At 73.2% G+C, this 55,991-nt stretch carries 54 protein-coding genes (2 of these 54 cut by a window edge); 29 read left to right on the forward strand and 25 right to left on the reverse strand.

The window, feature by feature from the left end:
• The 5 genes in view from ABZ484_RS06150 to ABZ484_RS06170 are tightly spaced (at most 18 nt apart) and all read left to right on the forward strand, a layout consistent with a single transcriptional unit that may run on beyond the window.
• Nucleotides 1–541 carry the 3' portion of an SIS domain-containing protein gene (locus ABZ484_RS06150; protein ID WP_358864681.1) on the forward strand. 44 nt of this gene lie to the left of the window's left edge, so the window shows 541 of its 585 coding nt (coding positions 45–585); the start codon falls outside the window, past its left edge; it ends in the stop codon at nucleotides 539–541.
• Between the two features lies 1 nt (nucleotide 542).
• Nucleotides 543–1,952, forward strand: coding sequence for a D-glycero-beta-D-manno-heptose 1-phosphate adenylyltransferase (gene rfaE2 / locus ABZ484_RS06155; RefSeq protein ID WP_358864682.1), 1,410 nt, complete (start codon nucleotides 543–545; stop codon nucleotides 1,950–1,952).
• On the forward strand, nucleotides 1,949–2,983 hold the full coding sequence (locus ABZ484_RS06160) for a glycosyltransferase family 9 protein (RefSeq protein WP_358864683.1): 1,035 nt from the start codon (nucleotides 1,949–1,951) through the stop codon (nucleotides 2,981–2,983). Before rfaE2 ends, ABZ484_RS06160 begins: the two co-directional genes overlap by 4 nt.
• An 18-nt stretch (nucleotides 2,984–3,001) precedes the next feature.
• Entirely contained in the window at nucleotides 3,002–3,877 is an 876-nt protein-coding gene (locus tag ABZ484_RS06165; RefSeq protein WP_358864684.1) for a glycosyltransferase, read from the forward strand.
• Nucleotides 3,874–4,770 carry a glycosyltransferase gene (locus ABZ484_RS06170; RefSeq protein ID WP_358864685.1) on the forward strand — a complete coding sequence of 299 codons (897 nt, stop codon included), beginning with the start codon at nucleotides 3,874–3,876 and terminating at the stop codon, nucleotides 4,768–4,770. Before ABZ484_RS06165 ends, ABZ484_RS06170 begins: the two co-directional genes overlap by 4 nt.
• A gap of 164 nt (nucleotides 4,771–4,934) precedes the next feature.
• Here ABZ484_RS06170 and ABZ484_RS06175 read toward each other — a convergent pair whose 3' ends face one another.
• The 4 genes from ABZ484_RS06175 to ABZ484_RS06190 all read right to left on the reverse strand — a co-directional run bounded on the left by ABZ484_RS06175 (nucleotide 4,935) and on the right by ABZ484_RS06190 (nucleotide 7,381).
• Nucleotides 4,935–5,153: a hypothetical protein gene (locus ABZ484_RS06175; protein WP_358864686.1), complete on the reverse strand. Its 219-nt coding sequence runs from the start codon at nucleotides 5,151–5,153 to the stop codon at nucleotides 4,935–4,937.
• Nucleotides 5,154–5,249: 96 nt separating this feature from the next.
• Nucleotides 5,250–5,570 (reverse strand): DUF3040 domain-containing protein, encoded by a 321-nt coding sequence (locus ABZ484_RS06180; RefSeq protein WP_358864687.1) that lies wholly within the window; start codon nucleotides 5,568–5,570, stop codon nucleotides 5,250–5,252.
• Nucleotides 5,571–5,634: 64 nt separating this feature from the next.
• Complete coding sequence (locus tag ABZ484_RS06185; protein WP_358864688.1) at nucleotides 5,635–6,555, reverse strand: polysaccharide pyruvyl transferase family protein; 921 nt, start codon at nucleotides 6,553–6,555, stop codon at nucleotides 5,635–5,637.
• A gap of 91 nt (nucleotides 6,556–6,646) precedes the next feature.
• Nucleotides 6,647–7,381, reverse strand: a complete 735-nt coding sequence (locus ABZ484_RS06190; protein WP_358864689.1) for an MgtC/SapB family protein — start codon at nucleotides 7,379–7,381, stop codon at nucleotides 6,647–6,649.
• A 216-nt stretch (nucleotides 7,382–7,597) separates the two neighbouring features.
• Between ABZ484_RS06190 and ABZ484_RS06195 the strand changes: the two genes are divergently transcribed.
• The 3 genes from ABZ484_RS06195 (at nucleotide 7,598) to ABZ484_RS06205 (ending at nucleotide 9,980) form a co-directional block, all read left to right on the forward strand.
• Entirely contained in the window at nucleotides 7,598–8,068 is a 471-nt protein-coding gene (locus tag ABZ484_RS06195) for a TIGR03668 family PPOX class F420-dependent oxidoreductase (protein WP_358864690.1), read from the forward strand.
• A 142-nt stretch (nucleotides 8,069–8,210) separates the two neighbouring features.
• Entirely contained in the window at nucleotides 8,211–8,627 is a 417-nt protein-coding gene (locus ABZ484_RS06200; RefSeq protein WP_358864691.1) for a CBS domain-containing protein, read from the forward strand.
• Between the two features lie 171 nt (nucleotides 8,628–8,798).
• Nucleotides 8,799–9,980 carry a winged helix DNA-binding domain-containing protein gene (locus tag ABZ484_RS06205; RefSeq protein ID WP_358864692.1) on the forward strand — a complete coding sequence of 394 codons (1,182 nt, stop codon included), beginning with the start codon at nucleotides 8,799–8,801 and terminating at the stop codon, nucleotides 9,978–9,980.
• A gap of 94 nt (nucleotides 9,981–10,074) precedes the next feature.
• Here the strand turns inward: ABZ484_RS06205 and ABZ484_RS06210 are convergent, their stop codons facing one another.
• The 3 genes from ABZ484_RS06210 to ABZ484_RS06220 form a co-directional block, all read right to left on the reverse strand.
• On the reverse strand, nucleotides 10,075–10,902 hold the full coding sequence (locus ABZ484_RS06210) for a serine protease (RefSeq protein WP_358864693.1): 828 nt from the start codon (nucleotides 10,900–10,902) through the stop codon (nucleotides 10,075–10,077).
• A 241-nt stretch (nucleotides 10,903–11,143) separates the two neighbouring features.
• Nucleotides 11,144–13,957 carry a LuxR family transcriptional regulator gene (locus tag ABZ484_RS06215; protein ID WP_358864694.1) on the reverse strand — a complete coding sequence of 938 codons (2,814 nt, stop codon included), beginning with the start codon at nucleotides 13,955–13,957 and terminating at the stop codon, nucleotides 11,144–11,146.
• Between the two features lie 279 nt (nucleotides 13,958–14,236).
• Nucleotides 14,237–15,094 (reverse strand): helix-turn-helix transcriptional regulator, encoded by an 858-nt coding sequence (locus ABZ484_RS06220; RefSeq protein ID WP_358864695.1) that lies wholly within the window; start codon nucleotides 15,092–15,094, stop codon nucleotides 14,237–14,239.
• Between the two features lie 139 nt (nucleotides 15,095–15,233).
• Between ABZ484_RS06220 and ABZ484_RS06225 the strand changes: the two genes are divergently transcribed.
• Nucleotides 15,234–16,907, forward strand: a complete 1,674-nt coding sequence (locus ABZ484_RS06225) for an AMP-binding protein (RefSeq protein ID WP_358864696.1) — start codon at nucleotides 15,234–15,236, stop codon at nucleotides 16,905–16,907.
• Nucleotides 16,904–18,496: an AMP-binding protein gene (locus ABZ484_RS06230; RefSeq protein ID WP_358864697.1), complete on the forward strand. Its 1,593-nt coding sequence runs from the start codon at nucleotides 16,904–16,906 to the stop codon at nucleotides 18,494–18,496. The genes ABZ484_RS06225 and ABZ484_RS06230 overlap by 4 nt, the downstream gene beginning before the upstream one ends.
• A gap of 39 nt (nucleotides 18,497–18,535) precedes the next feature.
• On the opposite strand, the gene ABZ484_RS06235 is transcribed toward ABZ484_RS06230, so the two are convergent.
• Nucleotides 18,536–19,252, reverse strand: a complete 717-nt coding sequence (locus ABZ484_RS06235) for a hypothetical protein (RefSeq protein ID WP_358864698.1) — start codon at nucleotides 19,250–19,252, stop codon at nucleotides 18,536–18,538.
• 304 nt (nucleotides 19,253–19,556) lie between these two features.
• Between ABZ484_RS06235 and gcl the strand changes: the two genes are divergently transcribed.
• Nucleotides 19,557–21,341, forward strand: a complete 1,785-nt coding sequence (gene gcl, locus ABZ484_RS06240) for a glyoxylate carboligase (protein WP_358864699.1) — start codon at nucleotides 19,557–19,559, stop codon at nucleotides 21,339–21,341.
• Between the two features lie 101 nt (nucleotides 21,342–21,442).
• On the opposite strand, the gene ABZ484_RS06245 is transcribed toward gcl, so the two are convergent.
• The 5 genes from ABZ484_RS06245 to ABZ484_RS06265 all read right to left on the reverse strand — a co-directional run bounded on the left by ABZ484_RS06245 (nucleotide 21,443) and on the right by ABZ484_RS06265 (nucleotide 26,339).
• Nucleotides 21,443–22,051: a TIGR04222 domain-containing membrane protein gene (locus ABZ484_RS06245; protein WP_358864700.1), complete on the reverse strand. Its 609-nt coding sequence runs from the start codon at nucleotides 22,049–22,051 to the stop codon at nucleotides 21,443–21,445.
• A 167-nt stretch (nucleotides 22,052–22,218) separates the two neighbouring features.
• The gene (locus ABZ484_RS06250) at nucleotides 22,219–22,455 is read right to left on the reverse strand and encodes a hypothetical protein (protein WP_358864701.1); all 237 of its coding nucleotides are present in this window, start codon (nucleotides 22,453–22,455) and stop codon (nucleotides 22,219–22,221) included.
• A 453-nt stretch (nucleotides 22,456–22,908) separates the two neighbouring features.
• A complete protein-coding gene (locus ABZ484_RS06255; RefSeq protein WP_358864702.1) occupies nucleotides 22,909–24,372 on the reverse strand; it encodes a catalase in 1,464 nt (487 codons plus the stop codon).
• 161 nt (nucleotides 24,373–24,533) lie between these two features.
• The gene (locus tag ABZ484_RS06260) at nucleotides 24,534–25,439 is read right to left on the reverse strand and encodes a 2-hydroxy-3-oxopropionate reductase (protein ID WP_358864703.1); all 906 of its coding nucleotides are present in this window, start codon (nucleotides 25,437–25,439) and stop codon (nucleotides 24,534–24,536) included.
• Nucleotides 25,440–25,481: 42 nt separating this feature from the next.
• A complete protein-coding gene (locus tag ABZ484_RS06265; RefSeq protein ID WP_358864704.1) occupies nucleotides 25,482–26,339 on the reverse strand; it encodes a TIM barrel protein in 858 nt (285 codons plus the stop codon).
• A 169-nt stretch (nucleotides 26,340–26,508) separates the two neighbouring features.
• Between ABZ484_RS06265 and ABZ484_RS06270 the strand changes: the two genes are divergently transcribed.
• The 8 genes from ABZ484_RS06270 to ABZ484_RS06305 all read left to right on the forward strand — a co-directional run bounded on the left by ABZ484_RS06270 (nucleotide 26,509) and on the right by ABZ484_RS06305 (nucleotide 33,826).
• On the forward strand, nucleotides 26,509–26,760 hold the full coding sequence (locus ABZ484_RS06270; RefSeq protein ID WP_358864705.1) for a hypothetical protein: 252 nt from the start codon (nucleotides 26,509–26,511) through the stop codon (nucleotides 26,758–26,760).
• Entirely contained in the window at nucleotides 26,757–27,119 is a 363-nt protein-coding gene (locus ABZ484_RS06275) for a helix-turn-helix domain-containing protein (RefSeq protein WP_358864706.1), read from the forward strand. The genes ABZ484_RS06270 and ABZ484_RS06275 overlap by 4 nt, the downstream gene beginning before the upstream one ends.
• A 176-nt stretch (nucleotides 27,120–27,295) precedes the next feature.
• Nucleotides 27,296–27,805: a 2-oxo-4-hydroxy-4-carboxy-5-ureidoimidazoline decarboxylase gene (uraD, locus tag ABZ484_RS06280; protein ID WP_358864707.1), complete on the forward strand. Its 510-nt coding sequence runs from the start codon at nucleotides 27,296–27,298 to the stop codon at nucleotides 27,803–27,805.
• 35 nt (nucleotides 27,806–27,840) lie between these two features.
• Complete coding sequence (uraH, locus tag ABZ484_RS06285) at nucleotides 27,841–28,242, forward strand: hydroxyisourate hydrolase (protein WP_358864708.1); 402 nt, start codon at nucleotides 27,841–27,843, stop codon at nucleotides 28,240–28,242.
• Nucleotides 28,243–28,250: 8 nt separating this feature from the next.
• On the forward strand, nucleotides 28,251–29,186 hold the full coding sequence (gene pucL / locus ABZ484_RS06290; protein WP_358864709.1) for a factor-independent urate hydroxylase: 936 nt from the start codon (nucleotides 28,251–28,253) through the stop codon (nucleotides 29,184–29,186).
• A gap of 65 nt (nucleotides 29,187–29,251) precedes the next feature.
• Nucleotides 29,252–30,661, forward strand: a complete 1,410-nt coding sequence (locus ABZ484_RS06295) for a nucleobase:cation symporter-2 family protein (protein WP_358864710.1) — start codon at nucleotides 29,252–29,254, stop codon at nucleotides 30,659–30,661.
• 68 nt (nucleotides 30,662–30,729) lie between these two features.
• Nucleotides 30,730–32,115: an 8-oxoguanine deaminase gene (locus ABZ484_RS06300; protein WP_358864711.1), complete on the forward strand. Its 1,386-nt coding sequence runs from the start codon at nucleotides 30,730–30,732 to the stop codon at nucleotides 32,113–32,115.
• A gap of 280 nt (nucleotides 32,116–32,395) precedes the next feature.
• The gene (locus ABZ484_RS06305; protein WP_358864712.1) at nucleotides 32,396–33,826 is read left to right on the forward strand and encodes a nucleobase:cation symporter-2 family protein; all 1,431 of its coding nucleotides are present in this window, start codon (nucleotides 32,396–32,398) and stop codon (nucleotides 33,824–33,826) included.
• Nucleotides 33,827–33,901: 75 nt separating this feature from the next.
• Here the strand turns inward: ABZ484_RS06305 and ABZ484_RS06310 are convergent, their stop codons facing one another.
• The 4 genes from ABZ484_RS06310 to ABZ484_RS06325 all read right to left on the reverse strand — a co-directional run bounded on the left by ABZ484_RS06310 (nucleotide 33,902) and on the right by ABZ484_RS06325 (nucleotide 37,039).
• The gene (locus ABZ484_RS06310; protein WP_358864713.1) at nucleotides 33,902–34,324 is read right to left on the reverse strand and encodes an acyl-CoA thioesterase; all 423 of its coding nucleotides are present in this window, start codon (nucleotides 34,322–34,324) and stop codon (nucleotides 33,902–33,904) included.
• Between the two features lie 141 nt (nucleotides 34,325–34,465).
• Complete coding sequence (locus ABZ484_RS06315) at nucleotides 34,466–35,119, reverse strand: hypothetical protein (protein ID WP_358864714.1); 654 nt, start codon at nucleotides 35,117–35,119, stop codon at nucleotides 34,466–34,468.
• Between the two features lie 117 nt (nucleotides 35,120–35,236).
• Complete coding sequence (locus ABZ484_RS06320; protein ID WP_358864715.1) at nucleotides 35,237–35,845, reverse strand: histidine phosphatase family protein; 609 nt, start codon at nucleotides 35,843–35,845, stop codon at nucleotides 35,237–35,239.
• 36 nt (nucleotides 35,846–35,881) lie between these two features.
• Nucleotides 35,882–37,039, reverse strand: a complete 1,158-nt coding sequence (locus ABZ484_RS06325) for a serine hydrolase domain-containing protein (protein WP_358864716.1) — start codon at nucleotides 37,037–37,039, stop codon at nucleotides 35,882–35,884.
• A 153-nt stretch (nucleotides 37,040–37,192) separates the two neighbouring features.
• Between ABZ484_RS06325 and ABZ484_RS06330 the strand changes: the two genes are divergently transcribed.
• Nucleotides 37,193–38,047: a tetratricopeptide repeat protein gene (locus ABZ484_RS06330; protein WP_358864717.1), complete on the forward strand. Its 855-nt coding sequence runs from the start codon at nucleotides 37,193–37,195 to the stop codon at nucleotides 38,045–38,047.
• A 111-nt stretch (nucleotides 38,048–38,158) separates the two neighbouring features.
• Here ABZ484_RS06330 and ABZ484_RS06335 read toward each other — a convergent pair whose 3' ends face one another.
• Nucleotides 38,159–39,367 (reverse strand): pyridoxal phosphate-dependent aminotransferase, encoded by a 1,209-nt coding sequence (locus tag ABZ484_RS06335; RefSeq protein WP_358864718.1) that lies wholly within the window; start codon nucleotides 39,365–39,367, stop codon nucleotides 38,159–38,161.
• 81 nt (nucleotides 39,368–39,448) lie between these two features.
• On the opposite strand from ABZ484_RS06335, the gene ABZ484_RS06340 reads away from it, so the two are divergent.
• A complete protein-coding gene (locus ABZ484_RS06340) occupies nucleotides 39,449–40,105 on the forward strand; it encodes a winged helix-turn-helix transcriptional regulator (protein ID WP_358864719.1) in 657 nt (218 codons plus the stop codon).
• 67 nt (nucleotides 40,106–40,172) lie between these two features.
• Here the strand turns inward: ABZ484_RS06340 and ABZ484_RS06345 are convergent, their stop codons facing one another.
• Genes ABZ484_RS06345 through ABZ484_RS06355 form a run of 3 tightly spaced genes read right to left on the reverse strand, consistent with a single transcriptional unit; the run spans nucleotide 40,173 to nucleotide 43,780 of the window.
• On the reverse strand, nucleotides 40,173–40,973 hold the full coding sequence (locus ABZ484_RS06345; protein WP_358864720.1) for a hypothetical protein: 801 nt from the start codon (nucleotides 40,971–40,973) through the stop codon (nucleotides 40,173–40,175).
• On the reverse strand, nucleotides 40,973–42,238 hold the full coding sequence (locus ABZ484_RS06350) for a VWA domain-containing protein (protein WP_358864721.1): 1,266 nt from the start codon (nucleotides 42,236–42,238) through the stop codon (nucleotides 40,973–40,975). The genes ABZ484_RS06345 and ABZ484_RS06350 overlap by 1 nt, the downstream gene beginning before the upstream one ends.
• Before the next feature lie 9 nt (nucleotides 42,239–42,247).
• Complete coding sequence (locus ABZ484_RS06355; RefSeq protein ID WP_358864722.1) at nucleotides 42,248–43,780, reverse strand: IucA/IucC family protein; 1,533 nt, start codon at nucleotides 43,778–43,780, stop codon at nucleotides 42,248–42,250.
• Nucleotides 43,781–43,879: 99 nt separating this feature from the next.
• Between ABZ484_RS06355 and ABZ484_RS06360 the strand changes: the two genes are divergently transcribed.
• The 5 genes from ABZ484_RS06360 (at nucleotide 43,880) to ABZ484_RS06380 (ending at nucleotide 48,543) form a co-directional block, all read left to right on the forward strand.
• Nucleotides 43,880–45,415, forward strand: a complete 1,536-nt coding sequence (locus tag ABZ484_RS06360; protein ID WP_358864723.1) for an IucA/IucC family protein — start codon at nucleotides 43,880–43,882, stop codon at nucleotides 45,413–45,415.
• Between the two features lie 235 nt (nucleotides 45,416–45,650).
• Nucleotides 45,651–46,379 (forward strand): DUF2249 domain-containing protein, encoded by a 729-nt coding sequence (locus ABZ484_RS06365; RefSeq protein ID WP_358864724.1) that lies wholly within the window; start codon nucleotides 45,651–45,653, stop codon nucleotides 46,377–46,379.
• Nucleotides 46,372–46,791, forward strand: coding sequence for a hypothetical protein (locus tag ABZ484_RS06370; RefSeq protein ID WP_358864725.1), 420 nt, complete (start codon nucleotides 46,372–46,374; stop codon nucleotides 46,789–46,791). Before ABZ484_RS06365 ends, ABZ484_RS06370 begins: the two co-directional genes overlap by 8 nt.
• Before the next feature lie 47 nt (nucleotides 46,792–46,838).
• Nucleotides 46,839–47,543, forward strand: coding sequence for a helix-turn-helix domain-containing protein (locus ABZ484_RS06375; protein WP_358864726.1), 705 nt, complete (start codon nucleotides 46,839–46,841; stop codon nucleotides 47,541–47,543).
• Nucleotides 47,544–47,628: 85 nt separating this feature from the next.
• A complete protein-coding gene (locus tag ABZ484_RS06380; RefSeq protein ID WP_358864727.1) occupies nucleotides 47,629–48,543 on the forward strand; it encodes a HipA family kinase in 915 nt (304 codons plus the stop codon).
• A gap of 124 nt (nucleotides 48,544–48,667) precedes the next feature.
• On the opposite strand, the gene aceB is transcribed toward ABZ484_RS06380, so the two are convergent.
• Nucleotides 48,668–50,293: a malate synthase A gene (gene aceB / locus ABZ484_RS06385; RefSeq protein WP_358864728.1), complete on the reverse strand. Its 1,626-nt coding sequence runs from the start codon at nucleotides 50,291–50,293 to the stop codon at nucleotides 48,668–48,670.
• A 223-nt stretch (nucleotides 50,294–50,516) separates the two neighbouring features.
• Nucleotides 50,517–51,116, reverse strand: a complete 600-nt coding sequence (locus tag ABZ484_RS06390; protein ID WP_358864729.1) for a nucleotidyltransferase family protein — start codon at nucleotides 51,114–51,116, stop codon at nucleotides 50,517–50,519.
• A gap of 144 nt (nucleotides 51,117–51,260) precedes the next feature.
• On the opposite strand from ABZ484_RS06390, the gene ABZ484_RS06395 reads away from it, so the two are divergent.
• Nucleotides 51,261–51,575: a DUF5955 family protein gene (locus ABZ484_RS06395; RefSeq protein WP_358864730.1), complete on the forward strand. Its 315-nt coding sequence runs from the start codon at nucleotides 51,261–51,263 to the stop codon at nucleotides 51,573–51,575.
• Nucleotides 51,576–51,773: 198 nt separating this feature from the next.
• On the opposite strand, the gene ABZ484_RS06400 is transcribed toward ABZ484_RS06395, so the two are convergent.
• Nucleotides 51,774–52,574, reverse strand: coding sequence for an IclR family transcriptional regulator (locus ABZ484_RS06400; RefSeq protein ID WP_358864731.1), 801 nt, complete (start codon nucleotides 52,572–52,574; stop codon nucleotides 51,774–51,776).
• Between the two features lie 287 nt (nucleotides 52,575–52,861).
• Here ABZ484_RS06400 and allB point away from each other — a divergent pair, with 287 nt between their 5' ends.
• Nucleotides 52,862–54,202 (forward strand): allantoinase AllB, encoded by a 1,341-nt coding sequence (allB, locus tag ABZ484_RS06405; protein ID WP_358864732.1) that lies wholly within the window; start codon nucleotides 52,862–52,864, stop codon nucleotides 54,200–54,202.
• A gap of 42 nt (nucleotides 54,203–54,244) precedes the next feature.
• Nucleotides 54,245–55,360, forward strand: a complete 1,116-nt coding sequence (gene alc, locus ABZ484_RS06410; protein WP_358864733.1) for an allantoicase — start codon at nucleotides 54,245–54,247, stop codon at nucleotides 55,358–55,360.
• A gap of 95 nt (nucleotides 55,361–55,455) precedes the next feature.
• Here the strand turns inward: alc and ABZ484_RS06415 are convergent, their stop codons facing one another.
• Nucleotides 55,456–55,991: the 3' portion of a 3-oxoacyl-ACP reductase family protein gene (locus ABZ484_RS06415; RefSeq protein WP_358864734.1), read on the reverse strand. 214 nt of this gene lie beyond the right edge of the window; only the last 536 of its 750 coding nucleotides appear in the window; its start codon lies beyond the right edge, outside the window — the gene reads right to left on this strand; the stop codon is at nucleotides 55,456–55,458.

Here is a 55,991-nt window from a genome sequence, read left to right on the forward strand (position 1 = left end):
CCTCACCGCCCTCGGACGGTTCCGCGCATGCGCGCACATCACCCAGCGCTGGGGCGAACGGCTCGCCGCCGTCCTCGGCGGCGGGGGACGGCTGCTGGCCGCGGGCAACGGCGGCAGCGCCGCCCAGGCCCAGCACCTCACCGCCGAACTCGTCGGCCGCTACCGCGACGACCGCCCGCCGTTCTCCGCGATCGCCCTGCACGCCGACACCTCCAGCACCACCGCCATCGCCAACGACTACGGCGTGGACGAGGTGTTCGCCCGCCAGGTGCGCGCCCACGGCCGCCCCGGCGACGTCCTGATGCTGCTGTCCACCAGCGGCGCCAGCGCCAACCTGCTGTCCGCCGCCGACGCGGGCCGCGCCGCCGGCCTGCGTGTGTGGGCGCTGACCGGACCGGCGCCCAACCCGCTCAGCGCGGGCAGCGACGAGGCGCTCTGCGCGGCCGGGGCCTCCACGGCCACCGTGCAGGAACTCCACCTGGTGGCGGTGCACATGGTCTGCGCGGCGTTCGACGCGGCGCTGGCAGGGGGCGGGAGGTGACATGACGGGCAAGGCACCCCTGGTCGTGGTCGGCGACGCCCTGCTGGACCGCGACCTGACCGGACACGCCGACCGGCTGGCGCCCGACGCGCCCGTCCCGGTCGTCGCCGACTGCGCCGAACGGGTACGGCCGGGCGGCGCCGCCCTCGCCGCCTACCTGGCCGCCCGCGACGGCCGCGACGTCACCCTGATCACCGCCCTGGACGACGGCCCGGCCGGACGGGAACTGCGCCGGCTCCTCGACCCCTTTCTGACCGTCGTCCCGCTCCCGATGAGCGGCGAGGTGCCGCAGAAGACCCGCGTCCTGGCCCAGGGCCGCCCGGTCGTCCGCCTCGACCACGGCGCCGGCCGCGCCCGCGAGGCCACCGCCGAGGCCCGCGCCGCGCTCGCCGCGGCCTCCGCCGTCCTCGTCTCCGACTACGGCCGGGGCGCGGCGGACACCCTGCGGGCCGAGCTGCGCGGGCGCCCCCCGGAGGTCTGGGACCCGCACCCGCGCGGCGGGCCGCCGGTGGCGGGCGCCCGCCTGGTCACGCCGGCCCGCGCGGAGGCCCACGGCTTCGCGGCCGCCCTGACCGCGGACCAGAACGACGACGGCGGCGACGCGCCCCGCAGCGAGCTGCGCACCGTCGCCCACGAGGCCTGCGCGCTCGTACGGCACTGGCGGGTCGCCGCGGTCACGGTGACCCTCGGCGCACGCGGCGCCCTGCTGTCGTACGGCGAACACCCCCTGCTGGTGCCGGTGCCGGCCGCCCACCACGGCGACCCGTGCGGCGCCGGCGACCGCTTCGCCGCCACGGCGGCCGGACAGCTCGCGGACGGCGCGCTCGTCGGGGAGGCCGTCGAGGGTGCCGTCACCGCGGCGACCGCCTTCGTCGGCGCCGGCGGGGCGGCCGGCCTGCTCGGCCCCCCGCGCGCCGCAGGCACCGTGCCCTCGGCGGACGACGCGGACGACCCGGACGACCCGGCCGGCCTGGTCGCCAAGGTCCGGGCGACCGGCGGCACCGTCGTCGCCGCGGGCGGCTGCTTCGACCTGCTGCACGCCGGACACGTCGGCCTGCTCCAGGCCGCCCGGAGGATCGGCGACTGCCTGGTCGTCTGCGTCAACTCCGACACCTCCGTACGCCGCCGCAAGGGCGACGGCCGCCCGGTCAACCCGCTCGCCGACCGTGTCCGGGTGCTGCGCGCCCTGGCCTGCGTCGACGCCGTCGCCGTCTTCGACGAGGACACCCCCGAACGCCTCCTGGCCGAACTCCGACCCGACGTCTGGGTCAAGGGCGGCGACTACGCCGGCGCCGAACTCCCCGAAGCGGCCCTCCTGGACGCATGGGGCGGCCAGGCCGTCCTGCTCCCCTACCTCGACGGCCGCTCCTCGACGGCCCTGATGACCAGGGCGGCGGAGGGCGCGCGATGACCGCCCCCAGCGGCTCGGACGGGGCGGGCGGGCCGACCGGCGAGAGCCGGACCGCGGGCTCACCCGGGCCGGAGGCGGCCGGCGTCCGGCGGCTGCTGGTGCTTCGGGCGCTCGGGCTCGGGGATCTGCTGGCCGGGGTTCCGGCGTTGCGGGGGCTGCGGCGGGGGTTTCCCCGGCACGAGATCGTGCTGGCCGCGCCCGCCGAGTTCGGGCCGCTCGCGGCGGCGACGGGGGCCGTGGACCGGTTGCTTCCCGCCTCCGCGCCCGGACGGGCCGTACCGAGCGCCCTCGACTGGACCGGCCCGCCCCCTCAGGTCGCCGTCGACCTCCACGGCAACGGGCCGCCCAGCCACCGGCTCCTCGCGGACCTGGGCCCCGGGCGGCTGTTCGCCTTCGCGCATCCGGCAACACCCGGCGTCGAGGGGCCGCCCTGGTACGCCGACGAGCACGAGCGGGACCGCTGGTGCAGGCTGCTGCGCTGGTACGGCGTCCCCGCCGACCCCACCGACCTGCGGCTGCCGCCGCCCACCGCCCACTCCCCGGCCCCCGGCGCGGTCGTGCTGCACCCCGGCGCGGGATCACCGGCCCGCCGCTGGCCGGTACGCCGGTTCGCCGCCGTCGCCGAGGCCCTGCGCGCCCGCGGCCACCGGGTCGTCGTCACCGGGGGAGCAGACGAGGGCGACCTCGTCGCCACCCTCGCCAAGAGGGCCCGGCTCGCCGACACCGACGTGTTCGGCGGCGGCCTGCCCCTCGCGCGGTTCTCCGCGCTGGTCGCCCACGCCCGCGCCGTCGTCAGCGGCGACACCGGCATCGCGCACCTCGCCGTCGCCCACGCCACCCCGTCGCTCACCCTGTGCGGCCCGGTCCCGCCCAGCCGCTGGGGACCGCCCCCGGACGACCCCCGCCACCGCGCCCTGTGGCACGGCCCGGAGGGAGACCCGCACGGCCGCCGCCCCGACCCCGCACTGCTCAGGATCAGCACCGAAGAGGTCCTGGACGCCTTCGACGCGCTCCCCGAGCCGCCGAACTGACCGAGGTGGACCAGATCCATGGAACACGCACCCGTCGGCGTGGTCATCGCCACCCGCAACCGCTCCGCAGGCCTGGCCGTCACCCTCCGCCATCTGCTCGCCCTCCCCGAACGCCCCGAGATCGTCGTCGCGGACAACGCCTCCACCGACGACACCCGAGCCCTGCTCGCACGCGAGTTCCCGCAGGTGCGGGTCCTGCCGCTGCCGTTCAACCGGGGCGCCCTCGCCCGCACGCACGGCGTCCGCGCCCTGCACACCCCCTACGTGGCCTTCAGCGACGACGACTCCTGGTGGGCGCCCGGCGCCCTGGCGCGGGCCACCCGTCTCTTCGACGACCACCCCCGGCTCGGCCTGCTCGCCGCCCGCACCCTGGTCGGCCCCGAGCAGGAACCCGACCCGCTGAACAAGGTGCTCGCCGACTCCCCGCTCGGCGAGGCCACCGACCTGCCCGGCACCCAGGTCCTCGGCTTCCTCGCCTGCGCCTCGGTCGTCCGCCGCACCGCCTACCTCGACGCCGGCGGCTTCCACCCCCTGCTCTTCTTCGGCGCCGAGGAGACCCTGCTCGCCTACGACCTCGCCACGCGCGGCTGGGGCGTCACCCACTGCCCCGACGTGGTCGCCCACCACCATCCGGCATCCGGCCCGCGCCCCGACCGCCCCGCGGTCATGCGCCGCAACGAACTCCTCACCGCCTGGCTGCGCCGGCCCCTGCCGCACGCCCTCGCCCGCACCCGCGCCCTGGCCGCCGACGCCCGCCGCGACCCGCAGGCCCGCCGTGCCCTGCACGAGACGCTCACCCGACTGCCCGCCGCCCTCCGTGCCCGCCGCGCCCTGCCCCCGCACATCGAGCGCGCCGCCCATCTGCTCGACACGGACCGCGGAGGCCCCGGATGACCGATCCGCGCACCACCGTCGTGGTCATCACCCACAACCGGCGTCCCGAACTCCTGCGCACCCTCGACCACCTCGCCCGGCTCCCCGAGCAGCCCGAGGTGATCGTCACCGACAACGGCTCCACCGACGGCACCTCCGCCGCCGTGGCCCACCACCACCCGCGGGTACGGCTGCTGCGGCCCGGCCGCAACCTCGGCGCCGTCGGCCGCAACCTGGCCGTGCGCCAGGTCCGCACCCCGTATGTGGCCTTCTGCGACGACGACTCCTGGTGGGCGCCCGGCGCGCTGTCGGGCGCCGCCGACCTCCTGGACCGGTACGCCGCGCTCGGCTCCGTCACCGCCCGTATCCTCGTCGAACCCGACGGCACCGAGGACCCGATCGTCGAAGAGCTGCGCGACTCGCCCATCCCTGGGCCCGGTTGGCTGCCCGGCCCGGCACTCGGCTCGTTCCTCGCCGCGGCGACCGTGCTGCGCACCGACGCGTTCCGGCGCGCGGGCGGCTTCCACCCACGGCTGTGGCTCGGCGGCGAGGAGGAACTGCTGGCCGCTGACCTGGCCGCCGACGGCTGGTGGCTGACGTACGCCGAGCAGCTGACGATCCATCATCATCCCTCGGTGGTACGGGACTCCAGCCGCCGCCGACGGGACGGCATCCGCAACACCCTGTGGTTCACCTGGCTGCGCCGGCCGGCGGGGCCCGCGCTGCGCCGCACCCTGCACCTGGCCCGCACGGTGCCCCGCGACACGGCGTCCCTGCGCGCCTTCGCCGCGGCGCTGGCCGCGCTGCCCTGGGTGCTGCGCGAGCGGCGCGTGCTGCCGCCCGAGGTGGAGGGGCGGCTGCGGCTCCTGGAGGACAGTCAGCGCCGGTCGAAGGCCCGCCGCTACACGGGCTGACGTCGGACGGGGCGAGGACGAGGAGCGGGGTGAGGGCGGGGTGAGGAGGGGACGGTCCGCAGCGGGACGGGACGCCGTCCCGCTGTGGACCGAGGTGTGGACCGAGGTACGGACCGAGGTACGGACCGAAAGGCCGCTGTACGGGCCCTGTACGGGCCGAGGGCTCAGCCCGTCTTCCCGGACCGGCCGGTCCTCCCGGAGCGTTCGCTCTTCGGGCCCCGGCCGCGCTCCGTGCGCGGGCCGCTGCTGCGCAGCTTCGGGTCCTGCTGGAGTTCCTCGTTCGCGGCCTTGTCGGCGTCCTGGTCGGAGATACCCGACTGCTCCGCCTCCTTGCGCATCCTCGCGCGCTTGACGTCGTACTTCTTGCTTCCGGGCTCGGGCACGACGATCACCTCCTGCCCACGCGGGTCCCCCGGCCTCGGTGGGCAAACGGGGTGAACGGGGCGAACGGGCTGCGAGCGGGCCCAGGGCGGTCTCGCTCAGGATGTTCGCGATCGCCGGCACAGCAGCCGGAAGACGGCGTAGAGCGCCACCGGCCACACCACGGCGAACGCCCAGATCACCCCGGGGTCCGAGGTGACGATGCCCGCCGTCATCAGGGCGACGGAGACGGCCAGCAGGGCCACCACCGTCCACGGCCGGGGCGCGTACCGCGCCACCCGGGAGACCGCTCTGGCGAGGTCCGGGCCCCGGCGGCGCGAGGCGCGCAGCCGCCGGGCCAGCCGGCGGTCACGGCTCAGGGCGCGCTCTATCTCGTCCAGTATCCGCTGTTCGTGATCGGGGAGTCGGCTTGTCGACACTATTGCTCCTACAGGGACCGAGCTACCTGCCGCGTCCTGCTCCGAGTGCCCGCGCGCCCCCGTGTTAACCGGCGTGCGGCGGCCGCAGTGCCGCCGGCAGGCCCTCGGCGCCGTCCCGTCCGGCGTCCGCCGCGAACGCGTCGCACAGCCGCCGCGCCGCGGCCCGGCCCGACGTCAGACACCAGTCCCACCAGCGGTCCAGCTCGGCCGTGGCCAGCCGCTCCGCGGGCACCAGCGCGGGCCAGCCGCAGGCGCGTGCCTGAGCGGTCACCTTCGCGCCGCCCGCGACGGGGTCCACGGCCAGCGCGGGCGTACCGGCCCGCAGCGCGAGCACCATCCCGTGCAGCCGGTCGGTGACCACCAGGTCCAGGCGGGTCAGGACCGACTGGAGCTGGGCGGGGGTGGCGCACAGCCGCCAGTCATGGGTGTCGAGCCGGGTCTCCAGCTCCAGGCGCGCGCAGTCCCGGCCGTGCAGCCACGCGGTCACCTCCCGGGCGACCGCGTCGTGACGGCGGGCCGGTCCGTACTCGTGCTGCCCGTACGTGAGGACCACGCCGACCACCGGCCTCGCCGGCAGGGCGGGGGCGCCCGCCGCCAGGTCCAGGGCGGGTTCGGCGGCCGGGGTGTCGCGGGCGAGCACCCGGTGGAAGCCGGTGACCGCCGGGCTGCCGGGGTCGATCACCGAGACGCCCACCGCGACCCGCACACAGTGCGCGAACGTGAGGTGCAGCCGCTCGATCTGCGGTCCGTGCAGCGGCCCGCACACGAACACCAGCCGCCCGTACCGCTCGGGCCGTACGTCCTCCAGATGCAGGCCGCCCGGCCGGAACCCGGGGCTCCAGGCGACGTCGTACGCCGGCCCGGTCCGCCGCAGCACGTCCTCCACCCGGTGCAGCGCCAGCACGTCCCCGGCGGTCGCCTCCCCGTCCGGGAAGCTGAACCACCCCGTCAGCAGAGTCCGCGGCTCGTCCTGTCGCCGGTGCACAGTGCGCCCCGGGTGCCCTGCCGCGGCCGATGCCATGCACCGCGGGCACCGCGTACGCCCGCTCGGGCGGGGCCCGTCCCCTTCGTGTCGTCTACGTGTCGTCCTCCTCGCCCAGACCGAGCTGCACGTCGATGACCCCCTCGTCGTGGAAGAGTTCGGAGGCCAGCTGTCCGGCGTCGGCGGCGCCCTCCAGGCGCAGCAGCACCCGGGCGGCGGCGTCCGTACGGCCGGGCAGCCGGTCGGCCCTGACCTCCAGGATGCGAAAGCCCCGCTGGGTACAGGCCTCCATCAGCCGCGGCAGCAGCGCCCGTCCGGTCAGATACGTCAGCCGCACCTCGACCGTGCCGGGCACCCCGCCGCCGGTGAACCGCCCCGCGATGTGCGGATAGCCGCGTACGACGAGGAAGTGCAGCGCGGTCGTCGCCAGGGCGAGGATCGGCAGTCCGCCCCCGCAGGCCATGCCGACCGCGCAGGTCAGCCAGATGGTGGCGGCGGTGGTCAGCCCCCGCACCGCGCTGCGCCGTACGAAGATCAGGCCGCCGCCGATGAAGCCGATGCCGGAGACGATCTGGGCGGCCACCCGGGACGGGTCGAAGGACACGTTCGGCAGGCCGAGCACATTGGTGAAGCCGTGCTGCGACACCTCCATCATCAGCGCGCTGGCGACCCCGACGAGGGTGTGGGTGCGCAGGCCCGCGCTCTTCTGCTGTGCCTCCCTCTCCCAGCCGATCAGGCTCGACAGCAGCAGTGCGAGCCCGAGCTCGGCCAGTTGGCGCAGGCCCTGCCCGTTGGCCACGTCCCACAGCGGAACCGCAAGCCACGGCATGCCTCTCCCTTCGTCGGGTGTCCCGCCGGTCGTCGGGTGTCCCACGGCACCTGCCGCCCATTGTGTGGCCGACCGGCCCCAGGACGGGTACCCGGCGCGGCGGACGGACACGGTCACGGTTCGGTGACACCGGCACGGGTCACGGAGACCGGCACGGACACGGACACCGGCACCGTCACGGACACCGACATGGCAGCGAGGACGGGAGCGAGGCCCGTGCCACGGATGGATCCCGACCAGGCGCGGCGGCGGTTCGCGGCCGCCCGGGTGGCCCGGCTGGCCACGGTGGACGAGGCGGGGCGCCCCCACCTGGTGCCGGTGGTCTTCGCCACCGACGGCGCCGACGGCATCGTGACGGCCGTCGACCACAAGCCGAAGCGCACGACCCACCTCAAGCGGCTGCGCAACATCGAGGCCAACCCGGCCGTCTGCCTCCTCGCCGACGCCTTCGACGAGGACTGGGACCGCCTGTGGTGGGCCCGCGCCGACGGCGACGCCCGGATCGTGCCGCCCGACACGGCGGACGCCGGGACCCGGCAGCGGTACGAGGCCGCCCTCGCCGGGCTGCGCCGCAAGTACCCGCAGTACCGGCAGGACCCGCCGGACGGCCCGGTGATCGCGGTCGCCGTCCACCACTGGACCGGCTGGCTGGCCGGCCCCCCACCGGACCAGGACCCGGCGGGATGAGGCGCGCCGCCGGGGCGTCCGCGGGGAGATCCAGGGTGCCTTCTCCCGTGGGGCCTTGGCGCCGGCGGCCGGTTTGGGACCGCCCTTTCTGGCTACGCGGCGGGCAGCAGGCCGTCCGTGGACCCGTTGCGGGAGGTGCCCCATGACCCACCGAGTGCGCGATGTGATGTCCCCCGGCGCGGTGGCCGTCGAGCCGATGACCACGCTGGAGGACGCGGCCCGCGTGATGCGCGAGCAGAACGTGGGCGATGTCCTGGTCGCGTACGACTGCGACCTGTTCGGCGTCCTCACCGACCGCGACATCGTGATCCGGGCCGTGGCCTACGGCAGCGACCCGCACACCACCACCGCCGGGTCGGTCTGCACCAGGCCGCCCGTCGTCACCCTGTCGCCCGAGGACACCACCGACCGCGCGGCCGATCTGATGCGCCAGTACGCCGTGCGCCGGCTGCCCGTCGTCGAGCACGGCGGCTGCCCCGTCGGCATGGTGAGCCTCGGCGACCTCGCCGCCACCGAGGAACCCGAGTCGACCCTGGCGGACATCCGGAAGGCGGACTGACAGCAGATCGACGGCACGGCGGACCAGCGTTTCGACGCACGGCGGACCGACGGTTACGGCGCACGGCGACCGACGGTTACGGCGCACGGCGCAGGGCGGACCGACCGGAATTCCTGACTGACGCCCGGCAAGAGGACAGAACCGGTCCTCGATCAGCGTTACCGTGCCGGCATGACCAAGAGGGCGACGACCACCGCGACGAGCCGTACGAAGACCTCGCCGACGGCCCCCGTGCTGGGGGTACGCGCGCTCAACCGGGCCACCCTGGCCCGGCAACTGCTGCTGCGCCGCTCCCCGCTGGACGCCGGTGCCGCCGTGCGGCACCTCGTCGGCCTCCAGGCGCAGAACGTCAGACCGCCGTACTACGCCCTGGCCGCCCGCCTCGACGGCTTCGCACCCGAGGAGCTGTCCCGGCTGATGGCCGACCGTGAGGTCGCCCGCATCGTCACCCTGCGCTCGACCATCCACACCCACACCGCCGACGACTGCCTCTCCCTGCGTTCCCTCGTCCAGCCGGCCCGCGAGCGCGAACTCGCCCTGTTCCGGCGGGGGCTCGCGGGCGTCGACCTCGACCGGCTCGCCGCGCTCGCCCGCGACCTCGTCGAGGCCGAGCCGCGCACCATGAGGCAACTGCGTGAGGCGCTGTCGGCGACCTGGCCGGACGCCGACCCGCAGGCCCTCGGCATCGCCGCCCGCTGCCTGCTGCCGCTCGTCCAGGTCACCCCGCGCGGACTGTGGGGCCGCAGCGGCCAGGTGGCCCTGACCACCGCCGAACGCTGGTTCGGCCGGCCCGCCGGGGAGACGCCCACCGTCGACGAGGCCGTCCTGCGCCACCTCGGCGCGTTCGGCCCGGCCTCGGTGAAGGACATGCAGACCTGGGCGGGCCTGACCCGGCTGCGCGACGCCTTCGAACGCCTCCGCCCGAGGCTGGTCACCTTCCGCGACGAGAACGGCGCCGAGCTCTTCGACCTCCCCGACGCGCCCCGCCCCGATCCGGACACCCCGGCCCCGCCCCGCTTCCTGCCCGAGTACGACAACCTGCTCCTCTCCCACGCCGACCGCACCCGTGTCGTCCCGCCCCGGTACAAGGGCCGCGCCACGACGGGCAACCAGGCCCACCGCACCCTCCTCGTCGACGGCTTCCTGGCCGGGCTGTGGCAGCTGACGGACGACGCGCTGGTCGTCGAGGCGTTCGCGGATCTGACCGCGGCCCAGCGCCGGGACGTGACCGAGGAGGGGCAGCGGATGCTGTCCGTCATGCATCCGGGTGCGTCGTACGACATCCGGTTCGGCTCCGTCGCGGGGCGAGCGGCGGTCCCGGTCGCGACCGGGAAGTCCGCCGCCGGCCGCTGAACGCGGAACGCCGGTGTGGAGAGGGGGCGTTGCGGGCCGCTCGTGGTGGCTCGCAACGCCCCCTGGCATTCACCCGAGGGGTCCTCGGGGGCCTTCAGGAGCCGATCTGTGCCGTGACCAGCGTGGAGAAGGTGGTCAGCCGGGTGTACACACCCGGATAACCCGCCTTGGCACAGCCGTTGCCCCAGGAAGTGATCCCTGCCAGGACGCCCCCGACTAGCAGGGGACCGCCGCTGTCGCCCTGGCAGGTGTCTGTGCCGCCGGAGGAGTATCCGGCGCAAACCATGTCGCTCGCGACGAAGTCGGAGCCGTAGGCGCTCGAGCAGTCGGCGTCGGACACGACCGGCACGGTCGCGGTCCGCAGCTGGTCGGAGGCGGCGCCGCTTTCCGATGTGGTGCCCCAGCCGAGGACGCGGGCGGTGGTGCCGGCCGCGTACACGCCCGTGTCGGTGGGGGAGACGTACGCCGCCGTGGCGTACGGCATCTCCGTCGACAGTGTCAGGACGGCCACGTCGTCCCCGCTCGCGGCGTCCGTGAAGCCCGGGTCGATCCAGATGCCGCTGACCTCGCTCACCGTGCCGTCGGTGCCGTCGCGGTCGGTGCGCCCGCCGACCACCCGTACACCGGCGGCGGACTCGCCGGCCACGCAGTGCGCCGCGGTGACCACCTTCCTCGCCGCCACCAGGGTGCCGCCGCAGAACTGCCTGCCGGACGCGTCCGTGACCTGCATGACGAAGGGGTACGCGGTCGTCGTGGTGGGCGTGCCGCCGACGATCGGCTGGGGGACGTCGTGGGCGGGGCGGGCGGCCGCTTCGGCGCCGGGGGCGGTGAGCAGCACGGTCGCGGCGCCTGCGGCGCAGGCCGCGAGCGGGGCGGCGGTCCGTCTGCCGCGCGCCCGTCTGGCGCGGGTGGGGCCGAACATGCGTCTCCTCGTGGGGGCCGGCCGGTGGGGGTTCGCACGGGCGGGGTGGAGCACGGAAGTCCAAGGATCCGGTGCGCGGACTCCCGTGTGCCCGGGCGAGCGGCACGTCCCTCACGCTAGGGTCCGGCGCACCCGCCTCCAATGAGGGAACCCCCTAGGGGGAGTTGGGCAGGGAAAACCCTCGGTCGCCCCGGCCCGGGGCCCTCACTGGCTCCATGCGGTCAGTCAACCCGGGCCGCGCTCACTTCGCGCGCCGGCCCGCCGCCAATCGGACGATGTCGACCCGGGAACGGATCCCCAGTTTGCGGTAGACCCGGGTCAGGGTGGCCTCGACCGTCTTCACACTGACGAACAGCCGCCCGGCGATCTCGCGGTTGGTCGCGCCCTCCATGACGAGCGCGGCGACCTGACGCTCCATCGCCGCCAGACCGTCCAGCGCGGCCGGCCCGTCCGGTCCCGCCGGGGCGGCGTCCGGCTGCGCCGGACGGGTGGCGGCGGCCTCCACCCGGCGCAGCCACGGCAGCGCGCGGCAGCGCCGGAACAGCCGCGCCGCCTCCTCGTACGAGGTCGGGCCCGGCCGCCGGGTGCGCAGCCGGGCCAGCGCGAAGGCGGCCCGCGCCTCCTCCAGCCCGGTGCCCAGCTTCGCCAGCCGGTCCTGTGCGGACGTCAGCTGGACGACGGCGGCCTCGGTCTCGCCCCGGGCCGCGCGCACCAGCGCCTCGGACCGGTCGAGGACGGCCAGCACGCTCTCCCGGCCCAGCCGCTGCGCCTGCGTGCGGGCGGCGTCGACGACCTGCTGCGCCTCCTCCGGACGGCCGACCAGGACCAGCGCCTCGGCCAGGTCGCCGTGCCAGCGGCCGCGGGCGGGGTCGGTGACGCCGAGCCCCTGCTCCAGCTCCCGCACCCGGCTCAGCGACGCCACGGCGGCCTGGGCATCACCGGCCACGAACTGGGCGTGGCCGAGGGCGGCCAGGGCCCGCGAGAGGTACATCTGGTCGCCGTCCTCCTCGGCGTGCCGGACCGCCTCCTGGGCCAGTGCCAGGGCCCGCCCGGTGTCGCCGCCGGAGGCCTCGGCGAAGCAGGCCAGCATCGCGGTGGGGCCCTCGCCGATGCCGGTGTCCCGGGCCAGCCGCAGGCTCTCCCGGGCCAGGTCCAGGGCCCGGCCGCAGTGCCCGGCGCGCAGTTCGGTCTCGGCGAGCAGACGCAGGAAGTGCACCTCGCTCTCGACCATGCCGCGCCGCCGCACCTCGCGCAGCAGGGCGGTGATGGTCGCCCGCGCCTCGGTGAGCTGGTCGCTCATCAGCAGCCAGCGGAAGCGGGCGGAGCCGACGCCGTTGTGGTGGCAGGCGACGTAAGGGTCCTGAGGTTCCTTCAGGGCGCGTTTGATGGTGGCCGGGGCGTCCGGGTGCCCCATCAGGGTCTCGGTGGAGGCCTGGAAGGCCAGTGCCATCAGCTCGGTGCGCCGGTCCCGGCCGCGCGCGGCCAGTTCGGCGGCGTGCGCGGCCTCCTGGCGGGCCTCGGCGAAGTCGCCCTCAACGACCAGGGCACGCCAGGCCAGCTGGTAGCGGACCAGGGCGAGCAGCCCCGGGTCGTCGCCGGCGTCGGCCAGCGCCTGCGGGAAGGCGGCGTCCACGTCGCCGAGCGCCTGCCCGGCCGCCTCGATCACGACCATCCAGGCCCGCACCCGCTGCGCGGGCACGGTGGCCCGGGTCAGCACCTCGCGGGCGATGTCCCGGGCGAGGTCCACCTCGCCGGCCGTGATGGCGTCCTCGGCCGCCCTGAGCCGGCGCTCGTCCGGGCCCGGCGTGCCGTCGGCCGGGGTGTGCCGGGCGGCGAGCAGCCCCAGCGAGGCCGCCACCGACGGGGCGCCGCGGTCCCGGGCCAGCACGGCGGCCCCGGCGAGCCGTGCGGCCACGTCCGGGTCGGTGCCGGTGGTGGCCAGGGCCAGGTGGCGGGCGCGCTCGATGGGGTCGGAGGCGGCGGTGGACAGGGCGGCGTGCGCGGCGCGGCGCTCCTGCGCGGGCGCCTCCGCGTACAGCGCGGCCGAGATCAGCGGGTGCGCGAACCGTACGGCCGGACCCTCCGGCTCGGTGGCCAGCAGCCCGAGTTCGGCGGCCTGGGCGCACTCGGCCTCGGCGTTCTCCCGGCCGGCCGCGTGCAGCAGGGCCGGGGTGGGGCGGGCGCCGGCGCTGGCCACGAGGAGGGTGCGGCGGGCGTCGTCGGAGAGCATCTCCAGGCGGCTGAGCACCAGGGCGCGCAGCGAGGTGGGCACCGGCAGCGGTTCGCCCGGCCGGGGCGGAGTGGGGTTCTCGGCCAGGGCACGGCCCAGTTCCTGGGCGAACAGGGGGTTGCCCCCGCTGGTGCGGTGTATCTCACGGACCGTGGAACGCGGCAGGCCGGTGTAGCCGCGCTGGTCGAGCAGGGCGGAGATCTGGCCGCGCGAGAGCGGCCCGAGGCGCACCGAGAGGGTGTCCGGCGGGCAGGCACGCAGGTGGCGGTCGTACTCCTCGTCCTCGGTGCGCACCGCGCACAGCATCTGCACCGGGGTCTCGCCCAGCCGGCGGGCGGCGAAGCCCAGCAGCTCCGCGCTGGCCGAGTCCAGCCACTGGAGGTCGTCGGCGACGATCAGGACGGGGCCCTTCGCGGCGAGCGCGCGCAGCACGGACAGCACCGCCAGGCGCAGGGCGAGGCCGTCGCGCTGGAGGGTGGACTCGCCGCGGCCGGTGAGCGCCGACTCCAGCGCGGTGCGCTGCGCGGCGGGCAGGCCGGCGGCCACCTCGTCCAGGACCAGACCAAAGAGGTCGGCCAAGGCCAGGAAGGGCAGATGCGATTCGGACTCGGTGGCGGAGCAGCGCAACACGGTGCGGGCCGACGGGGCATATTCGGCGGCCAATGCCCGCAGCACGGTCGACTTTCCTATTCCGGCGGGCCCGTGCAGCAGCACACTGCCGCCGCGACCGAGCTGCTCGCGCGCCGCCGCGGACGGCTCCTCCTGGCCGATGACCAGGTCGGAGCGGCAGCCCGCAGGGCCCTTGAAGTCCCGTCGCACGGTCACCGCTCCCCTCGTGTCGTGTCCGGGCCAAATTCTAGGCAACGCGCCCTTGAATTTCGGACTCCCGGCATGGTGAGGGAAATAACAGCACTCCCGGCAGAACCGAATTCAAACCACACTTGATTGAATACACAACCCACAAGCGTGCCCCCTCGAAGGTACCGCGCCGACGGCACTCGGGGACGTCTCCCGCCGGCCGTCTCCCGTCGGCCGATCACGGGAACCCCCCGCCGCGGGAGACGGTCCCGGGGCACCAGGGCGGTACGCCGCGCGGTCCGGTCTCTACGGCAGTACGCCCGCCCGCCGGGCCGTCGCCACCGCCTCGCCGCGGGTGTGGGCGCCGAGTTTGCGCATGGCCGAGCGGAGGTAGCTCTTCACCGTCTCCGGGCTGAGTCCCAGACGGGCGGCGGCCGTCGCGTTCGTGGCGCCCGCGGCCACGCACGTCAGGACGTCCAGCTCCCGAGGGGCCAGGGTCACGCCCTCCGCCGCGACCGGAGCCCGGGCCGGAGCCCCGGCGGCGCTGAGCAGCCCGCAGGCGTTCAGGAGTTCCGCGCGCAGGGCCGGGTCCGCGATCCGCGGGGCCAGCGCGCGCAGCGCCGCGTGGGCCTCGCGGACCTGCTCCCAGGCCGCACCGCCCGCCGCCTCCCCGTCCGCCGGCTCCTGGCGGGCCGCCGCCAGCAGGTCCCGTGCCTCCTCCCGCACCACCAGCGCCTGCTCCACGTCCCGCGCCACCGCCACCGCCGCGCCGAGCGTCCGGTCACCGAGCGGCTGGGCCGTGCGCAGGGCGCCGTACAGCACACCGCGCACCCGGCGCCGTACCACCACCGGCACCGCCAGCACCGAGCGCAGCCCCTCCGCCGCCACCGCCGCGTCGTACTCGTGGCTGATCTGCCGGGACAGCGAGTAGTCCGTCACCGCGCACGGCCGGGCCAGCGCGACCGCCTTGCCGCCGAGCCCGTTGCCGGAGGTCACCGCCAGCGCGCTCAGCGCGAGCGTCGCCGTCCCCGTCAGCTCGCTGATCCGTACCCGCGGCCGGCCCGGCTCGACCAGGCCGCCGAAGGCGACCGGAAGGCCCGTCGCGCGCCGCAGCCGCACCAGCGCACCCCGAATCTCCGCCGCCCCGGACGCGTTCGCCGTCACCTGCTCGCCCTTTCGTCACGGACCTGTGCCCACCACACCCCCGTTCGGGGGTGGTGAGACCCGCATCACGGATTACACGATGTGACAGAGCCGCCCCGCAATGGTCCGGAGCCAACCCGGGACCACCCATGGAGGACAGATGACGACGGCGACGGAGACCTTCCGCAGGGCCCGGGACTTCCTGCTGGAACACCGTGAGGACTACGCCACCGCCTGCGCCGGCTTCGAGTGGCCCCGCCCGGAGCACTTCAACTGGGCGCTGGACTGGTTCGACGCCGTCGCCGACGGGAACGACCGCACCGCCCTGCACATCGTGGAGGAGGACGGCACCGAGACCCGGCTCTCCTTCGCCGAGCTGTCCGAGCGCTCCGACCGGGCCGCGAACTGGCTGCGCGCTCGCGGTGTCGCCGCCGAGGACCGCATCCTCGTCATGCTCGGCAACCAGGCCGAGCTGTGGGAGACCGCGCTCGCCGCGATGAAGCTGCGCGCCGTCGTCATCCCCGCCACCCCGCTGCTCGGCCCCGCCGACCTGCGCGACCGCGTCGAGCGCGGCCGGGTCCGGCACGTGATCGTACGCGCCGAGGACACCGCCAAGTTCGCGGACGTGCCCGGCTCCTACACCCGGATCTCCGTCGGCGGCACGCCCGAGGAGGGCTGGGAGCCGTACGAGGACGCCTACGCCGCCCCGGCCGCGTTCGTCCCCGACGGCCCCACCCTCGCCGACGACCCGCTGATGCTCTACTTCACCTCGGGCACCACCGCCCGCCCCAAGCTGGTGGAGCACACCCACACCTCGTACCCGGTCGGGCACCTGGCGACCATGTACTGGATCGGCCTGAGGCCGGGCGACGTGCACCTGAACATCTCCTCGCCCGGCTGGGCCAAGCACGCCTGGTCCAACCTGTTCGCCCCGTGGAACGCGGAGGCGACCGTCTTCATCCACAACTACACCCGCTTCGACGCGGCCCGGCTGATGGCCGAGATGGACCGCGCCGGCGTCACCACCTTCTGCGCCCCGCCGACGGTGTGGCGCATGCTCATCCAGTCCGACCTGAGCCGGCTCGCCACCCCGCCGCGCGAGGCCGTCGCCGCGGGCGAGCCGCTCAACCCCGAGGTCATCGAGCAGGTCCGCCGGGCCTGGGGGGTGACCATCCGGGACGGCTTCGGGCAGACCGAGACGGCCGTCCAGGTCTCCAACAGCCCCGGCCAGCCGCTGAAGACGGGCTCCATGGGACGGCCGAGCCCCGGCTTCCGGGTGGAACTGCTCGACCCGGTGACCGGCGCCCCGGGAGCGACGGAGGGCGAGATCGCGCTCGACCTGTCCGTACGGCCCGTCGGCCTGATGGCCGGCTACCACGGCGACGCCGACCGCACGGCGGAGGCGATGGCCGGCGGCTACTACCGCACCGGAGATGTCGCCTCGCGGGACGAGGACGGATATCTGACCTACATCGGACGGTCCGACGACGTCTTCAAGGCCTCCGACTACAAGATCAGCCCGTTCGAGCTGGAGAGCGCGCTGCTGGAGCACGAGGCGGTCGCCGAGGCCGCGGTCGTGCCCGCGCCGGACGAGGTGCGCCTGGCCGTGCCGAAGGCCTACATCGTGCTCGCGGAGGGCTGGGAGCCCGGCCCCGACACCGCGAAGGTGCTCTTCGAGCACTCCCGCCAGGTCCTCGCCCCCTACAAGCGCGTCCGCCGCCTCGAGTTCGGCGACCTTCCGAAGACCGTCTCCGGCAAGATCCGCCGCATCGAGCTGCGCGAGGCCACGGCCACGGGTTCGGACGACGAGTACCGCGAGGAGGACTTCCGGTGACCGCTGAGCTGTCGTACACGCACGGAACGAGCGAGACCGTCCTGCTCGGGGACACCATCGGCGCCAACCTCGACCGGGCCGTCGCGACCTGGCCGGACCGCGAGGCGCTCGTCGACGTGCCGTCGGGGCGGCGCTGGACGTACGCCGAATTCGGCGCGGCGGTCGAGGAGCTGGCGCGGGCGCTGGCCGCGAGCGGGGTCGGCAAGGGGGACCGGGTCGGCATCTGGGCGGTCAACTGCCCGGAGTGGGTCCTGGTCCAGTACGCCACCGCCCGCATCGGGGCGATCATGGTCAACATCAACCCGGCCTACCGCACCCACGAGGTCGAGTACGTCCTCAACCAGTCGGGCATCTCGCTGCTGTTCGCCTCCCTCGGCCACAAGACGAGCGACTACCGGGCGATGGTCGACCAGGTCCGCGGGAAGTGCTACGCGCTGCGCGAGGTCGTCTACATCGGCGACCCGAGCTGGGAGGCGCTGCTCTCCCGCGCCACCCCGAGCGTCTCCTACGAGGCCCTGTCCTGCGACGACCCCATCAACATCCAGTACACCTCGGGCACGACGGGCTTCCCGAAGGGAGCCACCCTCTCCCACCACAACATCCTCAACAACGGCTATTTCGTGGGCGAGGCGATCGCCTACAGCGAGCAGGACCGGATCTGCATCCCGGTGCCCTTCTACCACTGCTTCGGCATGGTGATGGGCAATCTGGCGGCCACCTCGCACGGCGCCTGCATGGTCATCCCGGCGCCGTCCTTCGACGCGAAGGCCACCCTGGACGCCGTCCAGCAGGAGCGGTGCACGTCGCTGTACGGCGTCCCGACCATGTTCATCGCCGAACTGAACCTGCCCGACTTCGCGGCCTACGACCTCTCCAGCCTGCGCACCGGCATCATGGCGGGCTCGCCCTGCCCGGTGGAGGTGATGAAACGGGTGGTCGCCGAGATGCACATGGAGCAGGTCTCCATCTGCTACGGCATGACCGAGACCTCCCCGGTCTCCCTCCAGACCCGCATGGACGACGACCTCGAACACCGCACCGGCACGGTCGGCCGGGTGCTGCCGCACATCGAGGTGAAGGTGATCGACCCGGCCACCGGGGTGACGCAGCCCCGCGGCACGGCGGGCGAGCTGTGCACCCGCGGCTACAGCGTGATGCTCGGCTACTGGGAGGAGCCCGGGAAGACCGCCGAGGCCATCGACCCCGGCCGCTGGATGCACACCGGGGACCTCGCGACGATGCGCGAGGACGGGTACGTCGAGATCGTCGGCCGCATCAAGGACATGATCATCCGGGGCGGCGAGAACATCTACCCGCGCGAGATAGAGGAGTTCCTCTACGGCCACCCGAAGATCCGCGACGTCCAGGTCGTCGGCGTACCGCACGAGACGTACGGCGAGGAGGTGCTCGCCTGCGTCATCCCGCTCGACGCGGAGGAACCGCTGACACTGGAGGAGCTGCGGGCCTTCTGCGCGGGCCGGCTGGCCCACTACAAGATCCCCAGCCGGCTGCGGATCCTCGACTCCTTCCCGATGACGGTGTCCGGGAAGGTCCGCAAGGTGGAGCTGCGGGAGACGTACCGCGCCTGACGGGATGTGAACCCGCGTGCCGGCGGCGGCCGCCCGGTCTCAGACGCCGGGGCCGCCGCCGAGCGCGTCGGCCGGGGCGTTCACCGGCCGCGGGACGCCGTCCGGCGCGAGGACGAACAACGCGATGCCCAACTCGTCCGCGCGGGTACGGGCCTGGTCGCTGTAGCCGGTGAGCGAGAAGTACACGCCGGCGGCGGACTCCGTCATGGCCGTCAGCCACAGGCACTCCACGTCCCGCGGCGAGGCCGGCCGCACCGCGGGGTCCACCTGCGCCACCAGTCCCCGGGCCGCCAGCCCGATGCCGGACGGCGGCCGCTGGTCCGCGCGCCGGATGTCCTCGTAGCCCAGCCACCGCAGATACAGCGCGGCATCGGTCACCGCGTCCCGCGCCGTACGGATCATCACGGGCCGAAACACCCCGCGCCCACCGGCAGGAGGGCGCCGCCCGGCCGTGTCCCGGTCTCCGGCACCGGAGTGGTGCGCCGTTCCGGGCTCGCGCACCGTGTGGTCGCCGTGCGCCGTCCCGTCTGCTTCCGGCCGCCCGCGGTCGTCGCGTCCCGGGATCCCGTCTCCGGCACGCACCGCGCTCCGGCCGACCGCCCGGTCCCCGGTCTCTCCCGCGTCGGTCCCGCCCGGCGGGATGCGCAGGACCGTGCCGCAGGGGCAGATCAGTTCCGGTCGGGGCCACTGGTCGTCGCGGCCGCGGACGTGTTCGCGCCGGCAGGCCGGGCAGCGCACCGGCACGCTCTCGGGCATGACCCAACTCCAAGGCGTCGCATCGAGGTCGCGTTCGAGGCTGCCCAGGGGCGGCCGTCGAGGCGGCTGCCGGGGCAGCCGTCCCATGGTGCTCCGGCGGGCTCCCGGCTGTCCGGCGCTTGGCCGCGTGGCGGACTCCTCCTTGCCCTCTCTTGACGCGTTTCACGCACCCCCCTACATTGCTTCCAGATCGTAGAAACTACTTTCCGCTATACGGAAGTACGGAAGAGCTCACCGCAGGGCGCGACGGGAGTGCGAATCCGGCAGCCGAGACAGCAGAAGACAGCCGAAGCAGGAGTACTCGATGGCTCGTATGACCGCTGCCCGAGCGGCAGTTGAGATCCTCAAGCGCGAGGGCGTCACCGACGCGTTCGGTGTGCCGGGCGCGGCGATCAACCCCTTCTACGCGGCGCTCAAGGCCTCCGGAGGCATCACCCACACCCTCGCCCGCCACGTCGAGGGCGCCTCGCACATGGCCGAGGGCTACACCCGTACGCACCCCGGAAACATCGGCGTCTGCATCGGCACCTCCGGCCCGGCCGGCACCGACATGATCACCGGCCTGTACTCGGCCATCGGTGACTCCATCCCGATCCTGTGCATCACCGGCCAGGCCCCGACCGCGGTGATCCACAAGGAGGACTTCCAGGCGGTCGACATCGCCTCCATCGCCAAGCCGGTGACCAAGATGGCGGTCACCGTCCTGGAGGCCGCGCAGGTCCCCGGCGTCTTCCAGCAGGCCTTCCACCTGATGCGCTCCGGCCGCCCCGGCCCGGTCCTGATCGACCTGCCGATCGACGTCCAGATGACGGAGATCGAGTTCGACCCCGAGACCTACGAGCCGCTGCCCGCCTACCGGCCGGCCGCGACCCGCGCCCAGATCGAGAAGGCCATCGCCCTGCTCAACGCCTCCGAGCGGCCGCTGATCGTGGCCGGCGGCGGTGTCATCAACGCCGACGCCGCCGACCTGCTCGTCGAGTTCGCCGAGCTGACCGGCATCCCGGTCGTGCCGACCCTGATGGGCTGGGGCGTCCTGCCCGACGACCACGAGCTGAACGCCGGCATGGTGGGCCTGCAGACCTCGCACCGCTACGGCAACGCGACCTTCCTGGAGTCCGACTTCGTCCTCGGCATCGGCAACCGCTGGGCCAACCGCCACACCGGCAAGCTCGACGTCTACACCGCCGGACGGACCTTCGTCCACGTCGACATCGAGCCCACCCAGATCGGCAAGATCTTTGCCCCGGACTACGGCATCGCGTCTGACGCCAGGGCCGCGCTGGAGCTCTTCGTCGAGGTGGCGAAGGAGCTGAAGGCGGCCGGCAGGCTGCCCGACCGTTCCGCCTGGGCCGCCGCCGCGCAGGAGAAGAAGGCCACGCTCCAGCGCCGTACGCACTTCGACGACATCCCGATCAAGCCGCAGCGCGTCTACGAGGAGATGAACAAGGCCTTCGGCCCCGAGACCCGCTACGTCTCCACCATCGGCCTCTCGCAGATCGCCGGCGCCCAGATGCTGCACGTCTACCGGCCCCGGCACTGGATCAACTGCGGCCAGGCCGGTCCGCTCGGCTGGACCATCCCGGCCGCCCTGGGCGTCGCCAAGGCCGACCCGGAGTCCCCGGTGGTCGCGCTCTCCGGCGACTACGACTTCCAGTTCATGCTGGAGGAGCTGGCCGTCGGCGCGCAGCACAAGATCCCCTACGTCCACGTCCTCGTCAACAACTCCTACCTGGGCCTGATCCGCCAGGCGCAGCGCGCGTTCGACATCGACTTCCAGGTCAAGCTGGAGTTCGAGAACATCAACTCGCCGGAGCTGGGCGTCTACGGCGTCGACCACGTCAAGGTCGCCGAGGGCCTAGGCTGCAAGGCGATCCGGGTGACCGACCCGAACGAGCTGGGCGCCGCCTTCGAGGAGGCCAAGAAGCTCGCCGCCGAGTTCCAGGTGCCGGTCGTCGTCGAGGCGATCCTGGAGCGGGTCACCAACATCTCCATGTCGGGCACCAACGACATCGGCAACGTCGTCGAGTTCGAGGAGCTCGCCACCGAGCCCGGCCACGCGCCGACGGCGATCAGGACCCTGAAGGCCTGACACACCGCAACACCGTCAAGGGGTGGCCCGTCCGAGGGACGGGCCACCCCTTGACGTGTCGCTTCCTGTCGTGTCGCCTCGCTCCGCCGGTCCGCGGACCCTCACACGGCGCCGCAGCTGAAGCCGCCGCCGCTGCCCCAGGACTGCCCGTACTCCCGCTTGCGCTCGGTGGCCTTCCCGCGCCGCCCGGCGAGCCCGCCCTCCCGCGCGAAGCGGGGCATGAGCGTGGTCAGCGCCCGGTCGCCGTACAGGGCCACGGCGAGCAGCCGGTCCTCGGGCGACAGACCCCTGCGGCTCGCGGGCAGCGGGTGCCGGGCCCGCAGGGACCTCAGGGCGCGCCGTCCGGCCCGGGTGCGGCCGGGCAGGAGGACGGGTGCCAGTCCGGCGAGCGTGAGCTCGTAGCGCAGATCGATCAGGGCGAGGGCGACGGCCTCCCGGACCAGCAACTGCCGCACGTCCGCGGGATCGTGGAGGAGGGAGGCGTGCACCGCCCGCGTCAGGGCGGGGAGGTCCGCCGCCGTGTCGTCGAGCGGCCTCCTGGTGCGCAACGTGCCCCCTCGCCCGGGGCCGACGCTGCCGCTCAGGCGCAGGCTGAGGACGGCGACGACGAGGGCGGCGCGGCGACCGCCGCGCAGGAACGCGATCTCGTGCGGCGCCAGCCGGTCCGTCGCGGGCCTGTCGGCCCGGTCGGCGCTGTCGGCACTGTCCATGAGCGAGCCCCCGCCGTCGGACGGGGCCCGCCGCCCCCGTGCCGGCGGGCCCCGTGTGAGGGAATCTGCCCGCGAGCGGGGACGCTCGATACCTCCCGAGCCGCTTTCAGAGCTTGATTTGAGCATGCCGTAGCGGCCCTACGCCCCTTGCCGTAGGCGTCGCTCGCTCAGCGGTCCTCGTGCTCCGACAGGCCCGGCCAGTCGTCCGGGCCGCCGCCCTGCCACTCGATGAGATCGCTCTCCTCGACCTCGATACGGTCCAGGTCGGCCAGCCGGAGGATCTCGACGACGTCGTCCAGGTGGGACGCGAGCCCGAGGGTCACGTCGCCCTCGGTGACCCGCCGGGAGCCGTCCAGGGCCGGCGGATGCACCACGATGTGCGGATGCTGCGTGAGGTGGTCCATGCCTTCAGCGTCCTGCGCGCGGGGCCGGTCCGCACCCCGGACGACGAGGAGAAGGCAGCGCGGAAACCGGACGGCGCCGGATGCGGGACCGTCCGCATCCGGCGCCGTCCGGCCCGGTGAGGTAGGGAGTTGTTGAGACCGTCCGACGGCGCGAGGCTGGGCGCGACAGGACGTTCGCGCCGCCGGACGGAGCATGGGGAGGGGGAGCCTCGCTGCGCGAGGCGGTTCGGCTGGGACCGCGGCGGGTGCGACGGTGCCGGGAGGCCTTCCCTCTGGTCGAGAAGGCGGTCCCCGGGACCTTCACCACCGCACTGGCTCGCACGCCGCCGCGGTCCTCGCCTGACCGCGCGTCGCCGGCCGGCCACCCCTCATCCGGGTCGGCCGGCGCCCGCGCGGGGCGTACGCGTCCGGATCCCGACCTCCCCGCCGGGACGCCGGACGCGGCTTGCGGGATCAGTCCTCGCGCAGGGCGCGGACCGCCTCCTCCACACGCCTGCCGTACTCGGGGTCGGCGGCGTGGAAGTGCGCGAGGTTCTTCTCGATCACGTCGTTGCGGGAGACCTGGGACAGGCCGCCGGCGATGTTCGCGACCAGGCGCTGCTTCTCGTCCTCGGACATCAGCCGGTACAGCTCGCCGGCCTGGAAGAAGTCGTCGTCCTTGGTGTGCAGCGGAGCCTCGTGGGTGCCCGTGTGGCCGGTGACGGCCAGCGGGGCGGAGAGCGGGCGGCCGGTCTCGACCGGGCCGTCGTAGGAGTTCGGCTCGTAGTTCCTGGCGTGCCGGCCCTGGGAGTTGGACGCCATGAGACCGTCGCGGCCGTAGTTGTTCGCACCGCCGGGCACGGCCTTCGGGGCGTTCACCGCGAGCTGGGTGTGGTTGACGCCCAGGCGGTAGCGGTGGGCGTCGGCGTAGGCGAACAGCCGGCCCTGGAGCATCTTGTCCGGCGACGGGCCGATGCCCGGCACGAAGTTGTTCGGGGAGAACGCGGCCTGCTCGACCTCGGCGAACACGTTGTCCGGGTTGCGGTCGAGGACCAGGCGGCCGACCCGCTGGAGCGGGTAGTCCCGGTGCGACCAGATCTTGGTCAGGTCGAACGGATTGAAGCGGTAGTCCGCCGCGTCGGCCGCCGGCATGATCTGGACGTACAGGGTCCAGGACGGGTGCACACCGCGCTCGATCGCCTGGAGCAGGTCGGTCTGGTGCGAGTTGGGGTCCTTGCCCGCGAGCTCCGCGGCCTGCTCGCTGGTCAGGCAGCGGATGCCCTGGTCCGTCTTGAAGTGGTACTTGACGAAGAAGGCCTCGCCCTTGGCGTTCGTCCACTGGTAGGTGTGCGAGCCGTAGCCGTTCATGTGGCGGTACGACGCCGGGATGCCGCGGTCGCCCATCAGCCAGGTCACCTGGTGCGTGGCCTCGGGGGAGTGCGCCCAGAAGTCCCAGACGTTGTCCGGTTCGGTGCGGCCGGTGAACGGGTCGCGCTTCTGCGAGTGGATGAAGTCGGGGAACTTGATCGGGTCCTTGATGAAGAACACCGGGGTGTTGTTGCCGACGAGGTCGTAGTTGCCCTCCTCGGTGTAGAACTTCACCGCGAAGCCGCGCGGGTCGCGCACCGCGTCCGCGCCGCCGAGGGAGTCGGCCACGGTGGAGAAGCGCACGAACACCTCGGTGCGCTTGCCGATCTCGCCGAGGAAGTCGGCGTGGGTGAAACCCGTGACGTCGTCGGTCACCTCGAAGCGGCCGAAGGCGCCGGAACCGCGGGCGTGCACCACACGCTCCGGGATGCGCTCGCGGTTGAAGCGCGCCAGCTTCTCCAGGAGGTGCTGGTCCTGGAGGAGGAGCGGGCCGCCGATGCCGGCGGAGGCGGAATTCTGGTTGTCGGCGATCGGGGCGCCGGACTCTGTCGTGAGCACGCGCTTCGACATCGGGGACCTTCCGTACGAGGGGCAGCGGAAACTTGTTTCCGCTTCGTGGAGCCTAGGAGTGGGCGATCGGGGCGTCAACAGTTTGTTGAAGTGGATTCCGGGCCGCGGCGCCGCCTGGGCGCGACAGAACAGGTGTCAGCGGCGCCGCGGCCCGGAAGTCTCTACAGCTGAGCGCCCGAGAGGCGCTCGACCGCCCGCAGCAGGGCCGAGTGGTCCAGCCCGCCGTCGCCCTGGGCGCGCAGCGAGGCGACCAGCTGGGCGACCACGGCGCCGACCGGCAGGGCCGCGCCGACGTTGCGGGCGGCCTCGGTGACGATGCCCATGTCCTTGTGGTGCAGGTCGATGCGGAAGCCCGGCTTGAAGTCCCGGTTGAGGAAGTTGTCCTTCTTGCGGGTCAGCACGGTGGAGCCGGCCAGACCGCCGTTGAGGACGTCCAGGGCCGCCCGGAGGTCCACGCCGGACTTCTCCAGGAAGACCACGGCCTCGGCGCACGCCTGGATGTTCACGGCCACGATCAGCTGGTTGGCGGCCTTCACGGTCTGACCCGAGCCGTGCGGACCGCACAGCACGATGGTCTTGCCGAGGGCCTCGAAGATCGGCCTGGCCTGGTCGAAGTCGGCCTGCTCACCGCCGACCATGATCGACAGTACGGCCTCGACGGCGCCGGCCTCACCGCCGGAGACCGGGGCGTCCAAGACGCGGACGCCCTTGTCCTTGGCGGCCTTGGCCAGGTCGACCGAGGTCTGCGGGGTGATCGAGGACATGTCGATCAGCAGCGCGCCGGACTTCGCGTTCTCCAGGATGCCGTCCGGGCCGTAGGCGATGGCCTCGACCTGCGGGGAGGCGGGCACCATGGTGATGACCACGTCGGCGTCCTTGACGGCCTCGGCGATCGAGCCGGCCGCGGTGCCGCCGGCGGCGGTCAGGCGGTCCAGCTTCTCCTGCTCCAGGGTGAAGCCGGTGACCTGGTAGCCCGCCTTGATCAGGTTCTCGGACATGGGGGAGCCCATGATGCCGAGACCGATCCATGCGATCGCCGGGCGGGTCGAATCCGTCAGATTGCTCATGATGAGGGTGCCTCTCTCAACTGCTGTGCGAAGTCAGGGGGTTCAGTGCGCGGCGCGGGCCTCGCGCGGCAGCCACTCGAAGGCCTCCGTGCTCGGACGGTCGCCCGGCTTGTACTCCAGGCCCACCCAGCCGTCGTATCCGGCCTTCCGCAGCAGACCGAGCAGCTCCTCCAGCGGGAGCGAACCCGTTCCGGGGGCGCCGCGGCCCGGGTTGTCGGCGATCTGCACGTGGCCGGTCTTCGCCGCGTACCGCTCGATGACCGAGGGCAGGTCCTCGCCGTTCATGGACAGGTGGTACAGGTCCATCAGGAACTTGGCGTTCCCGAGGCCGGTCGCCTCGTTGACCTTGTCCACGACGCCGATCGCGGCCGGCGCGCTGACCAGCGGGTACAGCGGCGACTCGGGCTGGTTCAGCGCCTCGATCAGCAGGATCGCGCCGATCCGGTCGGCGGCGCGGGCCGCGAGCACCAGGTTCTCCAGGGCGAGCGCGTCCTGCTCGGCCGGGTCGACGCCGTCCACGCGGTTGCCGTACAGCGCGTTGAGCGCCGGGCAGCCCAGCGACCGGGCGAAGTCGGCGGCCACGTCGATGTTGGCGCGGAACCTCTCCGACTCCGCACCGGGGACGGACAGGGCGCCGCGGTCCGGGCCGGGCAGCCGGCCGGCGTAGAAGTTCAGGCCCGTGAGCTGTACGCCCGCGTCCTCGATCGCCTTCTTCAGCGCGTCGAGCTCGGACCGCTCGGGGGTGGGCGTGTCGATCCAGGGCCACCACAGCTCGACCGCGGTGAAGCCGGCCGCGGCGGCGGCCGCGGGGCGCTCCAGGAGCGGGAGTTCCGTGAAGAGGATCGACAGGTTGACGTCGAAGCGCTGGTCTGCGGCTGTGCTCGATTCAAAAGCCGGCATCAGGGCCGCGCTCCCTTCCGTTCTCGTATTCCGCATTACGGAAGTTCATTTCTGCTTAATGGAAGACTGCCGTCGGGTGTCGCGGCTTGTCAAGAGGGGGCCGGTGGCCGGCGCTCTCCGGACCGGCCGAGGCTGCCCGGAAACCGGTACCGCGCGTTAGGTTGAGCGCGTGCGATTGAGAGTGGAGTTCACGACCGAACCCTTCGACCTGGACGAGGCGCCCGCGCACGCGGTGGTGGCGCGCGAGGTCGTCGAGGCCGCCGAGCTGGACGCCGTGGACGTCGGCCCGTTCGGCAACACCGCGGAGGGGGGAGCCGACGCCGTGCTGACCGCCGTGGACGCTCTGCTGCGCAAGAGCCTGAAGGCCGGCGCCACCCGGATCTCGCTCCAGGTCAACGTGATCGGGGAGGACGGGCGGTGACCGGGGAGGAGCCCTTCATCGCGGCCGTGAAACCGCTGGTCGACGCGATCGGCGGCGAGCTGCTCCCGCCCGACGAGGCGGGCCCCGACGACGTCGTGCTCGCCTGGGAGGGCATGGACGCCGTCGCCGTGCGCCTGCCGCAGCTCGCCGACTCCCTCGACCACATCCTGGCCGCCATGGAGCGGCGCCGGGGCATGCCGCTCGCGGACCTGGACCGCAGGGCCAAGCAGGAGGTCGTACGGGTCCTCGAGGCGCGCGGCGCCTTCTCCGTGCGGCACGGGGTGGAGACCGTGGCGAGCGCGCTGGGCGTCAGCCGCTTCACCGTCTACAACTACCTCAACCGCGAGAAGGAGGCCTGAGCGCGAGGCGGGGCGGACCGGCGAGGGGGCTGAGCCCGGGCGCCGTGGCCGGGCCGTCCGCGGAGCTCCTGGGTTTACCCAGAATTTTCAACAAAGTGTTGACGTGTTGTTTCGGAGGGCGTTAGCTATCCGCAGCCCGTTCAGCACACAGGCCGTTCGCGGCCACGGAGGCTCCCGTGACTACGAGTTCCACGCCGTCGGGCCTCGCCCGCTTCAACACCCTCCCGGAGGCCGCGGCCCGCGCCGCGCTCCTGGAGGCGTGCGCCTCCACGGCGTGGGCCGAGCGGCTGCTCGCCGCCCGCCCCTGCGCCGGTCCCGAGGACCTCTACGCCGCCAGTGACGCCGCCATGGCCGAGCTGACCGCGGCCGACCTGGAGGAGGCGATGGCCGGCCACCCGCCGATCGGCCGCCCCAAGCCCGGGGACCCGACCTCAGCCCGTGAACAGAGCGGCATGGCCGGCGCCTCCGATGACCTCAAGGCGGAGATGCTCGAACTGAACCTGGCCTACCAGGAGAAGTTCGGCCATGTCTTCCTCATCTGCGCCACCGGCAGGACCGGAGAGCAGATGAGGGACGCGGTCAAGGAGCGGATCGGCAACGCGCCGGAGCAGGAGCGGGAGATCGTCCGCGCCGAGCTGGGCAAGATCAACCGTATCCGGCTCGCCCGACTGCTCGACGACGCCTGAGCCCCACCGGCTCGAAGACGCCCGAAGAGGAAACCATGAGCACCGAGACCACCGCCTCCGTGTCCACGCACATCCTGGACACCAGCGTCGGCCGCCCCGCCGAGGGCGTCGCCGTCCACCTCTTTGCCCGCAGCGGCCAAGACGCGGACTGGCAGGCGCTCGGCGGCTCCGCGACCGACGCGGACGGGCGGTGCAAGGACCTCCCGGCCCTGCCGGAGGGGACCACCCACGTACGGCTGCACTTCGAGGTCGAGCCGTACTTCGCCAAGAAACAAGCCGCGGCCCAGCAGGACGCCCCCGCGCTACGGGACAGCGAGAACGGCCGGCCGGTGTTCTTCCCCGAGGTCACCATCGCCTTCGCGGTGGTGCCCGGTGAGCACTACCACGTTCCGCTGCTGCTCAACCCGTTCGGCTACTCCGTTTACCGAGGGAGCTGACCGACACCATGACCCGCTTCGTCCTGGGACAGAACCAGTACGGAAAGTCCGAGAACCGCGTTGTCAAGATCACGCGTGACGGCGACACGCACCACATCAAGGACCTGAACGTCTCCGTCGCCCTCTCCGGCGACATGGAGGAGGTCCACCGCAGCGGTTCCAACGCCAACGTCCTGCCGACCGACACCACCAAGAACACGGTGTACGCCTTCGCCAAGGAGTACGGCATCCAGAGCGCCGAGGACTTCGGCGTCAAGCTCGCCCGCCACTTCGTGGACGACAACGAGCCCATCCACCGGGCCCGCATCCGCATCGAGGAGTACTCCTGGGAGCGGATCGAGACCTCGCAGTCCGGCGCCCGCTTCGTCGGCGCGGACGAGATCGCCCACTCCTTCGTCCGCAAGGGCCAGGAGACCCGCGTCGCGCAGATCACCTACGACGGCCACGGGATCCAGGTGCTCTCCGGCTTCAAGGACCTGACCGTCCTGAACACGACCAACTCCGAGTTCTGGGGCTTCCTGAAGGACAAGTACACCACCCTCCAGGAGGACTACGACCGCATCCTCGCCACCACCGTCTCCACCTGGTGGCGGCACAACTGGGACGGCATCGACTCGCACGCCCCGGACTGGGACCGCTCCTACAGCGGGGTGCGCAAGCACGCCCTCCAGGCGTTCGCCGAGACCTACTCGTACTCGCTCCAGCAGACCCTCTTCGAGATGGGCGTGCGGGTGCTGAACTCCCGCGACGAGGTCGACGAGATCCGCTTCTCGATGCCCAACAAGCACCACTTCCGCTCGGACCTGTCGCCCTTCGGGATCGACAACGACGCCAAGGACGGCGCGGTCTACTTCGCGGCCGACCGCCCCTACGGCCTGATCGAGGCCACCATCCTGCGGGACGGCGCCGAGCAGCTCATCCCGGTCGACATGACCAACCTCTGACGCGGGACGCGTGTCCCCGGACCCGCCCGACCGGGCCGGGGACACGCCACACCGGAGGGAAGACCATGGCACAGCCTGCAAAGGGGCCGGCGACAGCCCCCTGTTCCACCCCGCCGGTGCACACCGAGGACGCCGTCACGTCCGTGCACCCGGTGGACGAGAAGCTCCACCCCTCGCGGCTCGTCCCCGCCGCGCTCCAGCACATCGCCGCCATGTACGCGGGCGTCGTCACTCCTCCGCTGATCATCGGCCAGGCCTGCGGGCTCGACATCGCGGCCCGCACCCGGCTGATCGCCGCGTCCCTGCTGATCGCGGGCGTCGCGACCGTCCTTCAGACCATCGGCGTCAAGGGCCTCGTCGGCAACCGGCTGCCCTTCGTCAACGCCGCCTCCTCGGCCGGCATCGCCCCGATCCTCGCCATCGCCGAGACCAACGACAAGGGCCACCAACTCCCCGCCATCTACGGCGCGGTGATGGTCGCCGGCGTCTTCTGCCTGGCGATCGGCCCGTTCTTCGGACGGCTGCTCAGATACTTCCCGCCGCTGGTCACCGGAGTGGTGATCACACTCATCGGGGTCACGCTGATGCCGGTACCCGTCGGCTGGGCGCAGGGCGGCGACAAGACCGCCGCCGACTTCGGGTCCATGCGGAACCTCGCGCTCGCCGCGTTCACCCTCGCCGTCATCCTGCTGATCCAGCGCTTCGGCAAGGGCTTCGTCAAGCAGGTCGCCCTGCTCTTCGGACTGCTGATCGGCACCCTGGCCGCCGTCCCGTTCGGCCTGGCCGACTTCAGCGGCATCACCTCCGCACCCGTCGCCGCGCTGCCCACCCCGTTCGCCTTCGGCGCCCCCGTCTTCCAGCCGGCCGCCATCCTGTCGCTGTGCATCGTGATGCTGGTGCTCATGACCGAGTCGTCCGCCGGGATGCTCGCCCTCGGCGAGATCTGCGACCGCCGCGCCGACGCGAGGACCATCACCCGCGGCCTGCGCACCGACGGCATCGCCACCCTGCTCGGCCCCGTCTTCGGCGGCTTCCCCACCTCCGCCTTCGCCCAGAACGTCGGCGTCGTCTCGCTGACCCGGGTGCGCAGCCGCTACGTCGTCGCCGTCGCCGGAGGCGCCCTGCTGGTCCTCGGCGCCTTCCCGGTGCTGGGCGCGGTCGTCTCCCTGGTCCCCATGCCGGTCCTCGGTGGCGCGGGCATCGTGCTGTTCGGCTCGATCGCGGTCAGCGGCATCCGTACGCTCTCCGAGGCCGGGCTGGACGACAGCTCCAACATCATCCTGGTGGCCGTGGCACTCGGCGCCGGCATCATCCCGCTGGCCGCGCCGACCTTCTACGCCGAGTTCCCGGCCTGGGCGCAGACCGTCCTCGGCTCCGGCATCAGCGCCGGCGCCCTCGTCGCCGTCCTGCTCAACCTGTTCTTCCACCATCTCGGCACCCGGAGCCGCACGGCCCCGGCACTCAAATCCTCCTAGGGTCCTGCCGTGCCCTCCCCGTGGACACCCCGTTCACGGGCCGCCACCGAAAGACAAGAGGAAGCGCCATGGCATCATCGGCAGCCCAGCGCATCGTCATCGAGAACTGCGCGATCGCGACCGTGGACGCGGGCGACACCGAGTACGCCTCCGGGCACGTCGTCATCGCCGGCAACCGCATCGAGTCGGTCGGCGCCGGCCGGGCCCCCGCGGACCTGGAGAACGTCGTACGCCGTATCGACGCGAGCGGCCACCTGGCCACGCCCGGTCTGGTCAACACCCACCACCACTTCTACCAGTGGATCACCCGGGGCCTGGCCACCGACCACAACCTGTTCAACTGGCTGGTGGCGCTGTACCCCACGTGGGCGCGCATCGACGAACAGATGTGCTACTCGGCGGCGCGGGGATCCCTCGGCATGATGGCCCGCGGCGGAGTCACCACCGCCATGGACCACCACTACGTCTACCCGCACGGCTCCGGCGACCTGTCCGGCGCGATCATCAGGGCCGCCTCCGAGATGGGCGTCCGGTTCACGCTGGCCCGCGGCTCGATGGACCGCAGCGAGAAGGACGGCGGCCTGCCGCCGGACTTCGCCGTCGAGACCCTGGAGGGCGCGCTCGCCGCCACCGAGGAGACCGTCAGGAAGCACCACGACGCCTCCTTCGACGCCATGACCCAGGTGGCCGTCGCCCCCTGCTCCCCGTTCTCCGTCTCCACCGAACTGCTCCGCCAGGGCGCCGAGCTGGCCCGCAGGCTCGGCGTACGGCTGCACACCCACGGCTCGGAGACCGTGGAGGAGGAGAAGTTCTGCCACGAGCTGTTCGGGATGGGCCCGACCGACTACTTCGAGTCCACGGGCTGGCTGGGCGAGGACGTGTGGATGGCGCACTGCGTCCACATGACCGACTCCGACATCGAGGCCTTCGCCCGCACCAGGACGGGCGTGGCCCACTGCCCGTCCTCCAACGCCCGCCTCGCGGCCGGCATCGCCCGGGTCCCCGACATGCTGAAGGCGGGCGTACCGGTCGGCCTCGGCGTCGACGGCACCGCCTCCAACGAGTCCGGCGAACTCCACACCGAGCTGCGCAACGCGCTGCTCATCAACCGCCTGGGCCCGCACCGCGAGGCCGCCCTCACCGCGCGCCAGGCGCTGCGCCTGGGCACCTACGGCGGCGCGCAGGTCCTCGGCCGCGCCGAGCAGATCGGCTCCCTGGAGCCCGGCAAGCTCGCCGACCTGGTGCTGTGGAAGCTGGACACCCTCGCCCACGCCTCGATCGCCGACCCGGTGACCGCGCTGGTCTTCGGCGCGGCCGCCCCGGTCACGGCCTCGTTCGTGAACGGCCGGCAGATCGTCGAGGACAACCGCCTGCTCACCGTGGACGAGGACGCGATCGCCCGCTCCACCCGCGAGGAGGCGCAGCGGCTCGCGCGGATCGCGGCGCAGGGCTGAGAGCCTGTGTCACATCCCCGGCCGGGGAAGTGACACAGGCGCTGAGCAGTCGAAGAGCTCCGGCCGGGAGGGACGGCTCCCGGCCGGTAGCCGTGGACCCGAGCGGGGTCCACGGCGGCCGGATCCGGGGCGCGCGGGGACGCGCGCCCCGGAACGGTCTCCGTTCGCCACCCCCCGGCGGGCCCTGCCCAGGACCCGTCCCCGGTCCCGCACGACCACACGCATTACCTCCCTGACACCCACGTCAGAGCCGACGTGTTAACCGACCGGAGGAGCCGCCGTGGCCGCTCACCCCACCACCAGCGACGAGGCACGACCGCCAGCCGAGTCGATCCACCCCGTGGACGAGAAGCTTCCCGCCCTGAAAATGGCGACCAGCGGCCTGCAGCACGTGGCCGCCATGTACGCGGGAGTGGTCGCCCCGCCCCTGATCGTCGGCGCGGCCGTAGGCCTGTCCGGCACCGAACTGACCTTCCTCACCGGCGCCTGCCTGTTCACCGCGGGCCTCGCCACCTTCCTCCAGACCCTCGGCATCTGGAAGATCGGCGCCCGGCTGCCCTTCGTCAACGGCGTCACCTTCGCCGGTGTCGCCCCGATGACCGCGATCGTCGCCTCCACCAAGGACAAGTCCGACGCCCTGCCGGTCATCTTCGGCGCGGTCATCGTCGCCGGCCTCCTCGGCTTCCTCGCGGCGCCGGTCTTCTGCAAGGCGGTCCGCTTCTTCCCGCCGGTCGTCACCGGATCCGTGATCACCCTGATCGGCGTCTCGCTGCTGCCGGTGTCCTTCGGCTGGGCCCAGGGGCCCAACCCCGCCGGGCACGACTACGGCTCGGCGAAATACCTCACCCTGGCCGGCATCACCCTCCTTCTCGTCCTGCTGCTGCGCCGCTTCACCCAGGGCTTCGTCAAGCAGATCGCCGTCCTGATCGGCCTGATCGCCGGCACGGTGATCGCGATACCGTTCGGCGTCACGGACTTCGGCCCGGTCACCGACGCCGATGTGGTCGGCTTCCCCACCCCGTTCCACTTCGGCGCACCCCAGTTCCAGATCGCCGCGATCCTGTCGATGTGCGTGGTGATGGTGGTCTCGATGACCGAGTCCACCGCCGACATGCTCGCCCTCGGCGAGATCGTCGAACGTCCCTCCGGCGAGGAGACGATCAAGGCCGGCCTGCGCGCCGACACCCTCGGCTCCGCGATCAGCCCGCTGTTCAACGGCTTCATGTGCAGCGCCTTCGCGCAGAACATCGGCCTGGTCGCCATGACCCGCATCCGCAGCCGCTTCGTGGTCGCCGTCGGCGGCGGCTTCCTGGTCCTGATGGGCCTGTGCCCGATGGCGGCCTCGCTGATCGCGGTCGTGCCGCGCCCGGTGCTGGGCGGCGCGGGCGTGGTCCTGTTCGGCTCGGTCGCCGCGAGCGGCATCCAGACCCTGGTGCGGGCCGGCCTCGACAAGGACAACAACGTCCTGATCGTGGCCGTCTCGCTCGCCGTCGGCATCATCCCGATCACGGCGCCGGGCTTCTACCACGCCTTCCCCGAGACGGCGCGGATCGTCCTCGACTCCGGCATCTCCACCGGCTGCGTCGTGGCGGTCCTGCTGAACCTGCTCTTCAACCACATCGGCAAGGGCCGTGACGCCGAGGACGTCACGCATCCGATGGAGGCGGGCCAGGAGATCGCGGAATCGGCGCAGACGGCACCGGCACACTGACCCACCGGACCGCCCCAGGGGTACGGCACCCGAGCCGCCGTACCCCTGGGGCGTGTTGCGAAGACCCTCGGCGGGTCACAGGCCGAACGGCGCGGGATCCGTGGCGAGTTCCTTGAAGCGCTCCTGCGGGTCGGCGACCAGCTTGCGTGCCGTCAGGTCCATCAGCCCGCCGACCGCCGTGATCTCGGCCGCCACCGTGCCGTCGAGCTTGCGTATCGTCTGCTCGATCCGGAACGTCCTGCCCCCGCCCCACTCGAAGGCACAGGACACGTCGACCTCGTCGCCCGCGAGCAGCTCCCGCCGGTAGCGGATGGTCGTCTCCAGCGCCACCGGGCCGATGCCCCTGGCGATGAGGCCCGCCTGGCTGATCCCGGCCGCCCGCAGCAGCGACCAGCGGGCGTGCTCGGCGTAGTTGAGGTACACGGCCTGGTTGAGGTGGCCCTGCACATCCGTCTCGTATCCGCGGACGGTCACCCGCACGGAAAACGGCTCGCTCACTGCGTTCCCTTCTCGTCGCTCTCGCACAGCACACTCCGGCCCGTCGATCCTGGCACGGGCCCAGGGGGTGTCTCGTCGATCATGCCGGATCAGGGAGCGGTGCCAGGCGCCGCGAGCCCGGCATGATCGGCGAGACACCCCCTAGACCCGCCGCGGGGACGCCAGCAGGTACCGCGTCCTGGTCCGCGGCTCGGTGTACTCCCCGGCCTGCCACCCGGCCCGCTCCAGCGTGGCCGCGAGGTCCCGCAGCGCCCCGGGATCCGGCGGCCCGTACACCGCGACCGCCTCCGGCTGCGGCGTCGCCCGCACCCGGTAGCCGTCGCCGCCCGGGCCGGCCGGAGGGTGCCCGGCCGCCTCCAGGGCGAGCGCCGCGGACCGCACCAGATGCGTACGCTCCCAGCCGCACGGCCGGTCGGTGGACCCGTCCGCATTGGTCATCCGGCGCAGCTCCAGCAGCCCCTGCCAGGCGCTGTGCACCTCCCGCACCCGCGCGGGGCCCTCGTACGCCGCCGAGTCCTCCTCGCCCCCGACACGGGCGGCGAACACACCGCCGGGGGAGGGCACCCGCTCCGGCCCGGAGGCCGGACGGCCGGCGGCGTCCGCCTCCGGTCCCGCCTCCCGTATCCGGTGCCCCGCGGGCGTCAGGAAGTGGTCGTGCGGCGGGCGCGGATGACGGAAGGCCAGCCCCCGCGCGACCAGGGCCGCCAGCTGGGCCTCCGTGCCCCTGACCCGCCCGGTCACGGGGTCGGCGGTGTCGATGACACGGCGCTGCGCGGCGGTCGGCGGTCGTGTCACGGCGTCCTCCCTCCCCGTCGTCCGACGGCTCCTCCCCGTCCTCCGACGTCCTGCGACGGCTCCTCCACACGCTCGAAGCCTACGACCCGGGTCCGACAACCACCCCCGCGCCCGCCGTCACGCGGACGGCTCGCCCGCCCGGAGGTTCCAGCCCGCGATCACCGGCCGGTCGTGCTCCGTGCCCAGGCGGCACACCGTGCCCGTGGCCAGCTGGAACAGCGCCCCCGCCGACGGCGGCAGCCCCAGCCGCCGCGCGGTGAGCACCCGCAGGAAGTGGCCGTGCGCCACCAGCAGCACGATCCCCTCGGTATTGGCGAACGCGGCGTCGACCTTCGCCAGCATCCGGTCGGCCCGCTCCCCGACCTGCTCCACGCTCTCCCCGGGATGGTCCGGCGGCCCCGGCGCCACCCCGTCCCTGAACAGGAACCAGTCGGGCCGGGTCCGCTGGATCTCCGCGGTCGTGACGCCCTCGTACCCGCCGTAGTCCCACTCCCGCAGGTCCGCGTCCACCCGCGCGTCGTGCACCCCGATCAGCTCGGCCGTCTCCCGGGCCCGCTGCGACGGGCTGACGAACGCCGCGCCGATCCGATGCGACCGGACGAGCGGCACCAGCCGCCGCGCCTCCTGACGGCCGTGCTCGGTCAGCGGTACGTCCGTCCACCCGGTGTGCCGCCCGGACCGCGACCACTCGGTCTCCCCGTGCCGCACGAGAAAGAGATCACCCACGCCCGCCCTTCCTTCCTGTTCGACGTCAGCACGGTGTCACAGGGCCGCGGCGGCCCGCAGGACGGATTCGGCCAGACGGCCGTTCTCGGGGGAGGCGCCCTCACCGGACGGAAAGGCGAAGCGGCGCCGGGTGTAGGCGTACGCCACCCCGCTCGCCGGATCGGCGAAGCCGAGGGAGCCGGTGGCGCCGCTGTGCCCGAAGGAGTCCTCCCCGAGGAACGGGTACCGCTCGGCGAGGTACTCGAAGCCGAGGCCGAAGTGGTTCACCTGGTCGGTGACCAGATCGGTGCCGGGCGTGTGCAGCCGGGCGAACTCGGCCACCGTCACGGGGCTGAGCAGGGCGGGCCTGCCGTCCACGGTGCTGATCGCGGCCGCGTACATGCCCGCGACGCCCCGCGCGTTGCCCACGCCGCCGGAGGAGGTGGGACCGAGCGCGCGTACGGCGCGGGTGTTGGCGAAGGCGACCAGGTCGATCGGCGGCCGGTCCCCGCCGGTGTTGGAGGCGATGGCCCGGACGCTGTCCGGCGCCGCCGCCCGCGCCGCGAGCCGCTCCGCCTGCTCCGGTGTGGGCACCAGCGGCAGCACCTCGAGCCACCGCGGCTCCAGCTCCTCGGGGAGACCGATGTAGAAGTCCAGGCCGTAGGGCGCCCGGACGCGCTCCTCGTACAGCTCCGCGATCGACCGCCCGGTCACCCGCCGCACCACCTCGCCGGTGAGCGCGCCCATCACGAACGCGTGGTAGCCGTACGCCGTCCCCGGCTCCCACCACGGTTTCTGCCCGGCCAGCCGCGCCGCCATCGCCCGGTCGTCGGCCAGCTCCCCGGTGGTGAACCCGCCCTCCACGCCGACCAGCCCCGCCCGGTGCGAGAGCAGCTCGCGCAGCGTGAGCCGCTCCTTGCCCTCGGCGGCGAACTCGGGCCAGTAGCGGGCCACTTCACGGTCGAGGTCGAGCACCCCGTCCTGTACCAGCAGCGCCACGACCAGGTGCGCCGCCCCCTTGGTGATGGAGTACACCCCGGTCAGCGACTCCCCGTCGAGCCCGTCACCGGCCCACAGGTCCACCACCCGGCGCCCGTGGTGGTACGCCACGAGCTGCGCGCCGGGCTCGTGTGCCTCCCCGGCGAGGAACGCGGCGAGCTCCTCGCGCACGCCCTCGAACCCTTCGGCCACCGTTCCCTGGACGCCGACCGCCATGCGAGCCCCCTGTTCAGTGATCATCCGCTGTGTCGGGCAACAGAGAGGCACCGCCGATCATTCCCCCCGGCAGATCATTCAGCCGGCGGGACGGGCCGCCGCTCCTGACCGCGGAGGTCCGGGAGCAGGCGGCCTCGCGTAACCTCACGGCCTGTGAAGATCGCACGCGTGATACGGCGGCGGCGCCGCCCGCGGGACGTGGCCGCCTTGGAACGCCTCCTTGAGCTGTACAGGGACGGCGAGTACGAGGAGGTGGAGGCAAGGGCCAGGGCGATCGAGGCGCGAGCGGGGCGTCTGCGCAAGCGGGCCTGGCGTCTGGCCGTCGGATGGGGCGCCAGGAGCCTGGCCACGGCAGCGGCCTGTGCCCAGGGACGCGGGACGCGGGTGCTGGCCGAACTCGAGTCCCTCACGACGGAGCTGGAGGGGATGACCGGGTCCGGGCGGGCGATGCTGCTGATGGTCCGGAGCAACCGCATGCTGGTCCTCAACAGTCAGCGTCGCTACGCCGAGGCGGAGGCCGAGGGGCTGGACATACTGCGCGGCCTGACCCGCATCAAGCATCTGGCCTCGGTGTCGCACATCGAGTTGTGCGTGCTGGACAACCTGGTCGACGCCCTGTGCGGACAAGAACGTCACGAGGAGGCCGAGGCCGTCGCCCGGGGAAACCTGCCCCGGGCCGAGGGCGGTACGCTCGCCGCTCTGCACTCCGGCCTGGTGATCAGCCTGAACGGGCAGGGGCGGTACCAGGAGGCACTCACGGAGGCGCGCCGGTTCGTCCCGCCCCGGGACCGGAGCCTGAGCGGGCGCCTGGGCATGGGCACCGCCGTGGCCCTGCGTGGTCTGGGACGCCGGAGCGAGGCGGAAGCGGCGGCCCGTGAGGCCCTGGAGGACTGCGAGCGCAGTCTGTACCCGGACCACCCCCGGATCCGGGAAGCCCGCGAACTGCTGGCCCGCATCACGGCCGACGACCCGCCGGCGCCGCCGACCGAGGAGGCCGCGCGCGGCTGATCGGTCCAGGGCCGGCCGGCGACCGGCATACACCGCCTGCCGCCGGTACGCCTGCCGCCGGTACCCCAGCCGCCGGTACCCCAGCCGTGGGCACGCCTGCCGTCGGCCCGACTACTGCCGGTACCCGCTCAGGAACCGTCCGATCCGTCCGATCGCCGTCTCCAGCACGTCGGCGTGCGGGAGGGTGAGGATGCGGAAGTGGTCGGGGGACGGCCAGTTGAAACCGGTGCCCTGGACGACCTGGATCTTCTCGCGCAGGAGAAGGTCCAGGACGAACCTCTCGTCGTCGTGGATCTTGTGGACCCGGGGGTCCAGGCGGGCGAAGGCGTACAGCGCGCCCCTGGGCTTCACGCAGGACACCCCGGGGATCTCGTTCAGCTTCTCCCAGGCCACATCGCGCTGTTCGTGCAGGCGGCCGCCGGGCGCGGTCAGTTCGCGGATGGACTGGCGGCCGCCGAGTGCGGCCTGGATGGCGTACTGGGCGGGGGCGTTGGCGCACAGGCGCATGGAGGCCAGCATGGTCAGGCCCTCCAGGTAGTCCTTCGCGTGCTGCTTGGGGCCCGTCACCACCAGCCAGCCCGAGCGGAAGCCCGCCACGCGGTAGGTCTTCGACAGGCCGCAGAAGGTGAGGACCACCAGGTCGGGGGCGAGCGCGGCGGTCGAGTGGTGCACGGCGTCGTCGTAGAGGATCTGGTCGTAGATCTCGTCCGCGAAGACCATCAGTCCGTGCCGGCGGGCGAGATCGAGGATGCCCTCCAGGATCTCCTTGGGGTAGACGGCACCCGTGGGGTTGTTCGGGTTGATGATCACCACCGCCTTGGTGCGGTCCGTGATCTTCGACGCCATGTCGTCCAGGTCCGGGTACCAGTCGGCCTGTTCGTCGCACAGGTAGTGGACCGCCTTGCCGCCGGCGAGGGTCGTCACCGCCGTCCACAGGGGGAAGTCCGGGGCGGGAACGAGGATCTCGTCACCGTCCTCCACCAGGGCCTGCACCGCCATCGACACCAGTTCGGAGACGCCGTTGCCGAGGAAGACGTCGTCGACCCCCACCTCCAGCCCCCGCTCCTGGTAGCGCTGGGCGACCGCGCGGCGGGCGGACAGGACGCCGCGCGAGTCCGTGTAGCCGTGCGCCCGGGGAAGCATCCGGATCATGTCCTGGAGGATCTCCTCCGGCGCCTCGAAGCCGAACAGCGCGGGGTTGCCCGTGTTCAGGCGCAGCACGCTGTGCCCCGCCTCCTCCAGCGCGTTGGCGTGCTCGATCACCGGACCGCGGATCTCGTAACAGACCTCGCTGAGCTTGCTCGACTGCCGGAACTCCATGCGCCCCTCCGGAAACTGGTGTTGCTTGGTTTTACCAAGTTGGAGCTTGGAAAGTCCAACAACATGTCTAGACTGCGTCGCATGTCACCCCGCACTCGCCGTAGCTATGACCAGTACTGCTCCACCGCCCGGGCGCTCGACCTCGTCGGCGATCGCTGGACCCTGCTGATCGTCCGGGAGTTGCTGGCCGGGCCGCGGCGCTACACCGACCTGCACGCGGATCTGCCGGGCGTCAGCACGGACATGCTGGCCTCACGGCTGAAGGACATGGAGCGGGACGGGCTGGCCGCCCGGCGCCGGCTGCCGCCGCCGGGCGCCGCCTACGTCTACGAACTCTCCCCGCACGGCCGGGCTTTGCTGCCGGTCCTCCAGGCGCTGGGGGAGTGGGGGCGGGCCGAGCTGGGCGAGCCGCGGCCGACGGACGCCCTGCGCGCCCACTGGTTCGCGCTGCCGCTGCTGGGGGCCCTGCGGGAGGCGGGGGCGGGCGGGGGGATCGTGGAAGTGCGGCTGGAGGAGGGCGTCTTCCACCTGTACGCGGGCGAGGACGACCGGCCGGAGCACGGCTCCGTGTACGGCGACGGACCCGCCCCGGGAGAGCCCGACGCCGTGCTGGCACTGGACTCCGCGACCTGCACGGCCCTGGCCCGGGGCGAGCTGGGCCTGGCGGAGGCGGTGCGGAACGGCCGGGTCGACGTCGGCGGGGACGGAGCCGCGGCCAAAGCGCTGCGACAGGCATGAGGGAAGGCCCGCCCCGAGGGGACGGGCCTTCCGGTACTGCAGTGCTGATGGCATGTCAGGTCAAGCGTCAGGCTCCCGGCGGCACCCGTGTGGGCCGTCCCGCCCCCCGCGTCAGCGCGTAGCCGCCGACGCCCGCGAGCGCGGCCAGGATCGCACCGATCCCGGTCCACACCCACCGGTCGGACCACCAGCCGGAGGACCAGCCGTCGTCCGAGCCGAAGCTGGACAGCACCGGCTCGGAACCGTCCTTCTCGTCCTGCGCGGACTTGACGGCGATCCCGGGGACGAGCGGCTCGGCGAGCGATCCGTCCACCGCCGCCGCGCCGCCGATGTCCTTGGAGTCGACGCGGACTTCGGCGTTCACCGGCAGACCCAGGTCGGCCGCGCCGAGGTTCACCACCGTCAGCCGGATGTAGTAGGTGCCCGGCAGCGGATCGTTCGCCCACGGCTCCGACCAGCCGCGCACCGTGCGCAGCACGCAGGCCAGCTCGACCGAGGAGGCGCCCTGCGCGGCGGTGCGGGTCTGGGCGCCGTACTGGCAGGCCTGGCGGCGCCGCAGCCCGTCGTACACGTCGAGCTGCCAGGTCTGCGAGCCGTGCGTCTCGGGGAGCTTCACCGTCGCCTCGACGGTGGGGCGCTGCCCGGTGTCCGCCGGGAACGACCAGTAGAGGTAGTCGCCGGTGGAGCCGTTCGCGGTGGCCTGCTGCCCCTGCTCGATCTCCGTGGCCGTACGGAAGGAGGTGCCCGCCTGGGTGGGCGCCTTGCCGCCGTCGGAGGCGCTCGGGGAGGGCGAGGAGTCGGCCGCGGCCGGCCCGGCGGCCAGCCCGAGCGCCAGCAGCGCGGCGCCCAGTACACGAGTGATACGCATCAGTTCGTCCTCCACACCGCGACCCGCCAGCGCGACAGCCAGCCCCACAGCAGCCCGGCCAGGAAGCCGACGAGCACCAGCACGCCGAGCAGCCACCAGCCGCGTCCCAGACCGAACGCCGCCACGTCACCGGCCTTGTCCGGACCGTCCACCACGTCGACGGTCAGTTCCAGCGGCAGACCCGGCGTGGTCTTCACACCGGGGGCCGGCGAGAAGGAGTTGGTGACCTGGAGGCACACCGTCTCGGCCGGGGCGTTGTCGTCATCGCTCTCGGGCCTCGGGTAGCGCAGTCCCGTCGATATCACGTCCGTACGGCCGGTGCCGGCCGCCTCGCCACGCACGATCTCCCGGCCGTGCACCGTCACGGCCCGCAGCAGCAGCCCGTAGTCCGGGTTCACGGCCCGGTCGTCGGCGACGCTCACCGAGGCACGCAGCTCCTGGCCGGGGTCGACGTCCACCCGGTACCAGCGCTGCTGCCCGAACTCCTCGCGGTCGGTGAACAGGCCGGACTTGAGCGCCGGTGCCTTGGCGCAGTCGGCGGCGCCCTGGGTGGCGACCGGTGTCACCACCGGATCGGCCGCACGGTCGACCAACTGGCCGACCCGGTCGGAGAGTTCCTCCTTGTGCCGCACGGAGGTGTATGTGCCGCCGGTCGCGTCCGCGATGCAGCTGAGCTGGTCGCGGGTCTTGGCGTCCGGCACCAGGCCGAGGGTGTCGATGGTCAGGCCGATGCCCTTGGCCGCGATCTCGCGGGCCACCTCACACGGGTCCAGCGGCTGGCAGGTGTCCTCGCCGTCGCTGATCAGGACGATACGGCGGGTGCCGTCGCCGCCGTTCAGATCGTCCGCCGCCTTCAGCAGCGCCGGCCCGATCGGCGTCCAGCCGGTCGGCTGCAGCGTGGCCACGGCCGTCTTCGCCTCGGTGCGGTCCAGCGGGCCGACCGGGTAGAGCTGAGCGGTGTCCTTGCAGCCGGTCTTCCGGTCGTTTCCGCGGTAGTTGGCGCCGAGGGTGCGGATGCCGAGCTGCACCTCCTCGGGCGTGGCGTCCAGCACCTCGTTGAACGCCTGCTTCGCCGCGGCCATCCGCGTTCCGCCGTCGATGTCCCGGGCGCGCATGGAACCGCTGACGTCCAGGACGAGTTCGACCTTCGGGGCGGGCCGGCCGTCCGGTTCGTCGGCGACCGCGCCGGCGGGGAAGGCGATCCCGGCCGTCAGGGCGGCGAGCAGAGCACAGACTCCTGCCGCCAGCCGTTGTCTTGTGATCATCGGCGGATCTTATTGATCGGAGGCGCCCGGATCCAAAACGAGCGGGTTGGGCAGGGTGGTCCACCGGTCGCCCGGCGTCCCGGGCGACAGCCGCATCAGCGTCAACGCCTTCGCGGGCAGCGGCTCCTCCCGCAGCGCCCGGACATCTTCCGTACCCGGTAGGTCACTTACGGCGGCCTCCAGGGCCGCGCGCAGGACGTCTCGCGAACCCGCCGCCCCTGCCAGCGCGCCGGCCACCAGGGAGCCGAACAGCTTCCGGCGCAGGGCCTCCGGGTCGTCGGTGAGGTTGCGGGCGGGCAGCTCCGGGACCGCGATGCCGTGCCGGGCCAGCCGCGCGGGGCTGACGCGGATGTCGGCGAGGTCCCGGTAGACCAGTCGCAGCGGAGCGCCCGAAGCGGACAGCACCACGAGCAGGTTCTGGCCGTGGGCCTCCAGGGCCACCCCCAGCTCCAGCAGGCGCAGCCCGGCCGTGAGCGCGAGCCGCGTGAAGCCGGCCAGCCACGACGGGGAGTCCGCAAGGCCGGTGACGGGCAGGGCCGCCACCGGCAGCACGTGCTCGCCTGGTGCCGTGTACGCCCGCGGCGACTCGCGCCACAGGGCGGCCAGGTCGGGGGAGTGGGCGGTGGCCGCGCCGAGGGTGCGGGTGAAGTGCAGCAGGCCTTCGGCGCGGGGGGCCAGGTCCTCGGCGAAGTCCGACAGGACGGCCGAGGCGGCCACCGAGCCGACCGAGATGTCCCGCACCGACGACGTCAGACGGGCCGACAGCGCGGTCTTGACGTGCGGCCCGTCCGGCAGGGCCAGGGTGCGCAGCGACATCAGGGGGTGCGCGGCGAGGCGGCCGCCCTCGCCGGGCCGCTTGAGCACGTGCTCCGCCTGCCAGGGGTGCACGGGGACCAGCAGCCGTCCGCCGTCCCGCAGTTCCCGCGGCCACGCCCCGGTCACCAGGCACTCCTCCGCCGCGACCGGTACCAGGCACAGTTCCACCAGGGGCCGGTGCTCCGGGCCGTACGCCAGTTGCTCGGCCACGGAGAAACCCGGCCGGGAACGGCAGTTGGGGTGGAAGGGGTGACCGTCGACCACCCGCTGCTCCCACACCCAGTCCGGCGCGGTCCACGCCGGCGGCGGTGCCTCGGGGCCCAATGGCCGATCGGCCCGGGACAGGGCCAACGAGGCGGCGCTGTGCCGGAGTTCGGCGGCGAAGGCCTCGCCGTGCGGCACGGCCAGGCCGGTCATCAGGCGCGCCGGATCCTCGTAGGACGTGCCGCCGAGCCGTACGGCGGTCACGTGGGCCGCCGTGGCGTACGGATCCGACGGCGGCCCGTGCAGCGCGCGGCCGTCGGCGAGGCGCAGCACCAGCCCGTCCCGTACCCGCTCCCGGCCCGTCACCCACGGCAGCGGCTCGTGCGCCAGCGCCCGCCACAGCCGGGTGAGCACGGACGCCCGCGCACCGCGCAGCTCGCCCGCGTACCGTGAGACCAGGTCGGGACGGACCGCGGCCAGCTCCTCGCCGATCTCGGCCTCGGCGCTCGGGAGACGGTGCACGGTCGGGCTCCTCGGGTACGGGTCGGACGCGGGCGCCACGGTAGCGCGCGCCGGGCGGACATACTGGTCACCTTCGCACCGTGTGGACGTAGGGAACGAATGGAACCCGTGGAGCCCATGCCCGCCTCCGACGACGTCGGACCGCGCGCCGACGCCTACGCGTCCGCGCCCCTGCTGAACTGCCTGATCCGCGAGGTGGCGCAGCCGTGCGCGGGCCGGGGCGGACGGCGGGTGTACCGGCTGCCCGGCGGGGGGCGGCTGCTGCGGGTCCGCGAGGGGCGGCGCCCCGCGGAACCGGAGGTGTACGCGGCGGGCCGCTGGCGGCGCGTGGACCACACCGAACTGGTCAAACTCGTGGCCGAGGAGCTGCGCCGGCACACCGGCCTGTCCAACGACGAGCTGCCCGCCGAGATGATCGACAGCCGGGAGGCGGTGGCGGCGCTGCTCGCCGCCCGCGACCGGGCGGCGCCGCCCGGCGACCCGTACCTGCGCTCCGAGCAGTCCCTTGTCACGGGGCATCCCCACCACCCGGCGCCCAAGGCGCGCGGCGGCGCCCCGGTCGCCTCCTGGCTGCCGTACGCGCCGGAGGCGTACGCCCGCTTCCCGCTGGTGCTGCTCGGGGTGCGCGCGGACACGGTCGTGGAGGACGGCGACACCTCGGCGCTCGACGCCCTCGGCCAGGCCCCGCCCGGCTACCGGCTGCTGCCCGCCCACCCCTGGCAGCTGGAGCTGGTGGGCCGCGACCTCGACGAGGCCTTCGCCGACGGCCGGCTGATCCGGCTCGGCACGACACCCTTCGACGTCCGGCCCACGGCGGCCATCCGCACCGTGTGCGCGCCGGACGCCGACCTCTTCCTGAAGTTCAGCCTCGATGTGCGCATCACCAACGACGTACGGCGGCTGTGGCGGCACGACCTGCTGAAGCTGCGCCGCACGGACACGGCCGTCGCGGCGGCCTTCGCGGCTCTCGGCGGCCCGGCGGCCTGGCTCAGCGACCGCGGCTACCGGACCGTCGGCTTCGCCTTCGAGGAACTGGCCGTGGTCGTCCGCGACGGGCTGCGCGGGCATCTGCTGCCCGGCGCGACCCCGCTGCTCGCCGCCGCCCTGGCCGAGGGCTTCGACGGCAACCCGCTCGACGGCCCGGCGGATCCGGCGGTGTGGTGGGCGGCGTATCTCCGGCAGGTCCTGCCGCCGGCCCTGACGGCCTTCGCCCGGCACGGTGTCGTCCTGGAGGCCCATCTCCAGAACTCGCTCGTCGCGACGGACGCCGACGGCCTTCCCGTGCAGGCGCTGTTCCGGGACGCCGAGGGCGTGAAGCTGCTGCCGGAGGTGTCCCGGGCGGCCGGCTGGGAGCGGCTGGTGTACTGCCTGTTCGTCAACCATCTCAGCGAGATCGCCGCCGCCCTGGTGGAACGCCACCCGGCCCTGGACCCATGGCCGGCCGTCCGCCGTGAACTGGCCCGCCACGACGTGCCCGAGGCCGCCGCGCTGCTCACCGCCCCGACCCTGCCCGGCAAGACGAACCTGCTCCTGCGCTGGACCGGCGCGGACGGAGCCGACGCCCGGTACCGGCCGCTGCCGAATCCCCTGCTCGGCGCGGAGGGGGAGGGCGGCCCGGCGGTGGGGGCGCGGTAGGGCCTGCCCGGCCGACAGGTTTCTATGAATGTACATGTGAGAAACAGGTCTGCTCTGCCTGGGCGAGTGGCCGAAGAGATGGCTCCCCCTCCCGTTCTTACGAACAAAGATGTAATAATTATGCCGCTCTTCGCGGGTGTACCCCGTGCCCGAACGGCCCGGAGCAGCTGAGAACAGCCAGGAACAGTCAGGACCAGCCAGAACGAGCACAACAGCGGGAACAGAGGGATCACGCATGCCGCCTGCCGCAGAGGTGTACATCCAGTCGACCGACACCGACCCGGACGTCCGCGCACGGGCCGTGGTCGAGGAGGCCCACCAGCGATTGCTGGACCAGCTGACCGCGCTCACCGAATCCGACGAGCAGGACGAGCAAGACGAGCAAGACGAGCAATCCGCGGACGCGTTCACGGAGCGGCTGGGCCGTCTCCTGACGGCCACCGAGCAGACTCTGTACGCCGCCGCGTCCGGCGCGGCCGAGACCCGGCTGCTGGTACGGGCGCTGCGCGCCGCGGCCGGCACGGTCGGCGGGCAGGCCGCCACCCTGGCCGCCGCGACCGACGGCACGGAACGCGCGGGCGCCGCCCGCACCCTCGCGGGCATGCTCGCCGTCCATCTCGGCATGGAGCGTGCCGTGCTGCTGCCCGCCCTGGCGGCGCTGCCGGGAGTCGACCTGTCCGCGCTCGCCGGCGACTTCACCACCGTCCTGGAAGGCGGCCGGCTGGAGGATCCGGCGGTCGTCGACGTCCGGGAGATCCCGCACGGCCGACGCCACCCGCGCATCTTCACCCGCTTCGCGCGCCTCGCCGACGGGGAGTCCTTCGTCCTGGTCAACAACCACGACCCCAAGCCGCTGCGCCGTGAGTTCGAGGCCACCCATCCCGGCCGCTTCACCTGGGAGTACGTCGAGTCGGGCCCCGAGCAGTGGCAGGTCCGCATCGCACGGGTGGCCGACGATGGCTGAGGGGCGGTCCGGCGACCTGCCGCAGGGGGCGGCCACGGCGCGTGTGCTGTGCGACGTCCGGGCCCTCACCGGCGAACTGCCCGGACCCACCGGCGTCCTGTGGAAACTGACCGAGTCCGGCCGCCAGCTCGACGCCAACCTGATCCGGCTGCCCGCCGGCGAGCGCATCGGCACGCACGCCGAGCCCGACCTGGACGTCCTGGTGCTCGTCGTCACCGGTGACGGCGTGATGGACACCCCCGAGGGGGAACTGCCGCTGGCCGAAGGGGGGCTCCTGTGGCTGCCGCACGGTTCGACGCGCGCCATCACCGCGGGACCCCGGGGCCTGGCCTATGTGACCGTCCACCGTCGTCGACCCGGCATGCAGATCCGGCGCCGCCCCGGGACTCCGGATCCGACGGGGAGCGGGTGAGAGGTTTTCCCTATTTTCCACGAGGCGTGCCGGGTAAAATTGGTGAAATGAGCGAGCAGACGTTGCATGATCCGGCCGGCCCGTCCGCCGTGGGCGAGAGCCGGGCGCATGTACTCGACGTACTGCGTGCCACGGCCGAAGCGGTGGGTGTGCGGGAGGTCGCCGAGCAGACGGGTCTGCACCCCAACACCGCCCGGTTCCACCTCGACACGCTGGTCAAGGAAGGACTCGCCGAGCGCCGCACCGAGGGACGCGGCCGGCCGGGCCGGCCCCGCACCGTCTACCACGCCGCCCCCTCGCACGTACCGGCAGGCCGCCGCAGCTACCAGCTGCTCGCCCAGATGCTCACCGGCCTCATCACCCAGGCACTGCCGCAGCCCGCGCAGGCCGCGGTCGACGCCGGTGAGGCATGGGGCCGCTACCTCGTCGACACGCCCTCACCCGCCCAGCGCATCGACATGGACGAGGCCGTCCGGCGGCTGACCCGGGTGCTCGCGGACGTCGGTTTCTCCCCCGGCCCCGTCCAGGACCGGCCGGACCGGGTCGTCCCGCTGCGCCACTGCCCGTTCCGGGAGGTCGCCGAGGAACACCGTGAGGTGGTGTGCTCCCTGCACCTGGGCCTCATGCGCGGCGCGCTGAAGGAAGTGCGCGCCCCCATCGGCGTCGAGCGGCTGGAGCCGTTCGTCGAGCCCTCGCTCTGCCTGGCCCACCTCACCCCCGTGGGAGAGGACCGGCCGGGACGCGCCGCCTGACGGCACCGGCGCACATCGCGCGGCTGTCACGCTCGGTTACTATGCTCTTTTCATGTCGGAAGCCGGAAGCTAGGGGCGTGGGAGCATGCTGAGGGAGGTCGCCGCGACCCGCTACGTCACACCTCTGCGCTCCGGCGGCTCCGTGCCCGCAGTCGTCGAGGCCGACGACCTCGGTACGTACGTCGTCAAGTTCACCGGCTCCGCGCAGGGCCGCAAGGCGCTGGTCGCCGAGGTGATCGTGGGGGAGCTGGCACGCGCCCTCGGGCTGCGCTTCCCCGAGCTGGTCCTGGTCCACTTCGACCCCGGGCTGGCCGCGCACGAACCGCACCAGGAGGTGCGCGACCTGCTCGACGCCAGCCACGGAGTCAACCTCGGCATGGACTATCTGCCGGGCGCGCGCGACTTCACCCCCGAGGTGGCGAAGACCTTCCCGGTGGATCCGCTGGAGGCCGGCCGGATCGTCTGGCTGGACGCGCTGACGGTGAACGTGGACCGGACCGTGCACAGCTCGAACCTGATGGTCTGGCCCACCCTCGGTGTCGCGCCCCCGCGCCTGTGGCTGATCGACCACGGCGCGGCCCTCGTCTTCCACCACCGCTGGGACACCTCGGCGCCGGAGAAGGCGTACGACTTCCGCCACCACGCCCTCGGCCACTACACGCCGGACGTCCGTGCCGCCGACGCCGAACTGGCGCCCAGGGTGACGCGGGAGCTGCTGGAGGAGGTCCTGGAGGAGGTGCCGGACGCCTGGCTCACCGACGAGCCCGGGTTCGCCGGCCCGGGCGAGGCCAGGGCCGCCTACGCCGACTATCTCGCCGCGCGGGTGGCGGCCTCGGCGGCCTGGCTGCCCACCGACTTCCCCAGCCGCGAGGAGCTGGCCGCGGAGGAGGCGCTGCGCGCGGCGAAGACGCAGCAGGGCCGGCCGAAGTGGCTCAAGCGGGTCCCGGACCTGCACGGCAAACCGCCCGCCGAACAGGACTGGTCGGCCCACCTGGGGTGACGGCCGCGCGGCCCCGGACGGTCGTGCGGCCGCGACGGCGCGCACCCGGGACGGCGCGACCCGGGACGGCCGTGTGGGGCCCCGGACGTCGACCGGGGCCCCACGCACGGTGCGGGTGCGGGCGTCAGCCCTCGAGCTGCTCGTACGCCGGCAGCGTCAGGAAGTCGGCGTAGTCCTCGTCGAGGGAGACCTTCAGCAGCAGGTCGTGGGCCTGCTGCCAGTGCCCGGCCGCGAAGGCCTCCTCGCCGGTCTCCTCCCGGATGTTCGCCAGTTCCTCGGCGGCGACCTTGCGGGCCAGCTCGGGCGTGGCCTTCTCGCCGTTCTCGAACTCGACGCCCGCGTTGATCCACTGCCAGATCTGCGAGCGGGAGATCTCGGCGGTGGCCGCGTCCTCCATGAGGTTGAAGATGGCGACCGCGCCGAGGCCGCGCAGCCAGGCCTCGATGTAGCGGATGCCGACCTGGACGGCGTTGACCAGGCCGCCGTAGGTGGGCTTGGCGTCCAGCGAGTCGATCGCGATGAGGTCCCCGGCCTTGACGCTCACGTCCTCGCGCAGCCGGTCCTTCTGGTTCGGCTTGTCGCCGAGCACCCTGTCGAAGGACTCCATGGCGATCGGCACCAGGTCCGGGTGGGCGACCCAGGAGCCGTCGAAGCCGTCGTTCGCCTCGCGGTCCTTGTCGGCGCGGACCTTCTCGAAGGCCACCTTGTTGACCTCGGCGTCGCGGCGGGAGGGGATGAAGGCCGCCATGCCGCCGATCGCGTGCGCGCCGCGCTTGTGGCAGGTGCGCACCAGGAGTTCGGTGTACGCGCGCATGAACGGGGCCGTCATCGTGACCGCGTTGCGGTCCGGCAGGACGAACTTCTCCCCGCCGTCACGGAAGTTCTTGACGATGGAGAACAGGTAGTCCCAGCGACCGGCGTTCAGCCCGGAGGCGTGGTCGCGCAGTTCGTAGAGGATCTCCTCCATCTCGTACGCGGCCGTGATCGTCTCGATCAGGACGGTGGCGCGGATCGTGCCCTGCGGGATGCCGACGTAATCCTGGGCGAAGACGAAGACCTCGTTCCACAGACGCGCCTCCAGGTGCGACTCGGTCTTCGGCAGGTAGAAGTACGGGCCCTTGCCGAGGTCCAGCAGACGCCGGGCGTTGTGGAAGAAGTACAGGCCGAAGTCGACGAGCGCGCCGGGGACCTGCCTGCCGTCGGCGTCGACCAGATGACGCTCGTTCAGGTGCCAGCCGCGCGGGCGCATGACAACCGTGGCGAGCTCCTCGGCCGGGCGCAGGGCGTAGGACTTCCCCGACACGGGGTCGGTGAAGTCGATGTTCCGGGTGTAGGCGTCGGTCAGGTTGAGCTGGCCGAGGACGACGTTCTCCCAGGTCGGGGCGGAGGCGTCCTCGAAGTCGGCGAGCCAGACCCGCGCGCCCGAGTTGAGCGCGTTGATGGTCATCTTGCGGTCGGTGGGACCGGTGATCTCGACCCGGCGGTCGTTCAGGGCCGCGGGGGCCGGCGCGACCCTCCAGGAGTCGTCCGCGCGGATCGCGGCCGTCTCGGGGAGGAAGTCGAGGGTGGAGGTGCGGGCGATCCCGGCGCGACGCTCGGCACGGCGGGCGAGGAGTTCGTCGCGGCGCGGCGTGAACCGCCGGTGCAGCTCCGCCACGAAGGCGAGCGCCGCGTCGGAGAGGACCTCTTCCTGCCGCGGCAGGGGCTCGGCGTCGACGATGGCCAGCGGCGACGGCGCTGGAGCGGACATGAGCTGTCACTTCCTTCGGGGGGAGCTTCTTCAGCGAACCACGTGCATCACCACCATGCCGTGGCACTGGATGCCAACCGGCATGAATGGGGTGTATGGCGCCCGCGGATCCGTCAGGCGCTTCTGAACAGTGGATACTAGTTTCCTCATGGTGGAAGTTCAATGGTTTGTTGATGTCGAGATTCTCTGGGTCGAGGCAAGGTGGCGCTCGGTGCCACCGCGCTCACTCGAGGTGGCCCAGATCCGCTTCGGTGTCGATGTCGTACGGCCGCGCCACGTCCCCGCACTCGACCAGGGTGATCGCGTCCGCGTGCTCCTTCAGGTAGGCGCGTGCCCCCCGGTCCCCGGTGGCACTCGCCGCGATGCCCGCCCAGTGATCGGCGCCGAGCAGGACGGGATGGCCGCGCACACCGTCGTACGCCCCGGAGACCAGTGACGTCTCGCCCCGGTAGGCGGCCAGGATCCGCGCCGCCGCCTCAGCGGTGATCCCCGGCTGGTCGACGAGAGAGACCAGCGCCGCCCGGGCGCCGGTACCGGAGAGGGACTCCAGCCCGGCCCGTAGCGAGGAGCCCATGCCCTGCTCCCAGTCCGGGTTGTCCACCAGGACACAGCCGTCGAGCCGGGCCTGCCGCCGTACGTCGTCCGCCCGCGCGCCGAGGACCACATGGACGCGCGCGCACCCGGCCGCGCGCAGGACCGCGACCGCGTGCTCCACCAGGGGCCGGCCCCGGTGGACCAGCAGTGCCTTGGGCCGGCCGCCGAGCCGCCGCCCGCCGCCCGCGGCCAGTACCAGCCCCGCGACCTCGTCATCTGTACGTGTCATGGGTCCTGCATACCTGACGGTCCGTCGGCCGTGCCGTGCGACGGGGGCTGAATTTCGGTCCGCGCGCTGGCGCACCCCGCCCCGGGTGGCGTTTACTGGCCCGGGTCCGGGGACTGCGCACAACGGCGTGCGAGGGGGAGGACTGTGTTGCGGAGCTTGGAACAGACGCCGGTGACGGGCAGCGGAGAGGATCCGAGGGTGGCGGAACTGCGCGCCGCCGTGTCCCGCTTACGCCGCGAACTCGCCGCCCACCCCGTCGAGTTCCCCGACCGTGCCATAGCCGAGGACGAACTCGCCGCCCTCGCCGCGATGGCCTCCCACGGCATCCCCGAGCTTCCGCGGCTGCGCCGCTCCCTGCTGCTGATCGCCGGATCGATCGGCTCGGTCAGCGCCCTGGCCCGCGGCCTGTCGGAGGTCCGCGCCGCGGTGGACCTGTTCGGGCAGCCACCGCGGGGCTGACCGCACGAACGGCACGGCGGCGGCGCCCGCGCGCTTCAGGGCCGGGCGCGGGGAGGTCGGCGCCCGCACGCTTCAGGGCCGGGCGCAGGAAGGCCGGCGCCCGCACGCTTCAGGACCGGGTACGGCGCTGCCGGCGCCCGCGCGCTTCGGCCCCGCCCCGGACGGGCCCCGGGTGGAGCAGGCCGCCGCCCGGCCGGTTCAGCCCGTCGGGCCCGAGCTGGCCAGGGCCTGGGAGAGCTCCTTCGCCACCTGCTGGAGCACCGGGACGATCCGCTCCTTCGCGGTCTCGGTGACACGGCCCGCCGGGCCGGAGATGGAGATCGCCGCGGACGTGGGGGAGTCCGGGATGGTGACCGCGATGCAGCGGACCCCTATCTCCTGCTCGTTGTCGTCCATGGCGTAACCGAGCCGGCGTACGTCCTCCAGGGCCGCCAGGAAGCCGTCCGGAGTGGTGATCGTCTTCTCCGTGGCGGCGGGCATGCCCGTCCGCGACAGCAGGGCGCGCACCTCGTCGTCCGGGGTGTGGGCGAGCAGCGCCTTGCCGACCCCCGTGGAGTGCGGCAGCACGCGCCGACCGACCTCGGTGAACATGCGCATCGAGTGCTTGGACGGCACCTGCGCCACGTACACGATCTCGTCGCCGTCCAGCAGGGCCATGTTCGCCGTCTCACCGGTCTCGTCGACCAGGCGGGCGAGGTAGGGGCGGGCCCAGGTGCCCAGCAGCCGGGAGGCGGACTCGCCCAGGCGGATCAGCCGGGGACCGAGCGCATACCGCCGGTTCGGCTGCTGGCGGACGTATCCGCAGGCCACGAGGGTCCGCATCAGACGGTGGATGGTGGGCAGCGGCAGTCCGCTGCTCGCGGAGAGCTCACTGAGACCGACCTCGCCGCCCGAGTCGGCCATCCGCTCCAGCAGATCGAAGGCGCGCTCGAGGGACTGGACGCCACCGCTGGCGGAGGACTTGGCGGAGTCGGTGGTGCTGGCGCTGGACGTCGGCACGGCGCGTTCCTTTCGAGGCTGGCAGGAAGGGCCAAAGCCTACCCGGGGGGCGGTTGACTCCCTGCCTGTACGGAACTACGTTCTGTCTGTCGGAATTCTAATTCCGCGTTGTGGAAACGTCCAGACTGCGCGCGGTGAGCTGCCGTTCGACGGTGCGCCCCTTGACGGGGTGGGTGCGGGAGTGAAGACTCCTTCAACAGAACGTTGAAGTCCGTTACGTGGCGTCCATCCGCGTACATCCAGTTTCCGTTTCGTGGAAGCACAAACAGTGGCAGAGAGGGGTCCGGGTGTCCGACGCTGAACTGGTGCTGCGCTCGACGCGCGTCATCACGCCCGAGGGGACGCGCGCCGCGTCGGTCGCGGTCGCCGACGGCACCATCACGGCCGTGCTGCCGCACGACGCGGACGTACCCGCGGGGGCCCGCCTGGAGGACTTCGGCGACGACGCCCTGCTGCCCGGCCTGGTCGACACCCACGTGCACGTCAACGACCCCGGCCGCACCGAGTGGGAGGGCTTCTGGACCGCCACGCGGGCCGCGGCGGCCGGCGGCATCACCACCCTGATCGACATGCCGCTCAACTCCCTGCCGCCCACCACCACGGTGGACAATCTGCGCGTCAAGCAGGACGTGGCCCGCGACAAGGCCCACATCGACGTCGGCTTCTGGGGCGGCGCCCTGCCCGGCAACGTCAAGGACCTGCGCCCGCTGCACGACGCCGGCGTCTTCGGCTTCAAGGCGTTCCTGTCGCCCTCGGGCGTGGACGAGTTCCCGCACCTCGGCCAGGACCAGCTGGCCGGATCGCTCGCCGAGATATCCGGCTTCGGCGGTCTGCTGATCGTGCACGCCGAGGACCCGCACCACCTCGCCGCCGCCCCGCAGCACGGCGGCCCCCGGTACACCGACTTCCTCGCCTCCCGCCCGCGCGACGCCGAGGACACCGCCATCGCCGCCCTGATCGCGCAGGCCAGGCGGCTGAACGCACGCGTCCACGTGCTGCACCTGTCCTCCAGCGACGCGCTGCCGCTGATCGCCGAGGCCAGGGCGGAGGGCGTGCGGATCACGGTCGAGACCTGCCCGCACTACCTGACCCTGACCGCCGAGGAGGTCCCGGACGGGGCCAGCGAGTTCAAGTGCTGCCCGCCCATCCGCGAGGCCGCCAACCAGGACCTGCTCTGGCAGGCGCTGGCCGACGGCACCATCGACTGCGTGGTCACCGACCACTCGCCCTCCACCGCCGACCTGAAGACCGACGACTTCGCCACCGCCTGGGGCGGCATCTCCTCGCTTCAGCTGAGCCTGTCCGCCGTGTGGACCGAGGCGCGCGGGCGCGGTCACGGCCTGGAGGACGTGGTTCGCTGGATGTCGGAGCGGACCGCGCGACTCGTCGGCCTCGACGGCCGCAAGGGCGCCATCGCACCCGGCCGTGACGCCGACTTCGCGGTGCTCGCGCCCGAGGAGACGTTCACCGTGGATCCGGCGGCCCTCCAGCACCGCAACCGCGTCACGGCCTACGCGGGCCGGACCCTCAGCGGCGTCGTGAGGTCCACCTGGCTGCGCGGCGAGCGGATCCTGGCGGACGGCGAGTTCACCGCGCCGAAGGGCCGCCTCCTCGACCGGACCACCTGACTCACCGCACCGGCCCACCACCGAAAGGAAGATCTGATCACCGTGACGGCGATTCCCAGCTTCACCGGCGACGCGAACCCCTACGGAGGCGGTGACCCGTACGCGGACTACCGCACCGCCGACTTCCCCTTCACCCAGCACGCCAACCTCGCCGACCGGCGGCTCGGTGCCGGTGTCATCGCCGCCAACGACGAGTTCTTCGCCCAGCGCGAGAACCTGCTGGTGCCCGAGCGCGCCGAGTTCGACCCCGAGCACTTCGGGCACAAGGGCAAGGTCATGGACGGCTGGGAGACCCGGCGGCGGCGCGGTGCCTCCGCCGGCCACCCCTGGCCCACCGAGGACGACCACGACTGGGCGCTGATCCGGCTCGGCGCGCCGGGCGTCGTGCGCGGCATCGTCGTCGACACGGCCCACTTCCGCGGCAACTACCCGCAGGCGGTGTCCGTCGAAGGCACCTCGGTGGCCGGCTCCCCGTCTCCGGAGGAGCTGCTGGCCGACGACGTCAAGTGGACGACGCTGGTCCCGCGCACCGCCGTCGGCGGCCACGCGGCCAACGGCTTCGCGGTCGATGTCGAGCAGCGCTTCACCCACCTGCGCCTCAAGCAGCACCCCGACGGCGGCATCGCCCGGCTGCGGGTGTACGGCGAGGTGGTCCCGGACCCGAAGTGGCTGGCGGCGCTCGGCACCTTCGACGTGGTCGCCCTGGAGAACGGCGGCCGGGTCGAGGACGCCTCCGACCTCTTCTACTCGCCGGCCACCAACACCATCCAGCCGGGCCGCTCCCGCAAGATGGACGACGGCTGGGAGACCCGGCGCCGTCGCGACCAGGGCAACGACTGGATCCGCTACCGGCTGGCCGCCCGGTCGGAGATCCGTGCCCTCGAGATCGACACCGCCTACCTCAAGGGCAACAGCGCGGGCTGGGCGTCGGTGTCCGTGAAGGACGGCGAGAACGGCGCGTGGACGGAGATCCTCCCGCGCACCCGCCTCCAGCCCGACACCAACCACCGCTTCGTACTGCCCACGCCCGCCGTCGGCACGCACGCGCGCGTGGACATCTTCCCGGACGGAGGCATCTCCCGCCTGCGCGTCTTCGGCACCCTGACACAGGAGGGCGCGGCCCACCTCGCGGCCCACCACCAGGAACTGGGCGGCTGACCCTCCCCGTCCCGCGGGTTCGCGGGGCCCCGCCCGAACGCGCGGGGCGCGTCGGCCTGACAGCACCGGCGTGCCCCGCGACGGCTGCCGTCGCGTCAGGCGGCGTGGCCGCCGTCCACCGCGAACTCGGTTCCGGTGACGTAGGCCGCCTCGGCGCTCGCCAGGTACGCCACCGTGGACGCCACCTCGGCGGTGGTGCCGAAGCGGCCCAGTGCCGTCATCTGCGCCTGGCCGGACGCGTAGGGCCCGTGGGCGGGGTTCATGTCGGTGTCGATCGGACCGGGGTGGACGATGTTCGCCGTGATCCCGCGCGGCCCGAGTTCCCGGGCGAGCGCCTTGGTCAGACCGATCAGGGCCGCCTTGCTCGTCGCGTAGAGGGTGCCCCCGGGTCCGGGGACGCGCTGGGTCATGCAGGTGCCGATGGTGACGATCCGGCCGCCGTGCCCCATGCGGGAGGCAGCCGCCTGGCAGGCCAGGAACACCGCGCGCACGTTGACGGCGAGCACCCGGTCGACATCGGCGAGCGTCAGGGACTCCACCGGTCCGAGCAGGCCGACCCCCGCGTTGTTCACCAGCACGTCGAGCCCGCCCAGTTCATCCACCGTTCGGCCCACGGCCCCCGCCGCCTCCC

Origin of the sequence: Streptomyces sp. NPDC006393, assembly GCF_040628575.1 — a bacterium.
In the GTDB taxonomy this organism is placed as follows: domain Bacteria; phylum Actinomycetota; class Actinomycetes; order Streptomycetales; family Streptomycetaceae; genus Streptomyces.

Bases quoted from the DNA above. Each gene is read 5' to 3' on its own strand.
- rfaE2 (WP_358864682.1), top strand. From the start codon at position 543: ATGACGGGCAAGGCACCCCTGGTCGTGGTCGGCGACGCCCTGCTGGAC.
- ABZ484_RS06160 (WP_358864683.1), top strand. From the start codon at position 1,949: ATGACCGCCCCCAGCGGCTCGGACGGGGCGGGCGGGCCGACCGGCGAG.
- ABZ484_RS06165 (WP_358864684.1), top strand. From the start codon at position 3,002: ATGGAACACGCACCCGTCGGCGTGGTCATCGCCACCCGCAACCGCTCC.
- ABZ484_RS06170 (WP_358864685.1), top strand. From the start codon at position 3,874: ATGACCGATCCGCGCACCACCGTCGTGGTCATCACCCACAACCGGCGT.
- ABZ484_RS06190 (WP_358864689.1), bottom strand. From the start codon at position 7,381: ATGCCGTGGCTTGCGGTTCCGCTGTGGGACGTGGCCAACGGGCAGGGC.
- ABZ484_RS06200 (WP_358864691.1), top strand. From the start codon at position 8,211: ATGACCCACCGAGTGCGCGATGTGATGTCCCCCGGCGCGGTGGCCGTC.
- ABZ484_RS06205 (WP_358864692.1), top strand. From the start codon at position 8,799: ATGACCAAGAGGGCGACGACCACCGCGACGAGCCGTACGAAGACCTCG.
- ABZ484_RS06210 (WP_358864693.1), bottom strand. From the start codon at position 10,902: ATGTTCGGCCCCACCCGCGCCAGACGGGCGCGCGGCAGACGGACCGCC.
- ABZ484_RS06225 (WP_358864696.1), top strand. From the start codon at position 15,234: ATGACGACGGCGACGGAGACCTTCCGCAGGGCCCGGGACTTCCTGCTG.
- ABZ484_RS06235 (WP_358864698.1), bottom strand. From the start codon at position 19,252: ATGCCCGAGAGCGTGCCGGTGCGCTGCCCGGCCTGCCGGCGCGAACAC.
- gcl (WP_358864699.1), top strand. From the start codon at position 19,557: ATGGCTCGTATGACCGCTGCCCGAGCGGCAGTTGAGATCCTCAAGCGC.
- ABZ484_RS06245 (WP_358864700.1), bottom strand. From the start codon at position 22,051: ATGGACAGTGCCGACAGCGCCGACCGGGCCGACAGGCCCGCGACGGAC.
- ABZ484_RS06250 (WP_358864701.1), bottom strand. From the start codon at position 22,455: ATGGACCACCTCACGCAGCATCCGCACATCGTGGTGCATCCGCCGGCC.
- ABZ484_RS06255 (WP_358864702.1), bottom strand. From the start codon at position 24,372: ATGTCGAAGCGCGTGCTCACGACAGAGTCCGGCGCCCCGATCGCCGAC.
- ABZ484_RS06260 (WP_358864703.1), bottom strand. From the start codon at position 25,439: ATGAGCAATCTGACGGATTCGACCCGCCCGGCGATCGCATGGATCGGT.
- ABZ484_RS06265 (WP_358864704.1), bottom strand. From the start codon at position 26,339: ATGCCGGCTTTTGAATCGAGCACAGCCGCAGACCAGCGCTTCGACGTC.
- uraH (WP_358864708.1), top strand. From the start codon at position 27,841: ATGAGCACCGAGACCACCGCCTCCGTGTCCACGCACATCCTGGACACC.
- pucL (WP_358864709.1), top strand. From the start codon at position 28,251: ATGACCCGCTTCGTCCTGGGACAGAACCAGTACGGAAAGTCCGAGAAC.
- ABZ484_RS06295 (WP_358864710.1), top strand. From the start codon at position 29,252: ATGGCACAGCCTGCAAAGGGGCCGGCGACAGCCCCCTGTTCCACCCCG.
- ABZ484_RS06300 (WP_358864711.1), top strand. From the start codon at position 30,730: ATGGCATCATCGGCAGCCCAGCGCATCGTCATCGAGAACTGCGCGATC.
- ABZ484_RS06325 (WP_358864716.1), bottom strand. From the start codon at position 37,039: ATGGCGGTCGGCGTCCAGGGAACGGTGGCCGAAGGGTTCGAGGGCGTG.
- ABZ484_RS06335 (WP_358864718.1), bottom strand. From the start codon at position 39,367: ATGGAGTTCCGGCAGTCGAGCAAGCTCAGCGAGGTCTGTTACGAGATC.
- ABZ484_RS06340 (WP_358864719.1), top strand. From the start codon at position 39,449: ATGTCACCCCGCACTCGCCGTAGCTATGACCAGTACTGCTCCACCGCC.
- ABZ484_RS06345 (WP_358864720.1), bottom strand. From the start codon at position 40,973: ATGCGTATCACTCGTGTACTGGGCGCCGCGCTGCTGGCGCTCGGGCTG.
- ABZ484_RS06350 (WP_358864721.1), bottom strand. From the start codon at position 42,238: ATGATCACAAGACAACGGCTGGCGGCAGGAGTCTGTGCTCTGCTCGCC.
- ABZ484_RS06360 (WP_358864723.1), top strand. From the start codon at position 43,880: ATGGAACCCGTGGAGCCCATGCCCGCCTCCGACGACGTCGGACCGCGC.
- ABZ484_RS06365 (WP_358864724.1), top strand. From the start codon at position 45,651: ATGCCGCCTGCCGCAGAGGTGTACATCCAGTCGACCGACACCGACCCG.
- ABZ484_RS06370 (WP_358864725.1), top strand. From the start codon at position 46,372: ATGGCTGAGGGGCGGTCCGGCGACCTGCCGCAGGGGGCGGCCACGGCG.
- ABZ484_RS06375 (WP_358864726.1), top strand. From the start codon at position 46,839: ATGAGCGAGCAGACGTTGCATGATCCGGCCGGCCCGTCCGCCGTGGGC.
- ABZ484_RS06380 (WP_358864727.1), top strand. From the start codon at position 47,629: ATGCTGAGGGAGGTCGCCGCGACCCGCTACGTCACACCTCTGCGCTCC.
- aceB (WP_358864728.1), bottom strand. From the start codon at position 50,293: ATGTCCGCTCCAGCGCCGTCGCCGCTGGCCATCGTCGACGCCGAGCCC.
- ABZ484_RS06390 (WP_358864729.1), bottom strand. From the start codon at position 51,116: ATGACACGTACAGATGACGAGGTCGCGGGGCTGGTACTGGCCGCGGGC.